The 56445-nt window shown below is 64.0% G+C and carries 55 protein-coding genes (1 of these 55 cut by a window edge); 26 read left to right on the forward strand and 29 right to left on the reverse strand.

Features of this window, described 5'->3' with window-relative positions; all coding sequences use genetic code 11:
• The 5 genes from AB7532_RS31555 to AB7532_RS31575 all read left to right on the forward strand — a co-directional run.
• A protein-coding gene (locus tag AB7532_RS31555; RefSeq protein WP_441238565.1) for an AI-2E family transporter crosses the window boundary here: on the forward strand, positions 1 to 598 show its 3' portion. The gene continues 515 nt to the left of window position 1, outside the view; 598 of the gene's 1113 nt are visible here — the last part of the coding sequence; its start codon lies beyond the left edge, outside the window; it ends in the stop codon at positions 596 to 598.
• 78 nt (positions 599 to 676) lie between these two features.
• A complete protein-coding gene (locus tag AB7532_RS31560; protein WP_441238566.1) occupies positions 677 to 1048 on the forward strand; it encodes a DUF883 family protein in 372 nt (123 codons plus the stop codon).
• Positions 1049 to 1123: 75 nt separating this feature from the next.
• A complete protein-coding gene (locus AB7532_RS31565; RefSeq protein WP_441238567.1) occupies positions 1124 to 1579 on the forward strand; it encodes a hypothetical protein in 456 nt (151 codons plus the stop codon).
• 208 nt (positions 1580 to 1787) lie between these two features.
• Positions 1788 to 2939: an OpgC domain-containing protein gene (locus AB7532_RS31570; RefSeq protein WP_441238568.1), complete on the forward strand. Its 1152-nt coding sequence runs from the start codon at positions 1788 to 1790 to the stop codon at positions 2937 to 2939.
• Positions 2940 to 2993: 54 nt separating this feature from the next.
• Positions 2994 to 3617 carry a TetR/AcrR family transcriptional regulator gene (locus tag AB7532_RS31575; protein WP_441238569.1) on the forward strand — a complete coding sequence of 208 codons (624 nt, stop codon included), beginning with the start codon at positions 2994 to 2996 and terminating at the stop codon, positions 3615 to 3617.
• A 60-nt stretch (positions 3618 to 3677) separates the two neighbouring features.
• Here the strand turns inward: AB7532_RS31575 and AB7532_RS31580 are convergent, their stop codons facing one another.
• From AB7532_RS31580 to urtA, 16 genes are all read right to left on the reverse strand, one after another.
• Positions 3678 to 5336 (reverse strand): CHASE domain-containing protein, encoded by a 1659-nt coding sequence (locus AB7532_RS31580; RefSeq protein ID WP_441238570.1) that lies wholly within the window; start codon positions 5334 to 5336, stop codon positions 3678 to 3680.
• A gap of 300 nt (positions 5337 to 5636) precedes the next feature.
• Entirely contained in the window at positions 5637 to 6260 is a 624-nt protein-coding gene (gene ureG, locus AB7532_RS31585; RefSeq protein ID WP_441238571.1) for an urease accessory protein UreG, read from the reverse strand.
• Positions 6261 to 6299: 39 nt separating this feature from the next.
• Entirely contained in the window at positions 6300 to 7028 is a 729-nt protein-coding gene (locus tag AB7532_RS31590; RefSeq protein WP_441239394.1) for an urease accessory protein UreF, read from the reverse strand.
• Complete coding sequence (locus AB7532_RS31595; protein WP_441238572.1) at positions 7009 to 7656, reverse strand: urease accessory protein UreE; 648 nt, start codon at positions 7654 to 7656, stop codon at positions 7009 to 7011. The genes AB7532_RS31590 and AB7532_RS31595 overlap by 20 nt, the downstream gene beginning before the upstream one ends.
• 10 nt (positions 7657 to 7666) lie before the next feature.
• Entirely contained in the window at positions 7667 to 7966 is a 300-nt protein-coding gene (locus tag AB7532_RS31600; RefSeq protein ID WP_441238573.1) for a putative quinol monooxygenase, read from the reverse strand.
• Between the two features lie 34 nt (positions 7967 to 8000).
• Positions 8001 to 8300: a putative quinol monooxygenase gene (locus tag AB7532_RS31605; protein ID WP_441238574.1), complete on the reverse strand. Its 300-nt coding sequence runs from the start codon at positions 8298 to 8300 to the stop codon at positions 8001 to 8003.
• Between the two features lie 139 nt (positions 8301 to 8439).
• On the reverse strand, positions 8440 to 10155 hold the full coding sequence (gene ureC, locus AB7532_RS31610) for an urease subunit alpha (protein WP_441238575.1): 1716 nt from the start codon (positions 10153 to 10155) through the stop codon (positions 8440 to 8442).
• Between the two features lie 34 nt (positions 10156 to 10189).
• Positions 10190 to 10729, reverse strand: coding sequence for an HD domain-containing protein (locus AB7532_RS31615; RefSeq protein ID WP_441238576.1), 540 nt, complete (start codon positions 10727 to 10729; stop codon positions 10190 to 10192).
• Positions 10730 to 10732: 3 nt separating this feature from the next.
• The gene (locus tag AB7532_RS31620) at positions 10733 to 11038 is read right to left on the reverse strand and encodes an urease subunit beta (RefSeq protein WP_441238577.1); all 306 of its coding nucleotides are present in this window, start codon (positions 11036 to 11038) and stop codon (positions 10733 to 10735) included.
• Between the two features lie 11 nt (positions 11039 to 11049).
• Entirely contained in the window at positions 11050 to 11352 is a 303-nt protein-coding gene (locus tag AB7532_RS31625) for an urease subunit gamma (RefSeq protein WP_007605424.1), read from the reverse strand.
• A 24-nt stretch (positions 11353 to 11376) separates the two neighbouring features.
• Positions 11377 to 12207: an urease accessory protein UreD gene (locus AB7532_RS31630; protein WP_441238578.1), complete on the reverse strand. Its 831-nt coding sequence runs from the start codon at positions 12205 to 12207 to the stop codon at positions 11377 to 11379.
• A 36-nt stretch (positions 12208 to 12243) separates the two neighbouring features.
• Complete coding sequence (urtE, locus tag AB7532_RS31635; protein WP_441238579.1) at positions 12244 to 12939, reverse strand: urea ABC transporter ATP-binding subunit UrtE; 696 nt, start codon at positions 12937 to 12939, stop codon at positions 12244 to 12246.
• A 3-nt stretch (positions 12940 to 12942) separates the two neighbouring features.
• Positions 12943 to 13704 carry an urea ABC transporter ATP-binding protein UrtD gene (gene urtD / locus AB7532_RS31640; RefSeq protein ID WP_441238580.1) on the reverse strand — a complete coding sequence of 254 codons (762 nt, stop codon included), beginning with the start codon at positions 13702 to 13704 and terminating at the stop codon, positions 12943 to 12945.
• Between the two features lie 4 nt (positions 13705 to 13708).
• Positions 13709 to 14878: an urea ABC transporter permease subunit UrtC gene (urtC, locus tag AB7532_RS31645; RefSeq protein WP_441238581.1), complete on the reverse strand. Its 1170-nt coding sequence runs from the start codon at positions 14876 to 14878 to the stop codon at positions 13709 to 13711.
• Positions 14875 to 16482: an urea ABC transporter permease subunit UrtB gene (gene urtB / locus AB7532_RS31650; RefSeq protein ID WP_441238582.1), complete on the reverse strand. Its 1608-nt coding sequence runs from the start codon at positions 16480 to 16482 to the stop codon at positions 14875 to 14877. The genes urtC and urtB overlap by 4 nt, the downstream gene beginning before the upstream one ends.
• Positions 16483 to 16564: 82 nt before the next feature.
• Positions 16565 to 17887 carry an urea ABC transporter substrate-binding protein gene (gene urtA, locus AB7532_RS31655; RefSeq protein ID WP_441238583.1) on the reverse strand — a complete coding sequence of 441 codons (1323 nt, stop codon included), beginning with the start codon at positions 17885 to 17887 and terminating at the stop codon, positions 16565 to 16567.
• A 481-nt stretch (positions 17888 to 18368) separates the two neighbouring features.
• On the opposite strand from urtA, the gene AB7532_RS31660 reads away from it, so the two are divergent.
• From AB7532_RS31660 to AB7532_RS31670, 3 genes are all read left to right on the forward strand, one after another.
• On the forward strand, positions 18369 to 19985 hold the full coding sequence (locus AB7532_RS31660; RefSeq protein WP_441238584.1) for a DEAD/DEAH box helicase: 1617 nt from the start codon (positions 18369 to 18371) through the stop codon (positions 19983 to 19985).
• Positions 19986 to 20008: 23 nt separating this feature from the next.
• Complete coding sequence (infA, locus tag AB7532_RS31665; RefSeq protein ID WP_007599789.1) at positions 20009 to 20296, forward strand: translation initiation factor IF-1; 288 nt, start codon at positions 20009 to 20011, stop codon at positions 20294 to 20296.
• Between the two features lie 266 nt (positions 20297 to 20562).
• A complete protein-coding gene (locus AB7532_RS31670; protein WP_027530211.1) occupies positions 20563 to 20775 on the forward strand; it encodes a cold-shock protein in 213 nt (70 codons plus the stop codon).
• 234 nt (positions 20776 to 21009) lie between these two features.
• On the opposite strand, the gene AB7532_RS31675 is transcribed toward AB7532_RS31670, so the two are convergent.
• Together AB7532_RS31675 and AB7532_RS31680 are read right to left on the reverse strand one after the other, a co-directional pair.
• Positions 21010 to 21507, reverse strand: coding sequence for a pilus assembly protein N-terminal domain-containing protein (locus tag AB7532_RS31675; protein WP_441238585.1), 498 nt, complete (start codon positions 21505 to 21507; stop codon positions 21010 to 21012).
• A gap of 159 nt (positions 21508 to 21666) precedes the next feature.
• Positions 21667 to 22494, reverse strand: a complete 828-nt coding sequence (locus tag AB7532_RS31680; protein WP_441238586.1) for a sterol desaturase family protein — start codon at positions 22492 to 22494, stop codon at positions 21667 to 21669.
• Between the two features lie 268 nt (positions 22495 to 22762).
• Here AB7532_RS31680 and AB7532_RS31685 point away from each other — a divergent pair, with 268 nt between their 5' ends.
• The 10 genes from AB7532_RS31685 to AB7532_RS31730 all read left to right on the forward strand — a co-directional run bounded on the left by AB7532_RS31685 (position 22763) and on the right by AB7532_RS31730 (position 31690).
• The gene (locus AB7532_RS31685) at positions 22763 to 22927 is read left to right on the forward strand and encodes a Flp family type IVb pilin (protein WP_008546920.1); all 165 of its coding nucleotides are present in this window, start codon (positions 22763 to 22765) and stop codon (positions 22925 to 22927) included.
• Positions 22928 to 22997: 70 nt separating this feature from the next.
• The gene (locus AB7532_RS31690) at positions 22998 to 23144 is read left to right on the forward strand and encodes a hypothetical protein (protein ID WP_441238587.1); all 147 of its coding nucleotides are present in this window, start codon (positions 22998 to 23000) and stop codon (positions 23142 to 23144) included.
• Between the two features lie 135 nt (positions 23145 to 23279).
• Positions 23280 to 23804, forward strand: a complete 525-nt coding sequence (locus AB7532_RS31695) for an A24 family peptidase (RefSeq protein ID WP_441238588.1) — start codon at positions 23280 to 23282, stop codon at positions 23802 to 23804.
• A 127-nt stretch (positions 23805 to 23931) separates the two neighbouring features.
• Positions 23932 to 24723 (forward strand): Flp pilus assembly protein CpaB, encoded by a 792-nt coding sequence (gene cpaB, locus AB7532_RS31700; protein WP_441238589.1) that lies wholly within the window; start codon positions 23932 to 23934, stop codon positions 24721 to 24723.
• An 11-nt stretch (positions 24724 to 24734) separates the two neighbouring features.
• Positions 24735 to 26210: a type II and III secretion system protein family protein gene (locus AB7532_RS31705; RefSeq protein WP_441238590.1), complete on the forward strand. Its 1476-nt coding sequence runs from the start codon at positions 24735 to 24737 to the stop codon at positions 26208 to 26210.
• 20 nt (positions 26211 to 26230) lie between these two features.
• Positions 26231 to 26965: a CpaD family pilus assembly protein gene (locus AB7532_RS31710; RefSeq protein ID WP_441238591.1), complete on the forward strand. Its 735-nt coding sequence runs from the start codon at positions 26231 to 26233 to the stop codon at positions 26963 to 26965.
• On the forward strand, positions 26962 to 28227 hold the full coding sequence (locus tag AB7532_RS31715; protein ID WP_441238592.1) for an AAA family ATPase: 1266 nt from the start codon (positions 26962 to 26964) through the stop codon (positions 28225 to 28227). Before AB7532_RS31710 ends, AB7532_RS31715 begins: the two co-directional genes overlap by 4 nt.
• Before the next feature lie 21 nt (positions 28228 to 28248).
• Entirely contained in the window at positions 28249 to 29712 is a 1464-nt protein-coding gene (locus tag AB7532_RS31720; protein WP_441238593.1) for a CpaF family protein, read from the forward strand.
• Between the two features lie 16 nt (positions 29713 to 29728).
• A complete protein-coding gene (locus AB7532_RS31725) occupies positions 29729 to 30706 on the forward strand; it encodes a type II secretion system F family protein (protein ID WP_441238594.1) in 978 nt (325 codons plus the stop codon).
• Between the two features lie 9 nt (positions 30707 to 30715).
• Positions 30716 to 31690 carry a type II secretion system F family protein gene (locus tag AB7532_RS31730; protein ID WP_441238595.1) on the forward strand — a complete coding sequence of 325 codons (975 nt, stop codon included), beginning with the start codon at positions 30716 to 30718 and terminating at the stop codon, positions 31688 to 31690.
• A 65-nt stretch (positions 31691 to 31755) separates the two neighbouring features.
• Here AB7532_RS31730 and AB7532_RS31735 read toward each other — a convergent pair whose 3' ends face one another.
• The 3 genes from AB7532_RS31735 to AB7532_RS31745 form a co-directional block, all read right to left on the reverse strand.
• Complete coding sequence (locus tag AB7532_RS31735) at positions 31756 to 32571, reverse strand: tetratricopeptide repeat protein (protein WP_441238596.1); 816 nt, start codon at positions 32569 to 32571, stop codon at positions 31756 to 31758.
• A 93-nt stretch (positions 32572 to 32664) separates the two neighbouring features.
• Positions 32665 to 34173, reverse strand: a complete 1509-nt coding sequence (locus AB7532_RS31740; protein WP_441238597.1) for a metallophosphoesterase family protein — start codon at positions 34171 to 34173, stop codon at positions 32665 to 32667.
• Between the two features lie 280 nt (positions 34174 to 34453).
• On the reverse strand, positions 34454 to 34657 hold the full coding sequence (locus AB7532_RS31745) for a hypothetical protein (RefSeq protein ID WP_441238598.1): 204 nt from the start codon (positions 34655 to 34657) through the stop codon (positions 34454 to 34456).
• A 205-nt stretch (positions 34658 to 34862) separates the two neighbouring features.
• Between AB7532_RS31745 and AB7532_RS31750 the strand changes: the two genes are divergently transcribed.
• Positions 34863 to 36239, forward strand: a complete 1377-nt coding sequence (locus AB7532_RS31750; protein ID WP_441238599.1) for a leucyl aminopeptidase family protein — start codon at positions 34863 to 34865, stop codon at positions 36237 to 36239.
• Positions 36229 to 37071, forward strand: coding sequence for a C40 family peptidase (locus AB7532_RS31755; protein WP_441238600.1), 843 nt, complete (start codon positions 36229 to 36231; stop codon positions 37069 to 37071). Before AB7532_RS31750 ends, AB7532_RS31755 begins: the two co-directional genes overlap by 11 nt.
• A gap of 6 nt (positions 37072 to 37077) precedes the next feature.
• Here AB7532_RS31755 and AB7532_RS31760 read toward each other — a convergent pair whose 3' ends face one another.
• From AB7532_RS31760 to AB7532_RS31785, 6 genes are all read right to left on the reverse strand, one after another.
• Complete coding sequence (locus tag AB7532_RS31760) at positions 37078 to 38715, reverse strand: ABC transporter ATP-binding protein (RefSeq protein ID WP_441238601.1); 1638 nt, start codon at positions 38713 to 38715, stop codon at positions 37078 to 37080.
• Positions 38716 to 38722: 7 nt separating this feature from the next.
• On the reverse strand, positions 38723 to 39901 hold the full coding sequence (locus AB7532_RS31765) for an ABC transporter permease (RefSeq protein WP_441238602.1): 1179 nt from the start codon (positions 39899 to 39901) through the stop codon (positions 38723 to 38725).
• Complete coding sequence (locus tag AB7532_RS31770) at positions 39901 to 41010, reverse strand: microcin C ABC transporter permease YejB (protein ID WP_441238603.1); 1110 nt, start codon at positions 41008 to 41010, stop codon at positions 39901 to 39903. Before AB7532_RS31770 ends, AB7532_RS31765 begins: the two co-directional genes overlap by 1 nt.
• A gap of 2 nt (positions 41011 to 41012) precedes the next feature.
• Positions 41013 to 42899, reverse strand: a complete 1887-nt coding sequence (locus tag AB7532_RS31775) for an extracellular solute-binding protein (RefSeq protein ID WP_441238604.1) — start codon at positions 42897 to 42899, stop codon at positions 41013 to 41015.
• A 14-nt stretch (positions 42900 to 42913) separates the two neighbouring features.
• Positions 42914 to 44815, reverse strand: a complete 1902-nt coding sequence (locus AB7532_RS31780; RefSeq protein WP_441238605.1) for an extracellular solute-binding protein — start codon at positions 44813 to 44815, stop codon at positions 42914 to 42916.
• A gap of 212 nt (positions 44816 to 45027) precedes the next feature.
• Entirely contained in the window at positions 45028 to 45582 is a 555-nt protein-coding gene (locus tag AB7532_RS31785) for a c-type cytochrome (protein ID WP_441238606.1), read from the reverse strand.
• A 233-nt stretch (positions 45583 to 45815) separates the two neighbouring features.
• Here AB7532_RS31785 and AB7532_RS31790 point away from each other — a divergent pair, with 233 nt between their 5' ends.
• On the forward strand, positions 45816 to 46556 hold the full coding sequence (locus AB7532_RS31790) for a 3-deoxy-manno-octulosonate cytidylyltransferase (RefSeq protein ID WP_441238607.1): 741 nt from the start codon (positions 45816 to 45818) through the stop codon (positions 46554 to 46556).
• A 21-nt stretch (positions 46557 to 46577) separates the two neighbouring features.
• On the forward strand, positions 46578 to 47438 hold the full coding sequence (locus AB7532_RS31795; RefSeq protein WP_441238608.1) for a prephenate dehydratase: 861 nt from the start codon (positions 46578 to 46580) through the stop codon (positions 47436 to 47438).
• Positions 47439 to 47577: 139 nt separating this feature from the next.
• Here AB7532_RS31795 and AB7532_RS31800 read toward each other — a convergent pair whose 3' ends face one another.
• Positions 47578 to 48591: an LLM class flavin-dependent oxidoreductase gene (locus AB7532_RS31800; protein WP_441238609.1), complete on the reverse strand. Its 1014-nt coding sequence runs from the start codon at positions 48589 to 48591 to the stop codon at positions 47578 to 47580.
• 396 nt (positions 48592 to 48987) lie between these two features.
• Between AB7532_RS31800 and metF the strand changes: the two genes are divergently transcribed.
• From metF to AB7532_RS31815, 3 genes are all read left to right on the forward strand, one after another.
• Complete coding sequence (metF, locus tag AB7532_RS31805) at positions 48988 to 49905, forward strand: methylenetetrahydrofolate reductase [NAD(P)H] (RefSeq protein ID WP_441238610.1); 918 nt, start codon at positions 48988 to 48990, stop codon at positions 49903 to 49905.
• 6 nt (positions 49906 to 49911) lie between these two features.
• Positions 49912 to 53763 carry a methionine synthase gene (metH, locus tag AB7532_RS31810; protein ID WP_441238611.1) on the forward strand — a complete coding sequence of 1284 codons (3852 nt, stop codon included), beginning with the start codon at positions 49912 to 49914 and terminating at the stop codon, positions 53761 to 53763.
• Positions 53764 to 54140: 377 nt separating this feature from the next.
• Positions 54141 to 55145 carry a DUF3592 domain-containing protein gene (locus AB7532_RS31815; protein WP_441238612.1) on the forward strand — a complete coding sequence of 335 codons (1005 nt, stop codon included), beginning with the start codon at positions 54141 to 54143 and terminating at the stop codon, positions 55143 to 55145.
• Positions 55146 to 55161: 16 nt separating this feature from the next.
• Here the strand turns inward: AB7532_RS31815 and AB7532_RS31820 are convergent, their stop codons facing one another.
• Positions 55162 to 55791 carry a glutathione S-transferase family protein gene (locus AB7532_RS31820; RefSeq protein ID WP_441238613.1) on the reverse strand — a complete coding sequence of 210 codons (630 nt, stop codon included), beginning with the start codon at positions 55789 to 55791 and terminating at the stop codon, positions 55162 to 55164.
• 150 nt (positions 55792 to 55941) lie between these two features.
• Between AB7532_RS31820 and AB7532_RS31825 the strand changes: the two genes are divergently transcribed.
• Positions 55942 to 56355 carry a DUF6636 domain-containing protein gene (locus AB7532_RS31825; protein WP_441238614.1) on the forward strand — a complete coding sequence of 138 codons (414 nt, stop codon included), beginning with the start codon at positions 55942 to 55944 and terminating at the stop codon, positions 56353 to 56355.
• The last annotated feature ends 90 nt before the right edge of the window (positions 56356 to 56445 follow it).

Raw genomic sequence — 56445 nt, forward strand, 5'->3', positions numbered from 1 at the left:
GCCGACCTTCGCGGAATTCCTGCTGTTTTTCGCAACCCTGATCCTGTTCATCGCAAGCTGGCGCGATTTGCGGCGCGCGCTGATCATGACGTTCAGTGACCGCGATGCGCGGCTGCGCACGCTGCGGATTCTCAACGAGATCGAAGTCCATCTCGGCAATTACCTCCTGACCGTCACCGTCATCAATGTCGGCGTGGGCGTTGCGGCCGGTATCGTCTGCGCAGTCACCGGCATGCCCAATCCCGCGGGTCTGGGCGCGCTTGCAGCGACCCTCAATTTCATTCCGATCATCGGGCCGGTCGCGATGTTCGTGGTGCTGGTCGTGGTGGGGCTCGTTGCCTTCCCGACTATTGGCGGAGGCCTGGTGGCGGCCCTCGCCTTCGGCGGCATCACTTTCATCGAGGGGCATTTCGTCACCCCGACCATCATCGGCCGCCGGCTGGCGCTGAACGCGCTCGCCGTCTTCATTGCGCTGGCTTTCTGGACCTGGCTGTGGGGGCCGATGGGCGCGTTCCTGTCTTCGCCGCTCCTGATCGTGGCGTTGATCCTGAAGGAGCATCTGATGCCGGAGAATTCGCCGCAGCTGCCGCAAGCCTGACCGGTTTCCGCAAACGGAACTTACCCGACGACGAAACGTTTTCCGGCTATCTCAGCCGCCAACAATTCGGAGCCCCAGATGTCATCGAGTCAAGCCGAAGCCGGGATGAGAGACTGGACCGACAAAGCCACAAGAGAACGCCTCGAGAAGGATGTAGCAGCCGTGAAAAGCGATATCGCCGCCCTCACCGACCAGATCACCGACGCACTCAACAGCTTTGCTAACGCGACGGGCAAGCAAGCCCGGCGCGGCTACAAGCAGGCACGCGAGAACATGGATTCGACGTTCGACGACATGTCGGACCGCGGCAGCGCGATGATGGGTGCTGCGCAGGATGCCTATGGCTCGATCGAGGAGACGCTGGAAGACGCCATCACGCAGCGCCCGCTTGCGACCGTCGGGATCGCACTCGGCATCGGCTTCCTGATCGGCGCCGCCTGGCGCCGGTAAGGCGATCGAACCCGTGATGACGGCGGCGCTGCGGCGCCGCCGCTGCTGGCTTGTGGGGAATTGAGGAGCAAGTCCATGTTTCAACGCATCATCGATGGCTTCAGTGCGTCGGCTGGCACGACCGTGCGCCTGACGTCGCTGGCCGCGGGCGCCGCCTTCGCGCTCTTCATTACGACGTGCTTTCTCTGTGCGGCCGCCTTCATCTCGGTCCTGGAAAAATACGGCCCCGTGCAGGCCTGCCTCGCGGGCGCCGGGATATTCTTTCTGCTCACGCTCACCGCGGCAGGGAGCTATTGGGGTTACAAGCGCCAGATGCAGAAGCGCGCCCGGATCGCGGCCGAGCGGGCCGCGAAATCTGCGGCCTCGAGCATGCTCGCCGATCCCATGCTGGTCGCAACCGGGCTCCAGATCGTGCGCGCCATCGGCATCAAGCGGCTTCTCCCGATCCTAGCGATCGGCGGCGTCGCCCTCGGAATCATGGCGAGCCGTGCCGGCGTCCCCGACGAGGCGGCGGCTGAACCTGCGGAATGAGTCCGGGAAGCACGGCGAGCTGAAAATTCTGCTTTCGGAAAGTTGCGCCGAGGGACGACCGAGCCGACTCGCTGGACTTCTGCAGCGTATCCTGCGCAATTTTGCGCCATTGGGGATAAATCCGGCCCCACTCACGCAAACGCTACTCGGATGAGCAGGCGGTTGCCGCTAAAAGCAGCGCCCCTGATTCCAAAAGTCATTTTCCGCGATGAAACCGTCCGTCAAGGCGAACCTTGCCGCATTCCAGCACGACGCCAGGCTGTATTTGACCCTCGGCATTGCCAACTGGTCGGTGTTCGTCGACCACATCCCCAACAACGTCGTCAACCTGCTGACGCTGCGCAATTTCGGCTTCAGCGGCGCGGCGGATCTGTTCGTGTTCGTGGTGGGTTATGGCGTCGCCATCATTCACGGCAGGATGGCGCTGGAGCGCGGCTACGTCGTCGCGGCGACCCGAATCTTCCGTCGCGTCTGGCGGCTCTACGCCGCCTATGTCGTACTGTTCGTGATCTACATCGACACCATCGCCTATGTCGCCTCGCAGTCGATGGCGCCGGAGATCATCCACGAATACAACATCTCCGGCATTCTCGAGCATCCGCTGCGCATCCTGGTGCGCGGCCTCGTGCTGCAGGAGGAGCCGCTGAATCTCGACCTGCTGCAATTGATGATCCCGCTGATGGCGTTCTTTCCGTTCGCGCTGTGGGGCCTGTTGCGGCGGCCGAACCTGACGCTTGCGGCATCGGTCGCGCTTTACGTTGCGGCGCGCTGGTTCGACTGGAATTTCCGGGTCTATCCTGATCAGGATTGGACCTTCAATCCGCTATGCTGGCAGATGCTGATGGTGCTCGGCGGCTGGTTCGCCGTGACGGGCGCTTCCGGCCGCGCGCTGCACAACATGGCCTGGTTGCGGGTTCTGGCGGGCGTCTACATCGTGTTCGCGATGGCCGTCACCCTGATGCGGCATTCGCCGGCGCTATCCGCCTATCTGCCGGATATGCTCCTCAACAGCATCGCGCCGACCGACAAGGAAAACCTCGCGCCCTATCGCGTGGTGCATTTCCTTGCGCTCGCCTTCCTCGCGACCCATCTCATCCCGGCGGATCATCCCGGGCTGAAGTGGCGGCCGCTGCAGGCGGTGATCACATGCGGCGAGGAATGGCTCGCTGTATTTTGCGTTGCCGTGTTCCTGTCCTTCGCCGGCCATCTCATCCTGATCACCGGGGCGAATCTGGTGGTGATGCAGATCGCGGTGAGCCTCGCTGGCTTCGCGGCGATGACGGCCGTGGCTTATTATATCGCCTGGTCGAAGCGGCAGGACCTGCCGGCCGCGCTGCGGCAGCAGGCCTCAAAAACATAATCGTGCGATTCTGCTAGGCCGAAAGCTGGGGCTGCGCTATGCGGGGTACTCTGCGTGAGGAGACCAGGCGTGGCGAAAAGCGGGGGTGAAGGGGCTGAGGGCGCGCCCCGGCGCGGGCGACCAAGGTCGATCGAGACCACCAACGCCATTCTCGAAAGCGCCTATGCGCTGATGGCCGCCACCGGCCTTTCCGCCACCACCATCGACGCCGTTGCGCGCCACTCCAGCGTCTCCAAGATGACGATCTACAAATGGTGGCCATCGCGCGAAGCATTGCTGATCGACGCCTTCCTCCATTACGCTGCGCAGATGCTGCCGCTGCCGCCTGCGAGCTCCGGCACGCCTGCGGCGCGCACTCGCCGCCATGCCGCGGCTTATGCCGAGGCGCTTCAGGACGAGTTCGGCAAGGTTCAGCTCGCCGTCATCTCCGAATGCATCTCGAAGACCGGCTCGGCCGAGCTGTTCTATGTTCGCTATCTGCAATTCCGCCGCGACGCACTGGTCGAGATGATCGCCGCAGGCCAGACCGACGGCAGCATCCTGGCGGAGGGATCGCCCGAGGATCTCTACGATGCGATCTATGGCAGCCTGTTCTACCGCTATGTTTTCGGCATCGCACCGATCACGCCGGCTTATGCGCGCAATCTGGTCGACATGGTGTTGCGGTCGAAAGGCTGAAGCATTTTCCAGCGACGTGGATACCGGTTCGCGTCAGCAAAACGCGTCAAAAGAACGCCTCTACTTCGCCGGCCGGACCGGCGCCGAGATCTTGTCCGTGCGGTCGCGCTCGGTCATGTCGACCACCGTCTCCATCGGCGCAGTCAATTCATAGACGTAGGAGACGTCGGTGAAGTAGCGCTTGGCGGTGCCGCCGAGTGCCTCGGGCGCGACGCGGTCGAGGAGGATCAGGCCGAAATCGGAATCCGGGCGGCGCGTCGCCTCGCTGGTGTTGAATTCCTCCCAGCGGAAATGGAAGACCTCACCGCCCTCGTCGCCCGTCACGGTCCAGTTCGCGGTGATGTGCGGATGCTTTCCGACCAGCGACAGGCCCTCGTCGGAATGCGAGGCGAGCTCGAAGAACAGCAGCGACAGGCTCTGCGCGGCGCGCGCGCTGACCGCGATGTCGGGGCCGGTGACGGCGATGCGGTCCGCATGCGGAATGGCGCGCGCCTCGAACAGGCCCTTCAGCTTGACGCCCTGCCACTGGCTTTCGCTGAGCAGCGAGACCACGTTGGACATGGCGTGGATGCGGCCGATCAGGAGCTCGCGCGCGCCATCGATGTCGGCGCCGTGACGCAGCGTGCGCGTCACGATCGACTGGATCACCGCCAGGATGTTCTTGACCCGGTGGTTGAGCTCGTCGATGACAGCGGTCAGCCGCCGCTCGAAGCCGATCCGGACCTGGATTTCGCGGCTGAGCCGCAGATTGTTGTAGGCGACATAGCCGAACAGGCCACACACCATCGCGGTGATGGCAAAGCCGATCGCGGCCACGATGATCGCGGTCTGCTCGGCGCGCCGCGCCGAATTGGTCTTGGCGTAATAGCCGAGCTGCCAGTCGCGGCCGCCGAAGCTCACCGTGCGCGTCGCCGAAGGCGCCGGCCCCTCCGCCGTCGTCATGCGCGACGAGACCACGCCCTGGTCGTTGGCCACGAGCTCGGCACCTTCCTTCCGCGGATCCTTCAGCGCCACCGCGAACAACGACATGTCGTCGTTGGTCAGCATCAGCGAGGCAAGCTCGTAGGAAAAGGTGACGAAGCCCGCCGGCTCCGTTGCGCCCTCGGGAATGACGGGCGCGGCCACGATGATGCCGACCGGGCCGCCGCCGCGCAGGAGCGGAATCGGATCCGAGGCGACCGATCTCTGCTCGACCCGCGCACGCGTCAGCATGGCGCTGCGTACTAGATCCTGCTCGTAGCTGCGGCCGGGCAGCGCCTTGGTCTCGTTGCTGCGGGGCTCGAGGTCCATCAGCACGTCGATCGGCTGGGTGACACCGGCAAGGTCGATCGGCTTGTCGTCGTAGGTGCGGATCTGCGGGTTTGGGAAGCCGGCGCTCGCGATCGCGGCCTGCGCCGGCACCAGCTCGTTCGGCTTCAGCCGGGCGATCCATCCCGCCACCACGAAGTCGGTCTTGAAGGCGTAGATGGCCGAGCGCAGCGGCTCCAGCATGTTGGGCTTGATCACCGACGGCGTCCGGAACAGGCCTGAGGCGACACGCGCGAGCAGCTCGCGCTCGGTCAGCCGGTCCTGGACCAGGCTCGCGTGAACGTCGATCGCACGCGCCAGCGCGATCCGGTCCAGTGCCAGCTCCTGGTCGTGGACGCGATAGGCGGCGAGCCCGGAAAGCAGGGCTCCGAGCAGCGCGATAAAGCCGATGATGAAACCCAGCCGGACCACTTCGACTACTCAGGCGAAAGCAGCAAGTCGGCAATAAACACGGAGCATATCAACGCCGCTCGAACGGCCAAGTGCCGAAACAGAGTGGACCCCAGTAAAGGAGATAATGAAGGAGGAGGCATCGCTACGCAACTTCGGTCGCCTGAGAAGCTTAACACGCCCGGCCGATGGTCTGGCCATGAAGGCTTTTGCTCCGGGCACCGGAGGTAATTAATCGCCGTGTCCGAAATTTGTTCCGCGGATGCCGGTTTTGCCTCAGGCGTTAACCTTGGAAGGCGCCTGCGCCATGTCGTCGCGCCGTCAGCCTGCTCGTTTCAGGCCCCCTTTCGCCTCGATGAAGCCGACGATGCGGTCCAGCCCCTCGCTCTTCTTCAGGTTGGTCATGACGAAGGGTCGCGCACCGCGCATACGCCTGGCGTCCGTGTCCATCTTCTCGAGCGACGCCCCGACATGGGGCGCGAGGTCGATCTTGTTGATGACCAGGAGGTCGGAGCGGGTGATGCCGGGACCGCCCTTGGAGGGGATCTTGTCGCCTGCGGCGACGTCGATCACGTAGATGGTGAGGTCGGCCAGCTCCGGGGAAAATGTGGCAGCAAGATTGTCGCCGCCGGATTCGATCAGCACGAGGTCGAGGCCGGGGAATTTCGCGCGCATGTCCGCAACCGCCGCGAGATTCATCGAGGCGTCCTCGCGGATCGCGGTGTGCGGGCAGCCGCCGGTCTCGACGCCGGCGATGCGGTCCGGCGTCAGCGAGCCCGAGCGCACCAGGAATTCCGCATCCCATTTGGTGTAGATGTCGTTGGTGATCGCGGCAATGTCGTAGCGCTCGCGCATGGTCTTGCAGAGCAGGTCCATCAGCGCGGTCTTGCCCGATCCGACCGGGCCGCCGACGCCGACACGCAGGGGGCCGTGAGATTTCGTCATGTCACTCGCTCTCTCTTGATCGGTTGAAGGCCGCGCCGCTCACGAGCGAAACAGCCGCGTATATTGCGTCTCGTGCCGCAGGCTGGCGAGATCGGCGCGGAAGGTCGCGCTGCCGAGGTCATCCAGTATCGCATGCAGCGCACGATTGGCGGTCGCGGCAACGGCAGCTTCCAGCCTCACCAGCACGCGCTGGCTGTCGGTCTGGCCGAGCGGAACGAGACGGCTGGCCGCGGAAATCCAGTTCGAGACCAGCGCATGCAGGAAGGCGTGCAAGGTCGGCGCGAGCGGCACGCCGTGCATCGCGGCAACCACACCGACGGCGACGGGATAGATCAATGGTGTGCGGCATGCCGCGACCATGGCATCCAGCCCGTCGGCATCCCACGCGGCGCGGGAGATGTCGATGAAGGCGCGGCCCTGCGAGGTCGTCTCGAGCTGCCGCTCGCGTGACGGCACGAAGGCGGCCGCGAGTTCCGCGATATCGCTCAAGCTGGCGTCTTCGCCGGCCTCGGCGGCACGGTAGGCGTGGACCAGAAACGTCGCATCGCAAAAGCCCGAGCCATCGGTCAGCATCGCGTCGAGCCAGTCGGCCAGCGTCGCGACGTCGGTGATGTCGCCCGCCTCGACCGCCCATTCGATGCCGCTGGAATAGGAGAAGCCGCCGACCGGAAACGCCGGCGACAGCCAGGTCATCAGCCGGTACAGCGCCGCCGCCTCGCGCTCGGCGAGGTCACCGGCTGCGACCGGCTCATTTGTGGTCATGAGCATGCTTGTGGCCATGGTGATGGTCGGGATGGTCGCAATGCTCGTCGTGGTGGTGATGATCGTGGCTGTGGCCATGGTCATGCGCGGCGTGACCATGATCGTGGTGGTCATGATTGTGGTGGTCATGGCCGTGATGATCATGATGGTCGTGACCATGGTGGCCGTGATCGTGGTGCGCATGGTCGTCTTGCGCGTGGCCGGCGTCGGCATAGGCGCCGCCTTCGGGATCGAACGGCGCCTCGATCTCGATCACGCGCGCGCCGAGGCCCTTCACCATGGCCTCGATGACGTGGTCGCGGCGGATGCGCAGGCTCTTGGGCATGATCTGCGTCGGCAGATGACGATTGCCGAGATGCCAGCCGACTCGGATGAGATGGTGCGGATCGTGGCCGCGGATCTCCAGCAGCGGCTCGGGCGCCGCCACCACTTCGACCAGTCGACCGTCTTCCAGCACCAGCGCATCGCCGCCGCGGAGCGCGACGGCATTCTCCAGGTCGAGCAGGAATTCGAGACCGCGCGTCCCCGTCATCGCCATGCGGCGGCGGTGCCGATCGTCGAAATCGAGCACGACCGTATCCGCCGGCGTTTCTGTGAAGCGGTGTTGTCCCCTGACCTGCGTCGCCCGGATCATCGCCATATCCTCAGAGCTTCTCGACCTTGCCGTCGCTGATGATCTCGATCACCGTCGGCGCCGTCTTCATCTGCGCGGAGTATTCACGCCACACTTTCATATGCGGCGCCCGACCGTGGGCGTTGAGGTCCTCGCGGGTCTCCCAGCGTTCGACCACGACATAGAGGTTTGGATTGTTGACGCTGACATTGCCGTCATAGGAGAGGCAGCCCTTCTCCTTGAGCGTCTCGACGGTGCAGGCCTTGTGGCCCTTGATGAAGTCGTCCTTGTTTTCCGGCTTCACGGGCGTGGTGGCGATGACATAGATCATGGATTTTTCCTGGGGTTATTCCCTGTTGTTCTTGTTAGCGGACGTCGACCTTCTCGGGCGTGATCACCTCGATCTTCGGCGGCGCCGTAAAGCACTTCACCGCGACGCGGCCGAAAGTCTTCATGTGCTCCATCGCGCGATGCGGCACCAGCGCCTCGGCATTTTCCCACTGCTCGACGAACACCATCTTGGCGGGATTGGTGACGCTCTCGTGCATGTCATAGGCGATATTGCCGGGCTCCTTCCGCGTCTCCTTGATGCAGGCGGTGGCGGCTGCAATGAATTCGGCGCGCGTCTCGGGCTTGATGGTCAGGGTGGCGACGACATAGATCACGAGAAATCCTCCCGGCTTTTCTTCTGGTTCAAGATACCGGGCGGGACCTTAGACCAGCCGGGATCGAACGCAAAACCGGAAAAGCCGCCCCCAGCCTGCGCGGTGGCCATGCTCTTTGGACATGCGTTGAGGCGCTATTTCAGTACATGAAATATCGCTGGGCCATCGGCAGCACCTCGGCAGGCGCGCAGGTGAGCAGCTCGCCGTCGGCGCGGACCTCATAGGTCTCCGGATCGACCTCGATATTGGGCGTGGCGTCGTTGTGGATCATGCTCTTCTTCGAGATCTTGCTGCGGGTGTTCTGGACGGCATAGAGCTTCTTCTCGATGCCGAGTTTTCGCGCGAGGCCACCGGTGATCGCGGCCTTCGAGGTGAACACCACCGAGGTCGCCGTACGCGCCTTGCCGAAGGCGCCGAACATCGGCTGGTAGTGCACCGGCTGCGGCGTCGGGATCGAGGCGTTGGGATCGCCCATGGGCGCGGCGACGATCATGCCGCCCTTGACGACGCAGTCCGGCTTGACGCCGAAGAAGGCCGGCGACCACAGCACGAGATCGGCGAGCTTGCCCTTCTCCACCGATCCGATCAGCTTCGACACGCCGTGCGCGATCGCCGGATTGATCGTGTATTTGGCGATGTAGCGCTTGACGCGGAAATTGTCGTTGTCTTTGCCCTTGTCCTGCGGCAGCGATCCGCGCTGCTTCTTCATCTTGTCGGCGGTCTGCCAGGTCCGGATGATGACTTCGCCGAGGCGGCCCATGGCCTGGGAGTCGGAGGAGATCATCGAGAGCGCGCCGAGATCGTGCAGGATGTCCTCGGCCGCGATGGTCTCCTTGCGGATGCGGCTCTCGGCGAAGGCGAGGTCCTCGGCGATCGAGGGATCGAGGTGATGGCACACCATCAGCATGTCCAGATGCTCGTCGAGGGTGTTGCGGGTGAACGGCCGCGTGGGGTTGGTCGAGGACGGCAGCACGTTCTTCAGCCCGGCGACCTTGATGATGTCAGGCGCATGCCCACCGCCGGCGCCTTCGGTGTGGAAGGCATGGATGGTCCGGCCCTTGAACGCCTTGATCGTATCCTCGACGAAGCCGGATTCGTTCAGCGTGTCGGAATGCAGCATGACCTGGATATCGTAGTCGTCGGCCACCGACAGGCAATTGTCGATCGCGGCCGGCGTCGTGCCCCAGTCCTCATGCAGCTTCAGCGCGCAAGCACCAGCCTTGATCATCTCGACCAGGGCTGCGGGCCGCGAGGCATTGCCCTTGCCGGAAATACCGAGATTGACCGGGAAGGCGTCGAACGACTGGATCATCCGCCCCATGTGCCACGGGCCCGGCGTGCAGGTGGTGGCGAAGGTGCCATGCGACGGGCCGGTGCCGCCGCCGAGCATCGAGGTGACGCCTGACATCAGCGCGTGCTCGATCTGCTGCGGGCAGATGAAATGGATGTGGCTGTCGAAGCCGCCCGCGGTGAGGATCTTGCCTTCACCCGCGATCACGTCGGTGCCCGGACCGACGATGATGGTGACGCCCGGCTGGATGTCGGGATTACCGGCCTTGCCGATCGCGGAGATCATGCCGTCCTTGATCGCGACATCGGCCTTCACGATGCCCCAGTGGTCGACGATCAGCGCATTGGTGATGACGGTATCGGCCGCGCCTTGTTTGTTGGTGACCTGCGACTGCCCCATGCCGTCGCGGATCACCTTGCCGCCACCGAACTTCACCTCCTCGCCATAGGTGGTGAAATCCTTCTCGACCTCGATGATGAGATCGGTGTCGGCCAGCCGCACCCTGTCGCCGGTGGTCGGGCCGAACATGTCGGCATAGACGGAACGTTTGATTTTGACGGACATCACAAGCCCCGTTTGCGTTTGAATTTCTGGCTGATCACAGCGAGGCCCTCGCTGCTCTCAAGGCATCGTCGAATTTTGTATCAAGCCACAGATTGCCGCCGCGGCAACCGGCGACAACCTGCTCGGCCCAGCCGGTGTAATCGGCAAGATCGTTGCGCTCGTCAGCGGTCGGATCAGAATGAATGCGCGCACCGATATTGCTGATCTTGTCGGCGATCTTGATCAGCTTCGCGCCCGGCGATTTGTGCGGCGCATCGACCACCTGCCGGCGGCGCCGCTCGGCCTTCAGCAGGGTCATGTCGTCGGTGCATTCGACGACGAGCGAGGCAACACGATCCGAAAATTTCTGCGCGAGCTCCTCGCGCGTGGTCTTAGTGTCTTCGATCACATCATGCAGCCAGCCGGCGGCGACCAGCTCGGCATCCGCACCATCGGTCGCTATTGCCAGCAAATTCGCGACCTCGGCGAGATGGTTGATGTAAGGCTCGTTCCCCCGCCCCTTGCGCGCCATGCCATTATGCCGGCGCGCGGCCAGCTCAGCAGCTTTCGAGATGAGGCGGACAGCGGGCAGCATGCCTCACAGCTTCCCCATCACGTCGCCACGAAAACCGTAGATCATCTTCTTGCCCGCCACGGCGACGAGCTGGACGTCGCGGGTCTGGCCAGGCTCGAAGCGGACGGCGGTGCCGGCGGCGATGTCGAGGCGCATGCCGCGAGCCTTTTTGCGATCGAACTTCAGCGCGGGGTTGGTCTCGAAGAAATGATAGTGCGAGCCGACCTGGATCGGCCGGTCGCCGGTGTTGGCCACCGTCAATTTCACGGTCCTGCGGCCGGCATTGAGCTCGATCTCGCCGTCCTGGATGAAGAGTTCGCCGGGGATCATGCGTCTTACTCCTACCTGATCGGCTCGTGCACGGTGACGAGCTTGGTGCCGTCCGGAAAGGTCGCCTCGACCTGAATGTCGTGGATCATCTCAGGGATTCCCGGCATCACCTGATCGCGGGTGAGGACCTGGGCGCCGGATTGCATCAGCTCGGCGACGGTGCGGCCGTCGCGCGCGCCTTCGAGGATGAAATCGGAGATGATCGCGATCGCCTCGGGATGGTTGAGCTTGACGCCGCGATCCAGCCGGCGGCGGGCCACGATGGCCGCCATCGAGATCAGAAGCTTGTCCTTTTCGCGGGGAGACAGGTTCATGCAAAATCTCTTCCGTTCAACACATCAATTCAGCCGGAGCCGGGGCAGCGCCGCACCGGTGCGCGCCAGCACGGCCATCATGTCGGCGCGCAAACGCGCCGCATCTTGGGCACAGAACCGCGCCATTGCAAAGCCATTCCAGGCGGAGATTCCGACCTCGCCGGAGAAGGAGTCCGACGCCTCGCGGATGCGCTCGATCAATGCCTCGTCACCGGGCACGATCAGCGCCGTGCCGATCGCAGCCCCGCCTTTGGCAATTGCGGATCGCCCAAGTTTTGCGCCGATATTGCCGTCGAGCCTGACCGTCTCGGCGAACACCAATCTGCCGCCACGACGCAGCCGCCAGCGGTCGACGAACTCGCCCTGCTCCATCCGTTCGCCCATGGCGGTACGGCCGAACACCACGATCTCGCAAAGCAGGAGCGAGGCGGCCTCATCCAGTTCGATGTCGAAGCGGCGATGGACCCGGGCGCGATCGAACAGGATGGTCTCTTGCGGCAACCAGCCGAGATGCGCGCCGGCGGCGACCTTCAAGGCGATATTGAGCTGCGCCGCCCCTCCTGGCGCACGATAGACCTTCTCGGCCGCAGCCGTGGTCAATGTCAGGCGCGCGCCCTGGCCAGCTGCGATGTCGATATCGAAACTGTCGCCGCCGGCGACACCGCCGGCCGTGTTGACGAACACGCCGGAGAGCCCGTCGTCCTCCGGCGAAGGAAAGCGCACGCGCAGCGAGCCGGACTCATACAGGGTGCCGCGCCGCGTCACGCCGTCGCGCGCATGGACGTCGAACCGCACCGCGCCGCGGGCACGGTTGGCTTCGAACACCGAAGATGTCGCTAGAGTATCGCTGCGCATCCGTCTCCCCAGCCGGCCGCTGCAGAAATTTCGGGATTACAGCGCCATCTGGCGGCTGATTTCGGCCGGGTCAAGATTGGAGCGATCGCAGGTGAACTTCACCGCGCCGCGATCCATCACCGCGAAACTGTCGCCGAGTTCGCAGGCAAAGTCGAGATATTGTTCGACCAGCACGATGGCGATGTTGCCGAGATTGCGCAGATAGGAAATCGCCCGGCCAATGTCCTTGATGATCGAGGGCTGAATGCCTTCGGTCGGCTCGTCGAGCAGGAGCAGCTTCGGCCGCATCACCAGCGCGCGGCCGATCGCGAGCTGCTGCTGCTGGCCGCCGGAGAGGTCGCCGCCACGCCGGCCGAGCATGGATTCCAGCACCGGGAAGAGCGAGAACACGTCGTCCGGGATGTGCCTGTCTTCGCGCTTGAGCGGACCGAAGCCGGTCTTGAGGTTCTCCTCGACCGTCAGCAGCGGAAAGATCTCGCGGCCTTGCGGCACGAAGCCGATGCCCTTGCGCGCCCGCTCATAAGGCTTCAGGCCGGTGATGTCGCTGCCGTCGAGCACGATCGCGCCAGAGGAGATCGGATACTGGCCGACCATGGCGCGCAGCAGCGATGTCTTGCCGACCCCGTTTCGCCCGAGCACGCAGGTGACCTTGCCGGGCTCGGCCGCGATCGAGACGCCGCGCAACGCCTGCGCCGCGCCGTAGAACAGGTTGATGTCCTTGACCTCAAGCATCGCTCAGCGCCCCAGATACACTTCGATGACCCGCTCGTTGGACGAGACCTGGTCGATGGTTCCTTCCGCGAGCACCGTGCCTTCGTGCAGGCAGGTGACCTTGACGCCGAGCTCGCGCACGAACGTCATGTCGTGCTCGACGACCATCACGGTGTGGGTCTTGTTGATCTCTTTCAGCAGTTCGGCGGTGAGATGCGTCTCGACGTCGGTCATCCCTGCGACGGGCTCGTCGACGAGGAGCAGCTTCGGGTCCTGCGCGAGCAGCATGCCGATCTCGAGCCATTGCTTCTGGCCGTGGCTGAGGCTGCCGGCGAGGCGGCTGCGTGCCTCGGTGAGGCGGATCGTCTCCAGCACCTTGTCGATGCGCTCGGACTCCGCCCTGCTGCCGCGCCAGAACAGCGTTCCCTTGACGCTGTGGTCGACATTGAGCGCGAGCAGGAGGTTGTCCTGCACGGTCTGGCTTTCGAACACGGTCGGCTTCTGGAATTTGCGGCCGATGCCGAGCTCGGCGATGCGGGTCTCGTCGAGGCGCGTCAGGTCGGTGACGCCGTCGAACAGCACCGTGCCCTCGTCGGGCTTGGTCTTGCCGGTGATGATGTCCATCATCGTGGTCTTGCCGGCGCCGTTCGGGCCGATGATGGCGCGCATCTCGCCGGGCTCGAGCGTCAGCGACAGATTGTTGATGGCGTGGAAGCCGTCGAACGAGACGTGCACACCGTCGAGATAAAGCATCGCGGAGGTCGCACGGGTATCCATGACGTTCATTGTGCTACTCCGCCATCTTCGGTGCGGTGACACCGTCTTCGGCCGCGGCACTCGCCGTGTTCGCGACGGTGCGTTTTTCCTTCGACGAATCCCGCCAGGCGGTGAAGGTACCGACGATGCCCTTCGGGAGCAGCAGCGTCACCAGGATGAACATCGCGCCCAGCATGAACAGCCAGTACGGCGCGAGCACGCCCGAGGTGAAGAACGTCTTGGCGTAGTTGACCACGACGGCACCCAGCGCAGCGCCGACCAGCGTGCCGCGGCCGCCGACCGCGACCCAGATCACGGCCTCGATCGAATTGCCCGGCGCGAATTCGGATGGGTTGATGATGCCGACCTGCGGCACGTACAGCGCGCCCGCGACGCCGGCCATGCAGGCCGACAGCGTGAACACGAACAGCTTGTAGGATTCGACGCGGTAACCGAGGAAGCGACTGCGCGATTCAGCATCGCGGATTGCGATCAGCACCTTGCCGAGCTTGGAGGACACGACGGAGCGGCAGATCAGGAAGGTGACGATCAGCGCCAGGCAACTCAGCGCGAACAACGCGGCGCGGGTGCCCTCGGCCTGCACGTTGAAGCCAAGGATATCCTTGAAATCGGTCAGGCCGTTGTTGCCGCCAAAGCCGAAATCGTTGCGGAAGAAGGCCAGCAGCAGCGCATAGGTCATCGCCTGCGTGATGATCGACAGATAGACGCCGGTGACGCGGGAGCGGAAGGCGAGCCAGCCGAAGCAGAAGGCGAGCAGGCCGGGCACCACCAGCACCATCAGCGCCGCAAACCAGAACATGTCGAAGCCGAACCAGTACCAGGGCAACTTCGAATAGTTCAGGAACACCATGAAGTCGGGCAGAACAGGATTGCCGTAGACGCCACGGGTGCCGATCTGCCGCATCAGGTACATGCCCATCGCGTAGCCGCCGAGCGCGAAGAACGCGCCGTGGCCGAGCGAGAGGATGCCGCAATAGCCCCAGATCAGGTCGATCGAAAGCGCCAGGATCGCGTAGCAGACATATTTGCCCCACAGGGCGACGAGATAGGTCGGCACCTGGAGGAACGAGCCCGCGGGCAGCAGCAGGTTGGAGAGCGGAATGAGGATCCCGCAAGCCGCGACGACGGCAAGGAAGATCGTCGCGCCGCGGTCCAGCGATCGCGTCAGCATGTGAGGGGTCATGCTTCCACCGCACGGCCCTTGAGCGCGAACAGGCCGCGCGGGCGCTTTTGAATGAACAGGATGATGAGAACCAGAATAGCGATCTTGCCGAGCACGGCGCCGGCGACCGGCTCCAGGAACTTGTTGGCGATGCCGAGCGTGAAGGCGCCGACCAGCGTGCCCCAGAGATTGCCGACGCCCCCGAACACCACGACCATGAAGCTGTCGATGATGTAGCTCTGGCCGAGATTGGGGCTGACATTGTCGATCTGCGACAGCGCCACGCCGGCGATTCCGGCGATGCCCGAGCCGAGACCGAAGGTCAGCGCGTCGACGCGCGAGGTGGCGATGCCCATCGAAGCCGCCATACGGCGGTTCTGCGTCACCGCGCGCATCTCGAGGCCCAGCGCCGTGTAGCGCAGCATCGCGAGCAGGATCGCGAACACTGCGAGCGTGAAGACGAGAATCCAGAGCCGGTTATAGGTGATGGTGATCTGGCCGAGTTCGAACGCGCCGCTCATCCAGGAGGGATTGCCGACCTCGCGGTTGGTCGGGCCGAACATGGTGCGCACCGCCTGCTGGAGCACCAGCGACAGGCCCCAGGTCGCCAGCAGCGTCTCCAGCGGCCGGCCATAGAGGAAGCGGATGATGCTGCGCTCGATCAGCACGCCGATGCCGCCGGCGACGAGGAAAGCAAGCGGCACGGCGATGAGGAGCGAATAGTCGAACAGGCCGGGATAGCGGGTGCGGATCACCTCCTGCACCACGAACGTGGTGTATGCCCCGATCATCACCATCTCGCCATGCGCCATGTTGATGACGCCCATCACGCCGAAGGTGATGGCAAGGCCGATCGCCGCGAGCAGCAGCACCGAGCCAAGCGAAAGGCCGTACCAGGCATTCTGCACCGTGGACCAGACCGCGAGCGAAGACTGGATCGCGCCGATTGCGCTCGCGGCCGCCTTGGTCACCGAGACCGGCTGGTCGCCCATGCCGCTGAGCAGCGCCATCGCTTCCTGGTCGCCGCGTGCCTTGAGGGTCGCGACCGCCTCGAGTTTCTCGACCTCGCTGGCGTCGGATTTGAACAGCAGGATCGCCGCACGGGCTTCGCCGAGCGCAGCCTTGACCGATTTGTTGGTTTCCTTGGCGAGCGCGGCATCGACCGGCTCGAGCGCTGTCTCTTCGTGCGACTTGAAGACGGATTGCGCGGCCTGGAGCCGCGTTCCAACATCCGGCGACTGCAGCGTCAGATTGCCGATCGCAGCGTCGACGCTGCGGCGCAGGCGGTTGTTGAGGCGCACCGCGCTGGCACTGTCGGGAACGCTGGCAACCGGCTCACCCGTCGTCGCATCGATCGACTTGCCGTCGGGGCCGGTCACGTAAACTTTCTTGCTGTCGGGATCGGCCATGAGGCGGCCGTCCTGAAGCGCGCTGATGATGGGAAGGGCCAGCTTGTTGCCGCTGCCCGCAACGACGCCGATCGCCTCGTCGGTGTCGGAGAAATCGTCGTTGGCGAACTTGGCGACCGCATCCTCGAACGGACCGGCGAAGGCCGGCAGTGCGAACGCGATCAGGAACAAGGAGAGGACAAAGGTACAGAGACGAGCGGACAAATTGGTTGGCACTGTGGATCACCCCGGCAGAAGTGGGGAGAAGGCGGCGGAATAGCCGCCTCCTCCCGTCGTGCAATCAAACGTCAGATCCGGATCAGGAGCCGGAGCCGAGGCACTTGTTGGTCTTGGTGTTGAAGTTGCCGCACTTCTTGCCGACCCAGTCGCCGACCAGGTCCTTGGAGCCGTCGAGCTCCTTCGACCAGGCGTCGCCCGCGACAAGACCCGGGGTCTTCCACACCACGTCGAACTGGCCGTTGGCTTTGATTTCGCCAATGAACACCGGCTTGGTGATGTGATGGTTCGGAAGCATCTTGGAGGTGCCGCCGGTCAGGTTCTTGGCTTCGATGCCCGGGAGAGCGTCGATCACCTTGTCCGGATCGGTCGACTTCACCTTCTCGACCGCCTTGACCCACATGTCGAAACCGATGACGTGAGCTTCCATCGGATCGTTGGTCACGCGCTTCGGGTTCTTGGTGTAGGTCTGCCAGGCCTTGATGAACTTCTCGTTCTCGGGCGACTTGATCGACTGGAAGTAGTTCCAGGCGGCGAGATGGCCGAGCAGCGGCTTGGTGTCGATGCCGGCGAGCTCTTCCTCACCCACCGAGAACGCGACGACCGGGATGTCCTTGGCCTTGATGCCCTGGTTGCCGAGCTCCTTGTAGAAGGGAACGTTGGCGTCGCCGTTGATGGTCGAGACCACCGCGGTCTTCTTGCCGGCCGAGCCGAACTTCTTGATGTCGGCCACGATCGTCTGCCAGTCGGAATGACCGAACGGCGTGTAGTTGATCATGATGTCTTCCTGGGCGACACCCTTCGACTTCAGATAGGCTTCCAGGATCTTGTTGGTGGTGCGCGGATAGACGTAGTCGGTGCCCGCGAGCACCCAGCGCTTCACCTTCTCGTCCTTCATCAGGTAGTCGACGGCGGGGATCGCCTGCTGGTTCGGCGCAGCACCCGTGTAGAACACGTTACGCTCGGACTCTTCGCCCTCGTACTGCACGGGGTAGAACAGGATGTTGTTGAGCTCCTTGAACACCGGGAGCACCGACTTGCGCGACACCGAGGTCCAGCAGCCGAACACGACCGAGACCTTGTCCTTGGTGATCAGCTCGCGGGCCTTTTCGGCGAACAGCGGCCAGTTCGAGGCGGGATCGACGACGACGGCCTCGAGCTTCTTGCCGAGCACGCCGCCCTTCTTGTTCTGCTCGTCGATCAGGAAGAGGATGGTGTCCTTCAGCGTGGTTTCGCTGATGGCCATGGTGCCGGAGAGAGAGTGCAGCACGCCGACCTTGATGGTGTCGTCAGCGGCTTTCGCGCCAGAAATGGAAGCCAGGCCGAGGACCAGTCCGGCGGTCGCGGCGAGCACGCCGCGGCGGCTAAATGACGCCGCTATATCGTGAACGGATTTGTTAAGCATGAGTGTATCATCTCCCTGACGCAGACGTGAAAAAGACGCTGCGAAACGGCCCCACGGCCGCCTGCGATTAACGGAATCGCAAGAACCATGCCATGGGCTGGGCATATGCCAACCTATTGGTCAGACTAGACAATCTCGCTGAAATCAAAGTTTCGCCGCAGTGTATTTGCCCAAAAATCAGGCGAATAAATTGTATGCTAATGCGGCAGGCTGATTATTTTTTAATCATAATGGCGACGCTGTCTAAATTTCCGGCATAACTATTTCTGCACCGCAATCGCCGTTTGAGGCTACCTTGCCTTGAAAGCGCCCCCCGAATGTTCCATATGAGTGTCCGAGACCTCTTGCGAATCAAGGGGTCGTAGCGAGCCGCGTGTTCTTAAGCCCTTACGGGCCTCTGGCTTGCCCCATCCCATCAAGCCATCCGACACCCCAAACACGCAGGTGTCCTCACGACACCCTTTTGCGTGCGCCGCGCTGAATGCGCCGGGCGACCGCTTTTGACATGGAAAGAACCCATCTTTTGACTTCGTTTCAGGACTTCGGCCTCGCCGAACCGATCGCACGCGCTCTCTCCGAAGAGAATTACGTCACTCCCACGCCCATCCAGGCCCAGACCATTCCGACCGCGCTGACCGGCCGCGACGTCGTCGGCATCGCCCAGACCGGCACCGGCAAGACCGCCTCCTTTGCGCTGCCGATCCTGCACCGCCTGCTGGAGAACCGCATCAAGCCGCAGCCCAAGACCTGCCGGGTGCTGGTGCTCTCGCCCACGCGTGAGCTTTCGGGGCAGATCCTCGACAGCTTCAACGCCTATGGCCGCCACATCCGCCTGTCCTCGACGCTCGCCATCGGCGGCGTGCCGATGGGCCGCCAGGTCCGCGCACTGATGCCTGGCGTCGACGTGCTGGTCGCCACCCCCGGCCGTCTGCTCGACCTCGTGCAGAGCAACGGGCTGAAGCTTGGCAGCGTCGAATTCCTCGTGCTCGACGAGGCCGACCGCATGCTCGACATGGGCTTCATCAACGACATCCGCAAAATCGTGGCCAAGCTGCCGATCAAGCGGCAGACGCTGTTCTTCTCGGCCACCATGCCCAAGGACATCGCCGAGCTTGCCGACGCCATGCTGCGGGACCCGGCCCGCGTTGCGGTCACCCCGGTGTCCTCGACCGTGGAGCGCATCCAGCAGCGCATCATCCAGGTCGATTTCTCAGCCAAGCCCGGCTTCCTGGCCAAGCTGCTGAAGGACGAGCCGGTCAACCGCGCGCTGGTGTTCACCCGCACCAAGCACGGCGCAGACAAGGTCGTAAAGACACTCGAGAAATCGGGCATCCCCGCCAGCGCCATCCACGGTAACAAGTCGCAGAACCATCGCGAGCGGACGCTTGCCCAGTTCCGCACGGGTGAAATCCGCACCCTGGTCGCCACCGACATCGCCGCTCGCGGCATTGACGTCGACGGCATTACCCACGTCATCAATTTCGACCTCCCCAACGTGCCCGAGACCTATGTGCACCGCATCGGCCGCACCGCGCGCGCCGGCGCCGAGGGCACCGCGATCTCGCTGGTCGCCGGCGGCGAGGAACTCGCCTATCTCCGCGACATCGAGCGGCTGATCAAAGTGACGCTGCCGCGCGAAGACCTCCGCACCGACGCGGGTCGCCGCGATGCGGGTCCGCCCCCGTCCCAGCAGCGTCAGGGCCGGCCCGGCCGCCCAGGCCAGCGTCCGCAAGGCGCAAGGCATGGTGACGGACGGCGCGACGACAGGCGCGCTGACGGACGGCATAGCGCCGGCAAGCAGGGCGACGGACGGTCGGCCGAAGGCCGGCACGGTGACGGACGGCACGCCGATGCGAGGCATCCTGAAGGAAGGCGTGCTGAAGGAAGGCATCCGGAAGGCAGACCTGCCCATGGCCCAAAGGCCTCGAAGGGTTCTGGCCGCCGCCCCGGCGGCAAGACGCATTCTTCGCCAAACGATCGGTCAGAACAGCGTTCTGCGCATAGCGCCGGTAAGCCTGATGGGATACAAGGCGTTGCCTTTTTGCGCCGCGAGAGTCGGCCGAACGGCCAATCGACCCGCAAACCCCATTCGCACTAGCCGTCCACGACCTGGAGAAATTCATGGCTAAGGAAGAGCTGATCCAGTTCGAAGGACTGGTCACCGAAATCCTCCCCGACGCGCGCTACCGCGTGCAGCTCGACGCCGGGCACGAGATCGTCGCCTACACCGCCGGCAAGATGAAGAAGAACCGGATCAAGACGCTGGCGGGAGACCGCGTGACGGTCGAGATGTCGCCCTACGACCTCGAGAAGGGCCGGCTGATTTTCCGCCACAAGGACGAACGTCCGAGCGGAATGGGCGGACCTCCGCGTCCCGGACAGCGCGGCGGCCAGTTCCGCCGGCGCTGATCCGCTTCAAGCAGGCCCATGCGGACGTAAAATTCTGTCCTGTATGCTGATCCGCCGTGAATCCACGGCGGATCAAAAAATCGTGCACCTCAGGATTGTTTTGGCGCCTTATTTCCAATAAAATCCGCTTATCGATTTTCGGCCGGACGACATTGGCATCCACCGGTACAGCCGGTTCAGACACGCTGACGACCCTTCCAGAAACTCGATCTAACCCGCCCGCGAAAGTGGGCTCTACACTGTCTATCTGAGAAGGAACTACCCCCGTGAGCATGGGAACCGTGAAGTGGTTTAACGCGACCAAGGGCTTCGGCTTCATCCAGCCCGATGATGGCGGCCAGGACGTCTTCGTACACATCAGCGCCGTCGAACGTGCGGGCCTCGGCTCGCTGCGCGAAGGCCAGAAGATCTCCTACGAGATCGTCGCCGACCGCCGTTCCGGCAAGTCGGCAGCGGACAACCTCCGCGACGCCGGTTGAGCCGTTGAACGTGAAGACGGCCGTGCGTTGCGCACGGCCCTCGGGCCTCAGGGCCTGAACAAAACCAATGGAAAAGGCCGCGCCATGCGCGGCCTTTTTTTCATGTCCGAAGGTGCGCGCCGCTCAGTATGTCGTGCAGCCCGTAGCCGGGCTGCGGAGAGGAAGACCTCCCGCGCGCGCGAGCAGGACCGGACAGACGATGCTGCCCGGACAAGACCCGCCCACTCAGTCCCGCTAGTTGGATTTGGCAGCCGCGCCGGAGCCGCTGGCGGTGCCGCTCAGCGAACCGGCCTGGCTCATCGTGTTGTTGAAATAGTTGTCGCTGTCGCCGAGCGTCACGCGACGCTGGCAAAGCGGCATGCAGCTGTAGGACTCGCGCTCGATCCCACGGTAGACGGTGACCAGCCGATCGCTCGGACCTTCGACCTGGATCTGGCGATCGACCAGGATCTCGCCGCCCCGGTCCAGCGCGATGAAATTGGTGGCGCCGTAGCCTTTCCCGGTCACGATGATCATGCCACCGGGCTGGAGCGTGACGTCGGCAATCAGGGGATTGCCGACCACGATGGTCGCCACCTTGTTGGGCAGCCGGACCAGCTTGGCCTGGTCGACATTGACCGCAATGGTGTCAACAACAGTGGGTTCGGCAAGGCCGGCAGCCGGCAACGCCAGCACCGCAGCCGCAACCAGAAGACAGACGCGCGCATGACGGCGCAGGAACTCTTTACGCATACTCTTACCCCGGGACGTCACAAACCGGCAGAATCGTTCAGCAAGCGGAGCCGGCGCCCGACCCGGTTAACCTGCCTGTAATTCGTGAACGTTCCGCAAATTCGGCAGGTATTGTTTGAATGGACCGGCGTTTTGTCGCCCGCGGCGCCGGATGCAGTCCTATTGCCGGAACGGAAAAGCCAATTGGCCGGCGATCTCCTTCGGCATGGTCGCTTCGTCCTTGCCGTAATCCTGCGGCAGCACGCCCTTCGGCATGCGGAAGGTGCCGAACAGCACGTCCCAGATCGGAAAGGTTCCGGCAAAATTGGTGTCGCCGCCCTCTTCGAGACCGGTGTGGTGCCAGCGGTGGAACACCGGTGTCGCCAGCACGTATCTGAACGGCCCGAAGGTCCAGTTCAGATTGGCGTGCACGAAGGCCGAATGGAAGGTCGTGAACGGACCGACCCAGATCATCACGTTCGGCGAAATGCCGGCCATCAGCAGCACGACGTCGACGCCGATGGTGCCGAGCATCAGATTGACCGGATGGAAGCGGGCCGCCGAGATCCAGCTGATCTCCTCGGAGGAGTGATGGATCGCGTGATATTTCCAGAACCCGCCGTCGTGGAACAGCCGGTGCAGCCAGTACAGCATGAAGTCGGCCAGCACCAGGAAGAGCACGCCCTGCACCCAGAGCGGCAGCTGCGCCAGCGGGCCATGGCCGTTGTCGTAGAAGGCGATCAGCTCGTCGGCATCGTGGATGTTGAAGACGAAGCCGGCGGTGACGATCAGGAGGCCGATCCGCATGGTGCGGGCGAACACCGGAACGAAGAACCAGTAGCAGATGTCGGTCACGATCTCGCGCTTTCGCCACCACGACGGACCTTGATTGCAGGCCCAGAAGTGCTCGAGCACGGTGAAGACCACCGCGAGCATGAGCGTGACGGGGATCACCTTTTCGATGGTCTCGCCGAGCATCAAGGCAACTTGCATGGGTAGGCTCGACATCGTCGCCTCGCTTCCGAACGTCTGATCTCTCCTACGCCTACTCCGCGAAATTTAAGGGACGGTGAAGTATGCGGCGTGCCTGCCCTGCATTTGGAACCGGAAGAAATTGCAACCGCGCCCTTAAGGTGAAATTCACTGTGGGCAAAAGCATCGCGAAGCAAGCGGGTTTGCCCGATCGAATTAACCCTCCCGAAAGAGCTCGGCTCACATGTTCAGCGCGTCAAAACACGGCGCCGAACGAGGCGATCAACCAGATGGAGTTTAGTTCATGAAGAACCTGATTGCGCGTTTCGCCAAGGATGAATCCGGCGCCACCGCTATCGAATACGGCCTGATCGCCGCCGGCATCGCGCTGGCCATCATCACCGTCGTCAACAACCTCGGCAGCACGATGAACACCAAGTTCGGTTCGATCAGCTCCTCGCTGAAGTAACCGACCGACGAACGACGGCAAAAGCCCCGGACCTCCGGGGCCTTTGTTTTTCCGAATACGGCGAGTTCCAGTGGCGTTGCGCGAGTACAGAACCGGTGCCGCGGTTGCGGCGAGCGAGGCGGAGGGGACGCAGACCTCTTCGCCGGCCTATTGGGTTTGCCTGGCGCTGCTGCTCGCGATGACCGTCCTCGTCGCGCGCATTGCCAGCATCTGGTGAGCGCCCTTCCGCCGAGTTCCTGCTGTGGGGACCGGCGCCGAAATTGTCGGTTTGTTTAGCACTGCCGGCTAGCATGCGGCGACGCTCCGATCCCGCGATGAACCCAAGCTCCGGCTTGAGCCCGAGACGCCGCCCATGATCCTCGACCTTGCGCGCCTTCTGCTCTTCCCGGCCCTGATGGCCTTCGCCGCCGCGAGCGATCTCTTCACGATGACCATCTCCAACCGCGTGTCGCTGGCGCTGATCGCTGGCTTCTTCGCGCTCGCGTTCGCCGGTGGCATGGCACCTTACGAGATGCTGACCCATGTCGGCGCCGGCGCATTGCTCCTCGTCGTGGCCTTCACCTGCTTCGCGATGGGCTGGATGGGCGGCGGCGACGCCAAGGTCGCGGCGTCGGTCGCGCTCTGGTTCGGCTTCGCGCAATTGATGGATTTCCTGCTCTACGCTTCGCTGTTCGGCGGCGCGCTGACGCTGCTCCTGCTCCAGTTCCGGCAATGGCCATTGCCTTACGGACTGGCGGGCCAGGCCTGGCTGGCGCGGCTGCACGACAAGGAGAGCGGCATTCCTTACGGCATCGCGCTCACGCTTGGCGCGCTGACGGTCTATCCGGAGACCGAATGGGTGAAGGCGATCGACCTCGCTCACCTCGCACTGCGCTGAGCACACCGGGTAAACCCGGCGTTAAGCCGATTTAGATACGCCTCATTAACCATGCTTTGACGAATAGCTGGTCAACTGCCGATTACGGCGGCGGCAGCGTCGCGGCGTTTTGTGGAAAGTGAAGCGTATGAATAGGGCACGCATAGTCGTCCTGACGGTCGCCATCTGCGCCGGCGGCGTCGCCGCGTACCTGGCGAGCGGCTCGGACAATTCTGCGCCGCCACCCGCGGCTCCGGTCGCGCAGCTTCCAACCGTCGACGTCCTGGTCGCCAAAAACGACATCGGCCTCGGCCAGACCGTGAAGCCGGAAGACGTGCAATGGCAGACCTGGCCGGCTGCGACCGCCAGCTCCGTCTTCATTCGCCGCAGCGAGCGTCCCGACGGCGCGACCCAGGTCACCGGATCGATCGCGCGCGCCCCCTTCATCCAGGGTGAGCCGATCCGCGACCAGAAGCTGGTCAAGCCCGAGGGTTCCGGCTTCATGGCCGCGATTCTGCCGACCGGCATGCGCGCGATCTCGACCGAAATTTCGCCGGAGACCGGCGCGGGCGGCTTCATCCTGCCCAACGACCGTGTCGACGTGCTGCTGACGCGCCGTCTCAAGAACCCGGACCAGGGCGGCCCGGACATCGTCACGTCCGAGATCATCCTGGCCAATATTCGCGTGCTGGCGATCGACCAGGCGCCGAAAGAGAAGGACGGCCAGAACACGGTGGTCGGCAAGACCGTCACCCTCGAGCTCAATCCCACGCAGACCGCGACCCTGTCCGCGGCCCGCCAGAGCGGCACGCTGTCGCTGGCGTTGCGCAGCATCGTCGACGTCAAGATGAGCGAAATCACGGTCGACGATTCCGCAAAGCGGGATGGCGTTTCGATCATTCGCTACGGCATTCCAAGCCAGACGGCGAAGGCACGATGAGGACTGTCGATATGAAATGCAGGGCAGATCTGGCGGCGATGCGAACCTCGGTGGTCCGCGCCCTGTCGTTCTCGGCCGCCTTCGCGCTGACGCTCAACCCGGTGCTCACGCCCGTGATCGCCGCCGATTATCGTCCCGTGGCGCAAGCCGCAGCCGACGGTCAGATGAACGCGCGCTTCCTCTCGCTCGGCGTCGGCAAGTCGATCGTGATCGACCTGCCGCGCGACATCAAGGATGTGCTGGTCGCCGATCCCAAGATCGCCAATGCGGTGGTCCGCTCGTCGCAGCGTGCCTACATCATCGGCGCCTCGGTCGGTCAGACCAACATCGTGTTCTTCGATTCCGCAGGCCAGCAGATCGCGGCCTATGACATCGCGGTCAAACGCGATCTCAACGGCGCACGCGCCGCACTGAAGCAGATCCTGCCCAATGCCGACATCCAGATCGACGGCCTCGGCGACGGCGTCGTCCTGACCGGCTCGGCGGCGAACCCGCTGGAAGCGCAGCAGGCCAACGATCTCGCCGCCCGCCTCGCCGGCGGCGCCGACAAGGTGGTGAACTCGATCGTGGTCCGCGGCCGCGACCAGGTCATGCTCAAGGTGACGGTCGCCGAAGTCGCACGAAGCATCATCAAGCAGCTGGGCGTCGATCTCACCGCGAACCTGAACTACGGCACGTCGGTGGTGAGCTTCAGCAATTCCAACCCGTTCACGGCTCTTGGCAAGAATCTGGTCGACGGCAACGCGCTGACCACGAAGTTCGGCGCGACGCCGTCGGTGCAGGCCACCTTGCGTGCGATGGAGAGCGCGGGCGTGATCCGGACGCTGGCCGAGCCGAACCTGACCGCGATCTCCGGCGAGTCAGCGACCTTCGTCGCCGGCGGCGAATTTCCAGTGCCGGCAGGCTATGCGTGCGATCCCACCACGCATGTCTGTACCACCCAGATCAGCTTCAAGAAGTTCGGCATCTCGCTCAACTTCACCCCGGTGGTGCTGAGCGAGGGCAAGATCAGCCTGCGCGTCATGACCGAGGTCTCGGAACTATCGAATGAAAATGCGATCACGCTGTCGCAGGCCGTGACCTCCACATCGGTCAACTCGCTGACGGTGCCCTCGATCAAGACCCGCCGCGCCGAGACCTCGCTGGAGATTCCCTCCGGCGGCGCGATGGCGATGGCCGGCCTGATCCAGCAGCAGACCAAGCAGGCCGTCAACGGACTGCCCGGACTGATGCAGCTCCCGATCCTCGGCACGCTGTTCCGCAGCCGCGACTTCGTCAACAACGCGACCGAGCTGGTCGTCATCGTGACGCCCTACGTCGTTCGCGCAGCGGCGCCAAAGGATTTGTCGCGGCCGGATGACGGCTTCGCGGCGCCAGCGGATCCGCAGGCCCAGCTGATCGGCAACATCAACCGCATTTACGGTGTGCCCAACCGGACCGAGCCGGCCAAGAACTACCGCGGCACCTACGGCTTCATTACCGACTGATGCGGAACGGGGACATCACGATGACCACAACACGACCCCAGCTTCGCAAACGCGCCATCCGCTTCGGTGGCGCGCTCGTCGGCATGGCGCTCGCGCTCGGCGGCTGCCAGCACGACGAACTGGCCACCGCTTCCATTCCCGACGACTACAAGCAGCGCCATCCGATCGCGATCGAGGAGCAGAACCGCTCGATCGTCGTCTTCGTCGGCCATGCCCGCGGCGGGCTGACCGCCGCCCAGCGCGCCGACGTGATGGGCGTCGCGTCGGCCTGGCTGCACGAGGGTACCGGCGCGATCCGTATCGACGTCCCGTCAGGCACGCCGAACGCGCGTCCGGTCGCGGATACCATGCGTGAGATCCAGGCGATGCTGGCGGGCGCGGGCGTTCCTCCGCGCGGCGTCAACGTTCGTCCCTATCAGCCGGAAGACAAGCGTTTCCTTCCGCCGATCCGGCTCACCTATTCCAAGATCGCGGCAGTCGCAGGTCCCTGCGGATTGTGGCCGGATGACATCGGTCCTTCGATGAAGAACAAGAGCTGGTTCGAGAACAAGGACTATTACAATTACGGCTGCGCCTATCAGCGCAACATGGCCGCAATGATCGACAATCCCTCGGACCTCGAGCAGCCCAGGCCTGAAACGCCGTCCTACACGGCGCGTCGCATCACGGGCCTCGAGAAATACCGCAAGGGAACGCCGACGACGACCACCTATCCAGAGGCCGAAAAGGCCAAACTCAGCGACACCGGCAAATGATCAGCTACGCGCGCCAGACCCAAGACGAGCAGCCGGAGGCCCCTTCCCCGGTCGAGGAGCATATTGCCCCAGCGCCGCGCGTGTCGGTTCAGGCCTTCTGCGAGACCGTGGAGACCGCAGCCGCGGTGCAATCGGCCGGCGAGGATCGCCGTCTCGGCAAGGCCCATCTGAAAATCCAGATGGGCGGCATGGCGGCCGCGACAGAGGCCTACCGTTCGGCCCCGACGCCCAACGTGATCGTGCTCGAAAGCGACGGCCGCAACGACATTCTGAGCGGGCTCGACCATCTCGCCACGGTCTGCGACGCCGGCACCCGCGTGGTCGTGATCGGCCGCATCAACGACGTGACGCTTTACCGCGAATTGGTGCGCCGCGGCGTCAGCGACTATGTGCTCGCGCCGGTCGGTCCGATCGACGTCGTCCGTTCGATCTGCAATTTGTTCTCGGCGCCGGAAGCCAAGGCCGTCGGCCGCATCATCGCCGTGGTCGGCGCCAAGGGCGGCGTCGGTGCCTCCACGATCTCCCACAACGTCGCCTGGGCGATCGCGCGCGACCTCGCGATGGACGCGGTGGTCGCCGATCTCGACCTCGCCTTCGGCACCGCCGGGCTCGACTACAACCAGGACCCCCCTCAGGGCATTGCGGACGCCGTGTTCTCGCCGGATCGCGTCGATACCGCCTTCATCGACCGCCTGCTGTCGAAATGCACCGACCATCTCAGCCTGCTGGCGGCGCCGGCGACGCTCGACCGGGTCTATGATTTCGGCACCGACGCCTTCGACGCCGTGTTCGACACGCTGCGCTCCACTATGCCCTGCATCGTGCTCGACGTTCCGCATCAATGGTCGGGGTGGACCAAGCGCGCCCTGATCGGGGCGGACGACATCCTGATCGTGGCCGCACCCGATCTCGCCAATTTGCGCAACACCAAGAACCTGTTCGATCTCCTGAAGGCTTCGCGGCCCAACGACCGGCCGCCGCTGTACTGCCTGAACCAGGTCGGCGTCCCGAAACGGCCCGAAATCGCCGCTGCCGAGTTCGCCAAGGCGATCGAGAGCCAGCCGGTCGTTTCGATCCCGTTCGAGCCGCAGATCTTCGGCTCGGCCGCCAACAACGGCCAGATGATCGCGGAGATCTCCGCCAACCACAAGTCGATCGAGATGTTTCTCCAGATCGCCCAGCGCCTGACCGGCCGCAGCGAGACGAAGAAGCAAAAGTCTTCTCTGCTTTCACCCCTGATTGAGAAGTTGCGCGGAAAATAAGCCGCCGCATGGAGCTGTTAAGTGTTCGGTAAGCGTAGCGGAACAGACACCGATACTCGGGCTCCCAAGCCCGGCGCCGTGTCGCCAGAGCCTGCCCAGGCTCCGGCGCCCGCGGTGTCGCGCGCGCCGCCCCCGCCGGCCATCGCCTCGCCGCCGCTTGCACCCGCCAGGCCGGCCCCGGCCATGGAATCCCGGCGCTCCGACAATTACTACGAGGTCAAGGCCACGATCTTCGGCGCGCTGATCGAGGCCATCGACCTCGCCCAGCTCGCCAAGCTCGACTCCGAGTCCGCGCGCGAGGAAATCCGCGACATCGTCAACGAGATCATCGCGATCAAGAACATCGTGATGTCGATCGCCGAGCAGGAAGAGCTGCTCGACGACATCTGCAACGACGTCCTCGGTTACGGCCCGCTCGAGCCGCTGCTGTCGCGCGACGACATCGCCGACATCATGGTCAATGGCGCCGACACGGTCTTCATCGAAGTCAACGGCAAGATCCAGCGCACCGGCATCCGCTTTCGCGACAACCAGCAGCTGCTCAACATCTGCCAGCGCATCGTCAGCCAGGTCGGCCGGCGCGTCGACGAATCCTCGCCGATCTGCGACGCCCGTCTCGCCGACGGCTCCCGCGTCAATGCCATCGTTCCGCCTTTGTCGATCGACGGGCCCACGCTCACCATTCGTAAGTTCAAGAAGGACAAGCTGACGCTCGATCAGCTCGTCAAGTTCGGCGCAATCTCGCCGGAAGGCGCCGAGATTCTCCAGATCATCGGCCGCGTCCGCTGCAACGTGCTGATCTCCGGTGGTACCGGTTCGGGAAAGACCACGCTGCTCAACTGCCTGACCAACTATATCGAGCACGACGAGCGCGTCATCACCTGCGAAGACGCCGCCGAGCTCCAGCTCCAGCAGCCCCACGTGGTGCGGCTGGAAACCCGCCCGCCCAACATCGAGGGCGAGGGCCAGGTCACCATGCGCGAGCTGGTGCGCAACTGCCTGCGTATGCGTCCCGAACGCATCATCGTCGGCGAAGTCCGCGGACCTGAGGCGTTCGACCTGCTTCAGGCCATGAACACCGGCCATGACGGCTCGATGGGCACGCTGCACGCCAACAATCCGCGCGAAGCCTTGTCGCGCTGCGAATCCATGATCACCATGGGCGGCTTCTCGCTGCCCTCGCGCACCATCCGCGAGATGATCTGCGCCTCGATCGACGTCATCGTGCAAGCCGCGCGCCTGCGCGACGGCTCGCGCCGCATCACCCACATTACCGAGGTGATGGGCATGGAAGGCGACACCATCATCACCCAGGACGTCTTCCTCTACGACATGGTCGGCGAAGACGCCAACGGCAAGATCATCGGGCGGCACCGCTCGACCGGCATCGGCCGGCCGCGGTTCTGGGAACGGGCGCGCTATTACGGCGAAGAGAAGCGGCTTGCCGCTGCGCTCGATGCGGCGGAAGTCGCGCCGAAGACATGATGGGATCGGCGCAGCCATGAATATGCAGGTCCTCGCCCTCGCCTTCCTCGCCACCGCAGCCGTCGGCGGCATCGCCTGGGTGTTCCTCTATCCACTCCTGTCCGGAGAGCGAAAGGCCGAAGGCCGACGCGCCTCGATCGCGCGCGCCGACGCGCCGACGGCCAAGCAGGCCGAGAAGAGCCAGCGTTCGCGCCGCGAGCAGGTCGAGACCTCGCTCAAGGATCTCGAAGCGCGGCGTCAGCAGGAGAAGAGCGTCCCGCTTCCGGTCCGGCTGTCGCAGGCAGGTCTCGACTGGACACCGCAGAAATTCTGGACCGTGTCCGCCGTCACGGCGGGCGTGTTTTTCGCAGGCGCCCTGTTCGGCGGCGGCGGCATGATCGGCGCTGCCGGCCTCGCCTTTGCCGGAGGTTTCGGCCTGCCGCGCTGGGCACTGGGCTATCTGAAGAAGCGGCGCGAGGCGAAGTTCCTGAAGGCATTGCCGGATGCTGTCGACGTGATCGTCCGCGGCATCAAGGCGGGCCTGCCGTTGTTCGAATCGATCAAGGTCGTCGCCGCCGATTCGCCGGAGCCGCTGCGCAGCGAGTTCCTCGCCATCATCGAGACGCAGGCGATCGGCATGCCGCTCGGCGAGGCCTGCTCGCGGCTCTATGAGCGCATGCCGCTGCCTGAAGCCAATTTCTTCGGCATCGTCATCTCGATCCAGCAGAAGTCCGGCGGCAACCTCTCCGAAGCCCTCGGCAACCTCTCCAAGGTGCTGCGCGACCGCAAGAAGATGAAAGAGAAGATCCAGGCGATGTCGATGGAAGCCAAGGCCTCGGCCGGCATCATCGGCTCACTGCCGCCGATCGTGATGTTCCTCGTCTATCTCACGACGCCGCACTACATCTCGATTCTGTGGACCCATCCCACCGGCCAGCTCATGCTGGTCGGCTGCGTCGTCTGGATGTCGATGGGCATCATGGTGATGAAGAAGATGATCAACTTCGATTTCTGACGGTGCAACATGGTCGACTTCCTCATCACGAGACTGCACGACGTCCGCTTCATGACCATGCTGCTGGCGGCCATCGCCGCCAGCGCCACCGTCTATACGCTGGTGATGCCGCTATTCGCCGGCGAGGGCCTTTCCAAGCGCATGAAGGCGGTGGCGAGCGAGCGCGAGCGCATCCGCCAGCGCGAGCGCGAGCGCCTCAACAAGAACGAGAAGGTCTCGCTGCGCCAGACGCCGAAGCAGGTCGTCTCCAGGGTCGTCGAAGACTTCAACCTCACGAAATGGCTCGCGCAGGAAGCGGCGCGTGACAAGCTGATCATGGCCGGCTACCGCGGCCAGGCCCCCTACATCACCTTCCTGTTTGCCCGCATGGTGGCCCCGATCGTGCTGTTCGTCGGCTCGGTCATCTATGTTTTCCTGATCGCCCACATGGAACAGTCGATGCCGATCAAGATCGGCATCTGTGTCGGCGCCGCCTATCTCGGCCTCCAGGCGCCGATGCTGTTCCTCAAGAACGCGATTTCGAAGCGCCAGCTCTCGATCAAGCGGGCTTTCCCCGATGCGCTCGATTTGCTCCTGATCTGCATCGAATCCGGCATGTCGGTCGAAATGGCGTTCCGGAAAGTCGCTGTCGAAATCGTCACGCAGTCGATCGCACTCTCGGAAGAGTTCACCCTGACCACGGCCGAGCTGTCTTATTTGCAGGATCGCAAGGTCGCCTATGAGAACCTGGCGCGGCGCACCGGGCTCGAGGGCGTCAAATCGGTGTGTCTCGCGCTTCAGCAGGCGGAGCGTTACGGCACCCCGCTCGGCCATTCCTTGCGCGTGATGGCGCAGGAAAACCGCGACATGCGCATGAACGAGGCCGAGAAGAAGGCCGCCGCCCTGCCGCCGAAGCTGACGGTGCCGATGATCCTGTTCTTCCTGCCGGTGCTGTTCGTCGTCATTCTCGGGCCGACCGGCATCAAGATCACCGAGCTGCACTGACGCAAACGCAAATGCGGACCGCGCACGGTCCGCAGGCGGCTTCAAGATTCAAGAATCAGACCTGATCAATCGGGCTGGCTGAGCGAGGCAACCGGCGTCCGCTTCGGTCCGCCGCGCTGACCTTCGTTGCGGTTCAGCATTTCCTTGAGATAGGCGACATTGGCTGTCGCCTGATCCGGCGGGAGGTCTGCCTTCACGATGGTCTCAGCCTCGGCGAAGCGGCCCTGGAGACCGACGACCAGGCCGAGATTTTGCCGCACCCGGCTGCTTGCGCGCGGCGAAGCATAGGCCTGCCGCAGCGCCTCTTCGGCCTTCGGGAGGTCCTTCGACAGCATGTAGGACAGGCCGACATTGGAGAGCACGCCGGGATCGCCGGGCGCGATCTTCAGTGCGCTTGCATAATAGGAGCGCGCCTCGTCGTGGCGGCCCATCTGATCGAGCGCGGTGCCCTGCACCGAGAGCAGGCGCCAGTCCGGATTGTCGGGCGAGTGCGCCCTCGACAGCACGTCGAAGGCCTGCTGGAAATTACCATTGTCGGCGAGCGCGCGGCCATACTGGGCCAGCAGCGGCTTGTTACCGGGATTGGCGATGGTCGCCTGCTCGAGCACGGCGGCGGCCTGCGCGCGCTGGCCATTGGCGCGCAAGGCCTGGCCATAGCCGAGCGCGGCGTCGGCGTCCTTGGGATTGGCACGGTAGCGCTCGCCATAGACCTCGACGGCACGCGCGGGATCGGCGGGGGCGGCGGCTTCCGCACGCGGCCCGACCGAGCCGGTGACATCGGAGAGTTTCGACATGGCCGTGCAGCCGCCGAGGCCCATGGCCACTGAAGCGACCAGCGACGTGGACGCGAGAAGCCGGGCGAGACTGAACCGTTGACGCATGACGCTTTGACTCTCGAGCCGATTGATCGAGCCGAACGCGCCAGCAATAGACTGTTAACCCTAACGGCCGGTTAACGTCAGCCTGCCTGCCCCTCACGGCGCCGTCTGCGGCGGCGGCTCGCCCCCAAGGCCCAGATCGAGACCGAGCATCGTCACCTGCCCGTTCAGGTCCCGCAGCAATTGCAATCTTTGCTGCGCCATTGCCACCCCATCGACACCCGCGCCCGGCACTCCAGGCCATTCGCGCCGAAGATCGTCGCGATTGAGCAAGCGTTTTGCGCGGAGTTCGTCGAGCTGAGCAGGATCGATGTCGACCATTTCGGCGGCGCGCTCGATCAGCCGTCGCAGCAGCGACTTCACCGCGACAATCACCTCGATCTCATGCTTGCGCTCGGACCTTCCGAATTTGCCGTCGAGATCAGCCCAGGCGTAAGACGTGACGAGATAAGTGTAGAGCGCGCCCGGCCAGTCCACCTCGCCGCCGGCGTAGAAGGCGCGGCGGGCCAGGAGCCGGCGGGCCAATCCCGCGACCTGATCGCGCTTCAGCACCGCACACGAGGCGATCTCGATCGCCGACTGGACGGCTGGGTCACGGGAAAAATCCCGGCCCGCCGGCAACCGGATGACGCCGTCCGGCAGGTTCGAATCGAGCAGCCTGAAGGCGCCGTCATTGCGTGGCCGCGAATAGCGCGCGATCGCGAAGCGATGCGCGGTGCCTTGAGACGAGGCCTGGGACGACGGGCCAAAATGAATGATGTTGAAGCCGGCGTCGTCACCGGCCTGCCCGGTCGATGACGGACAGGACAGCACGTAGATCGTGCGCCAGAAGGCTTCGCCGCTCGCGCTCCGCGTCGCGCGCGGATCCGGAATCGAATAGCGGGTGAGCCCCTCGACGTGCCGGTGTCCGTGCAGCACCAGATTGACGTTGAGCGACGTCGCCGCTTCGAGGAAGGTCGCGGGCGCGGCGAGATACATCAACGGCTCGTCGGGCACACCGAGAAAACGTTTTCCTTCGCCGGTCGCCTGCGGCAACGGGTGATGGTGCAGCGCCAGCACGCGCACCAGATTCTCCGTCGGCTCGGCATAATCGGCGCGTCCCGCAGGACCCATGCTGCCCGCGAGCTCAACACTCAGCCGGGCGGAATCCGCGACCAGCGCGTTGTAGGCTTTCTCGTCGATCGCACCGCTCGCGAGCGTCGTGAGGCTCGCGCGGTTGGAATCCAGCAGCACCAGATCGAGGCCGGCCTGGCGATAATAGACGCTCTTCGAGGTGCGCGGCAGGTGCAAATAATCGTAGACGTCGTGACGGCCCGCACGTTGGCTCGGGCGCTTGACGTCGTGATTGCCCGCAACCGCCTGAATGTCGGTGAACAGCCCCGTCTGCCGGAACGACGCCATCACGGCGAGCGCTTCGTCGAGCGCGCGCGGCGTCGGGTCGTCCACGAGATCGCCCGTGATCAGCAGGATGCGATCGGGAATGTCAGCGAAGCCGGCCATGCCCTCGCGGATCGCGGCGCCGAGCGCTTCGATTGTCGCCAGCAGACGGCCTGACCCGTCCAGATGCAGGTCGGAGATCTGCGCAATAACGAACGATCTATCCATGTTGCGCCGCTCATTTGCGAATGCTGCGCCGCCTAAACGATGAGAAAAATGCCTTCGACAAACAGGTCCAGGCTGATATCGGACCCGGCGACGATGAACCCGGGCAGGCAATCAACCGCGTGCTTGCGCTCGATACGTGCAGAACCGCACAGCACAATCTAAAATGTTTGCCGATAATGCCACAACCGCAGCGCTAGTAAAGCCCGGCGGCCGCGCTCTCGTGAACGGCAGTTCTCAACATGGATACGAGGTCGGCCGGGAACGGTTTCGCCCCGTCCGATCAATATTCGATGGCGAGCCGCTTGCGGATTTCGTCGACGCGCTTGTCGAGCGCATCGAACCGCGCGTGGATGGAGCGATCGTGGAGATAGAAAACGTAACCGCCGGCGAGGAATGCAAATATCCAATGATGATGCTCGACATAGCCGAAAGTCGCCTCGACGGCCTGGCCGATGAATGTGACCACGCTCCACACAAATTCCATTGCAGATTCCTCCCGGCAGGCTTCGTCGTCGGCCGCCGGCAATCTCCGTCCACCTGGCGGCTGCATTCGGAACCTAGCACGGCCCTCCTGCTGCGAGTAGCGGCTCGCTGAACGGTGACAGCAAAGCCGATTGCGGCGGCGGCGAAACTCTGCGAAGTCTCGTCCGTTCGCATGACCCGTTTGATCTGACGATCCGGACCCGCCAATGCCTTCTGTTTTCGAGACGTCGTCCACCGCCATCCCGATCATCTTCGTCACCAAGTCGAGCTGGGATGCGGTGCGCGAAACGCTGCCGCCGGCGCAGCGCCAGTTCGCCACCGCCAGCGCCTTTGCCGGCAAGCCCGGCGGCTATCTCGCACTGCCCGCGTCAGATGGCACGATCGCGCAAGTGCTGTTCGGCCTCGAGGACGAAGGCGCAAGGTCGCGTGACCCGTTCCGGCCGGGCGCCCTGCCCGGCCTGCTGCCGCCGGGCATCTATCGCTTCGCCAATGCACCGCACGATGCACGGCTGGCGGCGCTCGCTTTTGCGCTGGGCTGCTACCGTTTCGCCCGCTACCGCAAGTCAGACCGTCCCGATGTCCGGCTGGTGCCGCCTGATGGCGTCGATACCGCCGAGATCGGCCGCATGGCCGATGCCGCGATGCTGGCACGCGATCTCATCAACACGCCGTCCAACGACATGGGCCCTGAGGAGCTCGCCGCAGCCGCGCAATCGCTCGCAGCCGAGTTCGGCGCAAGCTTCGCCTGCACCATCGGCGATGACCTGAAAAAGAACTTTCCGCTGATCCATGCCGTCGGCATGGCCTCGGACCGCGCGCCCAGGCTGATCGACATCGGTTGGGGCGATCCCGCTCATCCGAAGGTGACGCTAGTCGGCAAGGGCGTCTGCTTCGACACCGGCGGGCTCGATTTGAAGCCGTCGAGCGGAATGCTGATCATGAAGAAGGACATGGGCGGCGCCGCCAACGTGCTCGCACTCGCGCGCATGGTGATGGATGCGAAGCTGAAGCTGCGGCTGCGCGTGCTGATTCCGGCGGTCGAAAATGCGGTTGCCGGCAATGCCTTCCGCCCGCTCGACATTTTCACCTCGCGCAAGGGGATCACCGTGGAAATCGGCAACACCGACGCGGAAGGCCGGCTCGTGCTCGCCGACGCGCTGGCATTGGCCGACGAAGAGAAGCCGGACCTGCTGATCGACCTGGGCACGCTGACCGGTGCCGCGCGTGTCGCGCTGGGGCCGGATTTACCGCCCTTTTACACCAATGATGAGACGCTGGCTGCCGACGTCGCGCGCTGCGCGGTGAAGGAGAACGATCCCTTGTGGCGCATGCCGCTGTGGCCGCCTTACGATGCGTGGCTGGATTCCAAGACGGCCACCATCACCAACGCACCGTCCGGCGGCTTCGCCGGCTCGATCACCTGCGCGCTGTTCCTGCAACGCTTCGTCGAGCAAGCGAAGAGCTGGCTGCATGTCGACATCTACGGCTGGACTCCCTCGGCCAAGCCCGCGCGCCCCGAAGGCGGCGAATGCCAGGCCGCGCGCGCCATCTACAAGGTGCTGAGCGAGCGCTATGCACGATAAGCGGCTGACACCGGCGCGGGGCGACCTCGCGGCGAGATATCTCGAAGGCGAGGTGACGGCGGATCGTTTCGTCGAGGGCGAGGAATTCGAGGTCGTCGATCCGGTCGCGCCCGTACGCGAGCAGCCGTCGTCGAGCGCGATGCTGATGACGGAGGCGCTACGCGGCGAGTGCGTCACCGTCTACGATCGCAACGGCGAGGGCTGGGCCTGGGGCCAGTTGGCGAGCGACGGCTATGTCGGCTGGCTGCCGGACGCCGCGCTGATGAAGCCGGCGGCCGCGCCGACTCACACGGTGAGCGCGCTCCGAACCTTTGCCTTCCCCGGCCCCTCGATCAAGCTGCCGCCGGCCGGCACGCTGGTGCTGGGATCGAAGCTCACGATCGCGCGCGAAGACGGCAGCTTCGCCGTGACGCGCGACGGGACGTTTCTGCCGAAGACGCATCTCGCGCTCCTCGATCGCCACGAGCCGGACTTCGTCGCCGTCGCCGAACGCTTCCTCGACACGCCCTATCTGTGGGGCGGCAAGAGCAGTTTTGGCATCGACTGCTCGGGCCTGGTGCAGGTTTCGCTGACGGCCGCCGGCACCGGCTGCCCCCGCGACAGCGACATGCAACAGGCCGGTCTCGGCCGCGCGCTGGAACCGCATGAGCGAAGCAAGCTGCAGCGCGGCGATTTGATCTTCTGGAAAGGCCATGTCGCGATCGTCCGCGATGCGACCACCATGGTTCACGCCAACGCGCATCACATGGCAACCGTGGTCGAACCGATCGAGCAAGCGGTCGCGCGGATCAAGCAGGCCGGCAGCGAAATCGTCGCGATAAAGCGGCTCTGACTCCGCCTACGTCGCCGCCGACCCGTTCCCCGCCGTCTCGAGCCGGAACGCCGCCGCGAACAGCGCGCGCGTGTAGTCCGTCTTCGGGTTCTTGAACAGCTCGGCCGCCTGCCCCTCCTCGACCACCTTGCCGCCGCGCATGACAATCAAATGGCTCGCGAGTGAGGCGACGACGCGCAGATCGTGCGAGATGAACATGTAGGTGAGGTCGCGCCTGCGCTGAAGCTCGCGCAACAGGTCGACCATCTGCGCCTGGATCAGCATGTCGAGCGCGCTGGTCGGTTCATCAAGCACGACGAAATCCGGCTCCAGCACCACCGCGCGCGCGATGCTGATGCGTTGGCGCTGGCCGCCGGAGAATTCGTGCGGATAGCGATAGCGAGTGTCCGGCTTCAGTCCGACATCCTCCAGCGCCTTGACGACGCGCGCCTCACGCTCCTCGTCCGACAGGTTCGGCTGATGCACGGTGAGACCTTCGGCGATGATGTCGGCGACCGACATGCGCGGGCTGAGCGAGCCGAACGGGTCCTGAAACACGATCTGCATGTCGCGCCGGAACGGCCGCATCTCCTTGAAGCGCAGGCCCTGGATGTCCTTGCCCAGGAACACGATGCGTCCGTTCGAGGAGATCAGTCGCATCAGCGCAAGCCCGAGCGTGGTCTTGCCGGAGCCGGATTCGCCGACGACGCCGAGCGTCTCGCCCTTGCGTACGGCAATGCTGACGCCGTCCACCGCCTTGATGTGGCCGACCGTCTTGCGCATCAACCCGCGCTTGATCGGAAACCAGACCTTCAGATCATCGGCCGACATCACCACCGGCGCATCCGGCTGCGGCGGCGCCGGATCGGGCTTCGGCTCCGCTGCCAGCAGATCGCGCGTATAGGGGTGCGTCGGGGTCTTGAAGACCTGCTCGACCGGCCCCTGCTCGACGATCACGCCGCCCTTCATGACGCAGACGATGTCGGCGATGCGGCGCACGATGCCGAGATCGTGGGTGATGAAGAGCAGGCTCATGCCGAGCCGCGAACGGATCTCGGCGAGCAGCGCCAGGATTTGAGCCTGCACGGTGACGTCGAGCGCGGTGGTCGGCTCGTCCGCGATCAACAGGTCCGGCTCGTTGGCGAGCGCCATCGCGATCATCACGCGCTGGCGCTGGCCGCCGGAGAGCTGGTGCGGATAGCTGTTCAGCCGCGTTTCAGGCTCGGGGATGCCGACCTGCGTCAGCAGTTCCAGCGTCCGCTTGCGCGCTTCGGCGTTGCTGGTCGGATTGTGCAGCTGGATGATCTCGCCGATCTGCGCCTCGATCGTGTGCAGCGGATTGAGCGAGGTCATCGGCTCCTGGAAGATGATGGAGATGTCGCTGCCGCGAATCTCCCGCATCTCTCGCTCCGACCGATCGATCAGCTCCTGCCCCTTGAAGCGGATGCTGCCCGACGGATGCGAAGCGTTCGGATAGGGCAAGAGCTTCAGGATCGACAGCGCGCTGACCGACTTGCCGGAGCCGGATTCGCCGACCAGCGCCACGCATTCGCCGCGCTTGATCTGGAACGAGACCTTGTCGACCGCGAGCGTGGTGGCGCCGCCCTGGTGAAAAGCCACCGAGAGGTCGCGAACGGCAAGCAGGGGCTGGTTGATCGCATCCATCACGCCCTCACTTGAACGTCTTGCGCGGATCGAAGGCGTCGCGCACGGCTTCACCGATGAAGATCAGCAGCGACAGCATGATCGCGACCGAGAAGAAGCCGGAAAAGCCGAGCCAGGGTGCCTGGACGTTGGACTTGCCCTGTGACAGCAGCTCGCCGAGCGACGGCGAGCCGGGCGGCAGCCCGAAGCCGAGGAAGTCGAGGGCCGTCAGCGTCATGACCGACGAGGAGACGATGAACGGCAGGAACGTCATCGTTGCGACCATTGCGTTCGGCAGCAAGTGCTTGAACATGATCACGGCATTCGACACGCCGAGCGCGCGCGCCGCTTGGATGTACTCGAAATTGCGCCCGCGCAGGAATTCCGCGCGCACGAGTCCGACCAGCGACACCCAAGAAAACAGCAGCAGGATGCCAAGAAGCACGAAGAAGCCGGGCACCAGCACCGACGACAGGATCAGCAGCAGATAGAGCGACGGGATCGCCGTCCATATCTCGATGAAACGCTGGAACAGCAAATCGACCCAGCCACCGAAATAGCCTTGCACCGCGCCGGCAGCGATGCCGATGACGGAGGAGACGATGGTCAGACAGAGGCCGAACAGCACCGAGATGCGAAAACCGTAGATCAGGCGCGCAATCACGTCACGCCCCTGATCGTCGGTCCCGAGCCAGTTGTATTCGAGATCACGGCAGCTCTTCAGCCCCTTCTTCTCGACGACGGGCTTGCACTGCGCTTCCGTCAGCATCCAGGTCGGCGGCGACGGCGCCGGTGTCGGCAGATCGAGATTGTGGGTATCGTAGGAGTAGCGGATCAGCGGCCAGACCACGCTGCCGCCCTTGTCCTTGATCAATTTCTGCAAATAGGGATCGCGGTAGTCGGCCGCGGTTTCGAAGTCGCCGCCGAATGTCGTCTCGGAATAGGTGACGAAGGCCGGCCAGTAGAGATGGCCGTCATATTTGATCAGGAACGGCCGGTCATTGGCGATCAACTCGGCGAATAGCGACACCACGAAGAGGATCATGAAGATCCAGAGCGACCAATAACCGCGCCGGTTCGCCTTGAAATTCTGCCAGCGCCGCCTGTTGAGCGGCGACGGCGCGAACGGTTTGCGCGTGATCGGCACGGCATCGCCGAGCGGAGACTTTGCGGTGGTTTCGATCGGGGTGGGGGCGGTCAGCGTCATCAGACCTCCCGTGCTTCGAAATCGATCCGCGGATCGATCCACATGTAGGTGAGATCCGAGATGAGGTTGATCACGAGGCCGACGAGCGAAAAGATGAAGAGCGTACCGAACACCACAGGATAGTCGCGATTGAGAACGCTCTCGAAACTGAGCAGCCCCAACCCGTCCAGAGAGAAAATCGTCTCGATCAGAAGCGAGCCCGAGAAGAAGGCGTGGATGAAGGTTGAGGGAAAGCCCGCGATCACGATCAGCATCGCGTTGCGGAAGACGTGGCCGTAAAGCACCCGGTTCTCGCTGCAGCCTTTCGCGCGCGCGGTCATCACATATTGCTTGCGAATCTCGTCCAGAAACGAATTCTTGGTCAGGAACGTCATGGTGGTGAACGCACCGAGCCCCATGGCGATCAGCGGCAGCGTCAGATGCCAGAAATAATCGATGATCTTCCAGTACCAGGGAAATTGCGACCAGCCGTCGGACGTCAATCCACGCAGCGGGAACCAGTTGAAGAACGAGCCGCCGGCAAACAGGATGATCAGGAGGATCGCGAACAGGAAGCCGGGAATGGCATAGCCGAGCACGAGCACGCTCGACGTCCACGTGTCGAAGCGCGTTCCGTCCTTGACCGCCTTGCGGATGCCGAGCGGTATCGAGATCAGATAGGTCAGGAGCGTCAGCCAGATGCCGAGCGAGATCGAGACCGGAAGCTTTTCCTTGATCAGCTGGAGCACGCTGACGTCGCGGAAATAGCTGTTGCCGAAATCGAAGCGGGCGAAATTCCAGACCATCAGCGCGAAGCGTTCCGGTGCCGGCTTGTCGAAGCCGAATTGTTTCTCCAGCTTCTTGATGAAATCAGGGTCGAGCCCCTGCGCGCCCCGGTATTTCGAGTTGATGGCGTCGCCGCCTGCGCCGACCTGCCCCGGCGCGCGCTGCGCGAAATCGTTGCCGCCCGAAATGCGCGATGTGCCGCCGGTGTCGGAGCCCGAGAGCTGCGCGATCACGCGCTCGACCGGACCGCCGGGCGCGAACTGCACCACAACGAAGGAGACGAAGAGGATTCCGAGCAGGGTCGGAATCATCAGGAGGATGCGGCGGGCTATATAGGCGCTCATGGCTATTTCGCCTGCTCAGGCTTGGCCGCCTTGGCACGATCGGACCACCAGATATCGGGCGCGCCGACACCGTTGGCGTAACGCGGCAACTGCTGCGGATGAGCGAACTGATCCCAGTAAGCGAGCCGGTGCGTCTTGTTATACCATTGCGGTACCCAATAGCGGCCGGCGCGGAACAGGCGGTCAAAGGCGCGGCAGGCGACTGTCAAATCCTCTCGGTTGTCAGCCGACATGATCTTTTCGATCATGGCGTCGATCGCCGGGTTGGCGACGCCCGCAAGATTATACGAGCCCTTGGTGGCCGCGACCTGCGACGAAAAGAAAGCGCGCATGGCGTCACCCGGCGTTGCCGACATGCTGAAGCGCTGGATCGTCATGTCGAAGTCGAAATCTTCCTGGCGGACCTTGTATTGCACGGCATCGACAAGACGCACGCTCGCTTCGATGCCGAGCGTCCCCAGATTCTTGATGTAGGGTGCATGGTGGGGCTGGAACGAGGGCTCATCCAGCAGGAACTCGATTCTGAAGACCTCGCCGTTCGGCAGCATTCGCTTGCCGTCCTTGATCGGCATGCCTGCGTCGTTCAGCAATTGCTGCGCCTTGCGTAGCAGACTGCGGTCCTGCCCGGAGCCATCCGTGACCGGAGGCGTGAAAGGCGCAGTGAACACTTCGTCGGGGACCTGACCGCGAAACGGCTCCAGCAGCTTCAGCTCTTCCGGCGGAGGCGCCCCGGCACCCGCCATGAGATCGGAGTTCTGGAACGGCGACACCGTACGGGCGTAAGCGCCGTACATGATGGTCTTGTTGGTCCACTCGAAGTCGAAGGCATTGATCAGGGCCTCGCGCACGCGAGGGTCTTTGAACTTGTCGCGCCGCGTGTTGATGAACCAGCCCTGCGCGCCGGACGGCGTGTCGTCGGGCACGATCTCGAGCTTGACGCGATTGTCCTTCACGGCGGCGAAGTCATAGCGCGTTGCCCAGATCCGCGAGGTGAATTCTTCCCGGTAGAGATAGTTCTTGCCGGTAAACCCCTCGAAGGCGACATCGCGGTCGCGATAGAATTCATAGCGCACGACATCGAAATTGTAGGTGCCGCGGCAAGGCGGCAGATCCGCGGCCCACCAATCCTTCACCCGCTCGTACTCGATGTAGCGGTTGACCTCGAATTTTCCGACCTTGTACGGCCCCGAGCCCAGTGGAATCTCCAGAGACGATTCATCGAACGGGCGCGACGCGTAGTACGCCTTCGAGAAGATCGGCAGGCCTGCGACATAGAGCGGCACGTCGCGGGCGCGGCCCTTGGCGAAGGTGACGACGAGCGTCGTATCGTCGATCGCTTCCGCACTGGCCATGTCGCGCATCTGCACGATGATCAGCGGATGCCCTTTGGTCTTCAGCGACGTCAGCGAAAACGCCGCGTCGTGCGCGGTAAGCTTCGTACCGTCGTGGAATTTTGCCTCGGGCCGCATCGTGAAGCGATAGACCAGCCTGTCCGGCGAAATCCGCACGGATTTGGCCGCAAGCCCGTACATCCCATCAGGCTCGTCATTTGCGCGCACCATCAGCGGCACGAACGTCATATCCATGCCTTGCGCGCCGTCGCCCTTCAGGATGTAGGCGTTGAGCGAGTTGAACGTCTGATAGGACTGGTTATACGCACGCACCGAGGGAATGAGCGAGAACGTGCCGCCCTTCGGCGCATCGAGATTGACGTAGTCGAAATGGTGGAAGTCGGCGGGATATTTGAGATCGCCGAACGCCGACATGCCGTGCGCCTCGGTTTCCGCTTCCGATGCTTGCGCGCCGCGCGACAGCGGCATGCCGAGGGACACGCCGACGGCGCCACCGGCACCCAGGGCCAGCACGTGGCGGCGTGACATCTGCGTCATGCGGGAAGCGTCCTTCACGACTTCTTTGCGATCCGTGCCGCCTTGTCCGCGTCGTACCACCAGATGAACGGGAAGCCGGACTGACCGTATTTGGGCAGTTCCGCCGGCCGGCCGAAGCGATCCCAGCGCGCGGTGCGGACCTTCGAATAGGTCCACTGCGGAATGACGTAGTTGTTCCACAGCAGCACGCGGTCGAGCGCCTTGGTTGCCGCGACGAGATCGTCGCGGCCGGTAGCATAGATCAACCGTTCGATCAGCTTGTCGATCGCCGGATTCTTGATGCCGGCAATATTGCGCGAACCAGGGATGTCGGCCGTCTTGGACGACCAGAACTCGCGCTGCTCGTTGCCCGGCGACTGCGACTCGCCCCATGAGTTGGTGACGATGTCGAAATCCCACTCGCGCGTCCTGTTCTCGTATTGGGTCGGATCGACCGTGCGCACGCTGACGGCGATACCGAGCCGCTCCAGAGACGGCTTGTAGAACAGCGTGACCCGTTCGAAGCTCGGATCCTGGTTCAACAGCTCCAGGGTGAACTGCGCGCCGGTCTTGACGTCGACCAGCTTGCGGTCGCGCACCTCGTAGCCGGCCTCCTTCAGCAGGCGCAGCGCTTCGCGCAGATTATCGCGCACGGCTTCAGGACTGCCGCTGACAGGATTGGTATAGGCGGTCGTGAAGACTTCGGGCGGGACTTCGGCGCGGACAGTTTCGAGAATCTCCAGCTCTTTCCCTTGCGGCAACCCGGTCGCCATGAGCTCGTCGATGCCATCGAAATAGCTGCTGACGCGCTTGTACTGACCATAGAAGATCTGCTTGTTCATCTCCTCGAAGTCGAACGCATAATTGAGCGCACGACGCACGCGGGCGTCCTTGAACTTGGCGCGGCGCAGGTTCGGTACGAAAGCCTGCATGACGCCCGAACTGCGATTGGCGAACTCCTCGAGGATCACCCGCTTCTCGGTCACGGCCGGGAAGTCGTAGGCTGTCGCCCAGTTCTTCGCGCTATTCTCCGTGCGCCAGTCGACCTGATCGGCCTTGAACGCCTCGATCGCCACGGTGGCATCGCGAAAATACTCGTAGCGCATCTCGTCGAAATTGTTGCGGCCCACATTGGCAGCGAAATCGCGGCCCCAATAGTCCTTGACGCGCTCCAGCGCGATCGAGCGTCCGGCAACGAATTCCTTGACCTTGTAGGGGCCGGAGCCGAGCGGAATTTCGAGCGTGGTGGCGGAGACGTCGCGCTTGCGGCCCTGCGCGTCGGTCCCTTCCCACCAGTGCTTCGGCAACACCGTGAGCTGCCCGACGATCTGCGGCAGTTCGCGGTTGCCGGGCGCGTCGAAGGTGAACTTCACCTCGCGCTCGCCGACCTTCTCGGCCTTCACCACATGGCTGTAATAGGCCGAGTACATCGGGTGGTGCTTCTTGAAGGACTCCAGTGAGAAGATCACGTCGTCCGCCGTCACCGGCTTGCCGTCATGCCATCTGGCCTGCGGCCGCAACCGATAGGTGACGAAGGAGAAATCGTCCGGGTGGCTGACGGCTTCGGCCAGCGCGCCGTATTCGGTCGAGACCTCGTCGAGCGAGGCCGTCGTGAGGGATTCGTAGATGAACCCGACAGCACCGGCGACCTGTCCCTTCACACCAGCCACCACGATATTGAAATTGTCGAAGGTCCCGACCGCGATCTGGCGCGCGACACCGCCCTTGGGCGCGTCCGGATTGACGTAATCGAAGCGCTTGAAGTCCGCGGGGTACTTGACCTGTCCGAACAGCGACAGCGCGTGGCGCCAGGGAAGCTCGCTTGCGGATTGTGCTTGCGCCGCGCCGACGACGGGAATGCCCGCCACGGAACCGAGGGCGGGAAGCGCTGCGGCCGCAGTGCCGGTGAGCAGGAGATCGCGTCGGGTAATGGCCAAATCAACATTCCTGATCTTGAAGGAGGTTACCCCTTTAAGTGCTCAATATAGGCGAGGTTTCGACCGAATATGTTGCTTTTTCCTCATCTTGGAAGCCCGGCCAGCCCATCCGATGCGGCCAAACGCCCCGATAAACTCACCGCGAGCCCCGGATACGGAAACGGCCAGGCTTTTCAGCCTGGCCGCATATTCCAAGACGGGTTTTGGGGGCCTTACTTCGCTGCCGTCGGCAGCGGCTTGGGGCTCTCCGAGAGCGAATTCAGATAGGCGATGACGTCGGCGCGCTCGGAATCCTTCTGGATACCGGCGAAGCCCATCGCGGTGCCCGGCACGAAGCCCTTCGGATTGGCAATGAACTTGTTGAGATCGTCGATCGACCAGGTGCCGCCCTTGGCCTTCATTGCGGCAGAGAAGTTGAAGCCGCCGCGGCCTTCGCCGCGGGCCTCGCCGACGACGCCATAGAGGTTCGGACCGACGCGATTCGGGCCGCCCTTCTCGAAGGTGTGGCAGGCGCCGCACTTCTTGGCGGCGGAAGCACCCTTCTCGACGGAGGCGGTCTGGAGCAGCTTTTCGATCGGCTCGGATGGCGCGGCGGCAGCGCCGCCTTCCTTGCCGTGGCCGGCGTCTTCCTTCACGGCGATCTCGAAGCCCGGCTTTTCCGGCATCCTGGGCGAGAACAGCGCCTGCGCGGTGAAGCTGGTCACCAGAAGAAAGAGACAGGTACCAAGCACGGCACCCATGATTTTATTGAGTTCGAAAGAGTCCATTTCCGGCCAGGCCCCACACCGCAGTAAGGAAATAGCGGCCGCGCGGGCCGCCAGGACGAGCCTCAGAGAATCAAACGTTCCTTATTGTTTCCCCGAGTTTTGCCATTGAGATATCGGTTTGCCCGGGGTCTGGCAACCCGTATAAGCGACCCGGCTTTCAGCCCGTCCCCACCCCATTTCTCGGTGCGGAAAACATACCCTTTCCAGGCCCTTGAACCCAAACCTTTGACCCCATGACCGATCCCCGCATCCTGGTGCTGATCCCGGCCCGCATGGCCGCCACCCGCCTGCCTGGCAAGCCGCTCGCCGACATCGCGGGCCTGCCGATGATCGTGCATGTGATGCGACGGGCGGAGGCCGCCGGAATCGGCCGGGTTGCGGTGGCAACCGATACCGCCGAGATCGCATCGGTCGTGACCGCCCATGGCGGCGAGGCCGTGATGACCCGCTCCGAACACCCATCGGGCTCGGACCGCATCCACGAGGCCATGCAGAAACTCGATCCCGATGGGAAGGCCGAGATCGTGGTCAATCTGCAGGGCGACTTCCCCACGATCACGATCCAGAACATCCGCGAGGTGCTGCCGCCGCTGGAGGATCCGGCCGTGGACATCGCCACGCTGGCTTCACAGATCCACACCGAGGAAGAGGACCTCGCGCCCAGCGTCGTGAAGGCGATTGGAACCTCGCTCGGGGGCCGGCGCATGCGCGCACTTTATTTCACCCGCGCGACCGCGCCGACTGGAGACGGACCGCGCTACCACCATATCGGCCTCTACGCCTATCGCCGCGCCGCGCTGGAGCGCTACGTCCGGCTTCCGCCCTCGCCGCTGGAATTGCAGGAGAAGCTGGAGCAGCTCCGTGCGCTGGAGGCCGGAATGCGGATCGACTTCACCATCGTCGATACCGTGCCCCGCGGGGTCGACACGCCGGCCGATCTCGAGACCGCGCGCAGCCTCCTTTCCAAATCCTGAGCCGCTGTTACAAGGCCCGTCATGAGCAAGATGAAAATCGCATTCCAGGGCGAACCCGGGGCCAATTCCCACATCGCCATCGTCGAGGCTTATCCCGACGCCGAACCGATGCCCTGCGCCACTTTCGAGGACGCGCTGTCGGCGATCTCGTCGGGCGAGGCCGATCTCGGCATGATCCCGATCGAGAATTCGGTCGCCGGCCGCGTCGCCGACATCCATCATCTGCTGCCGGCCTCCGGCCTGTTCATCATCGGCGAATGGTTTCTTCCCGTCCGCCATCAGCTGATGGCCGTGAAGGGGACCAAGATCTCCGACATCAAGTCCGTCGAGAGCCATGTCCATGCGCTCGGCCAGTGCCGGCGCATCATCCGAAAGCTCGGCATCAAGCCGATCGTGCACGCCGACACCGCCGGCAGCGCCCGCGACATTTCCGAGCGCAACGACAAATCGGTCGCCGCGATCGCCTCGCGCCTCGCCGCAAAGATCTACGGCCTCGACATCCTCGCCGAGGACATCGAGGACGAGGCCCACAACACCACGCGCTTCGTGGTGCTGGCGCGCGAGCCGAAATGGGCCACGCAAGGGTCCGGCCCGCTGGTCACGACTTTTGTATTTCGGGTGCGCAATTTGCCCGCCGCGCTCTACAAGGCGCTTGGCGGTTTCGCCACCAACGGCGTCAACATGACCAAGCTCGAAAGCTACATGGTCGACGGTAATTTCTTCGCCACGCAGTTTTATGCCGATGTCGACGGCCATCCCGACGACAAGGGCCTGGCGTTTGCGATCGAGGAGCTGAAATTCTTCTCGCGCGAATTCCGCATCGTCGGCGTGTATCCGGGGCACCCTTTCCGCGCGACGTTCAGCGAGACGCAGCAGGATTAGTCTCGTGTCCCGGACGCGCTGCAGCGTGCAACGCTGCGGCGCAGAGCCGGGACCCAGTTCTGTTCGCGGATAGATGGGCCCCGGCTCTGCAGCGCACCGCTGAAGAAGCGCTGCGCTGCGTCCGGGGCACAACACCACCTTACGCGGCGGCCTTAAGCCCGAACGCATCCGCCAGCAGCGAATACGACTTCTTCCGCGCGTCGTGATCATACACGGCCGTGATCACCATCAACTCATCCGGCTTGCTGGCATCGATCAGCGGCCGAAGCTTTTTCTGCACCGTCTCGGGATTGCCGACGAACAGGCGCGAGCGATTGCGCTTGATCGAGGTGCGCTCGGATTCCGTATAGGGATAGGCCAGCGCCTCCTCGACGCTCGGCAGCGGCAAGTATTGACCGCGGTCGCGGCGCAGGCGGTTGAGGTCGAACGACGTCGCGAGCTTTTCGGCTTCCTCGTCGGTTTCTGCCGCGATGGCAGCGACGGCGAGGATCGCGCGCGGGCTGGCGCTCCAGGCGGAGGGCTGGAAGCGATTGCGATAATGAATCATCGCATCGATCGCATCGTGGGACGCGAAATGATGGGCGAAGGCGAAGCCCATGCCGACTTGGGCAGCGAGCTCCGAGGAATAATCGCTGGATCCGAGCAACCAGATCGGAGGCAGCGGCGTGTCGTCGGGCATCGCGACGACGTTGTGGTAGGGGTGGCCTGCCGGGAATTCGCGGGTCTGCCACAGGATCAATTCGTGCAGCCGTTCCAGGAAATCGTCGCCCTCGCGGCGGTCGAGCCGACTGCGCAGCGCGTAAGCCGTGGCGCCGTCAGTGCCCGGCGCACGTCCGAGGCCGAGATCGATGCGGCCGGGAAACAGCGCCTCCAGCATCTTGAAGCGCTCGGCCACGACCAGCGGCGCGTGGTTGGGCAGCATCACGCCGCCTGAGCCGACGCGGATATGCTTCGTCACCGCCGCGATCTGCCCGATCATCACGTCGGGTGCAGGGCTCGCCACCGAGGCGAGGTTGTGATGCTCGGCGAGCCAGTAGCGGACATAGCCGAGGCCGTCGACATGCCGGGCCAAGTCGATGCTGTTGCGCAGCGCCGCGGCGGGTTTCGTGCCTGAGGTGACGACGGAGAGGTCGAGGACTGAGAGCGGGATCATGGCGAGGTAACCTAGTGAAGGCTTGCAGGGCAGCAATGGGCAGACTCGCAGATCTGGCGCGCGCCGGCCGCGCATACCGGCGGCGGGCCGATCGGACGCAGTGGGCTGGATTTGGTCATAGCAACACAGACTTCACACTGCCCACCGATCAATATTCGTCCTCGAACAGCCTATATCGCGGTCAATATATTGATATAAATTGTATTTTTAGGACGCCACCATTTCCCACCCAAGCCTCAAATCTGAGTAACAATTCTCATCAAAAGATAAAAGTGGGCCATTTCCCATCTCCGATGGGCTGTCGAGAAACCCGTCTTTGCCCTATCTTAGCGTCTCCCAACCTAGATCTGACCGCCGGCCGCCGAAATCTGGCAAGGCCCTGGAGTGAGTGGTGCCATGACCGATCTGACGATGCCTGCCCACACCGACGGGCACCTCGCCGTAAAGCGGCCGGCCATTTCCTTCGAATTCTTCCCGCCCAAGACGGAAGATATGGAGCGCAATCTCTGGGAGACCATCAACCGGCTTGCCCCGCTCGACCCAAAATTCGTCTCGGTGACCTATGGGGCCGGCGGCTCGACCCGCGAGCGCACCCATTCGACCATCTCGCGCATTCTGAAGGAGACCGCGCTGCTGCCGGCCGCGCATCTGACCTGCGTCGGCGCCTCGCGCGGCGAGATCGACGAGATCGTCGACCGCTATCACGAGGTCGGCGTCCGCCACATCGTCGGCCTGCGCGGCGATCCCGCCAGCGGCATCGGTACGGCCTACTCGAGCCATCCCGACGGCTATCAGACCTCCGATGCGCTCGTTGCGGGGATCAAGAAGCGGCACGCTGATATCGAGGTCTCGGTCTCGGCGTACCCCGAGAAGCATCCCGAAGCGCGGGACTTCGACGCCGATATCGACACGCTGAAAGCAAAAGTCGATGCCGGCGCGACGCGCGCGATCACCCAGGTGTTCTTCGATAACGATCTCTACTTCCGCTATCTCGACCGCGTCCGCGCCCGCGGCATCAATATCCCGATCGTGCCGGGCATCATGCCCATGCACAATTTCAAACAGGCCCGTAATTTCGTCACCCGCGCCGGCACGACCGTGCCGGACTGGTTCGCCGCGAAGTTCGATGGCCTCGACGACGACGCCGAGACCCGCAAGCTGGTGGCCGCGACCGTTGCGGCGGGCCAGGTGCAGAAGCTCGCCAAGAACGGCGTCGACACCTTCCATTTCTACACCATGAACCGCGCCGATCTCGTGTTCGCGATCAGCCATTTGCTCGGCATCCGCGCCAAGAGCGCGCAGAAGGCGGCCTAGGATAAAATGACCATTCCCGTGTCTCCCAAGCGAACTGCCCTGCTCAATGCCGCGCGCGAACGCATCCTCGTGCTCGACGGCGCCATGGGCACGATGATCCAGAACCTCCAGTTCGACGAAGCCGCCTTCCGCGGCGAGCGCTTTAGGGATTTTCATCGTGACCTGCGCGGCAACAACGATCTGCTGATCATCACCCAGCCGCAGGCGATCGAGGACATCCACGCCGCCTATTTGCGCGCCGGCGCCGACATCGTCGCGACCAACACGTTCTCGACCACTTCGATCGCGCAGGCCGATTACGACCTCACCGACATCGTTTATGAAATGGCGCGCGAAGGCGCCCGCCTCGCCGGCAATGCTGCTCGCCGCGTCGAGGCCGAGGACGGCAAGCCGCGCTTCGTCGCGGGTGCCATCGGCCCGACCAATCGCACCGCCTCGATCTCGCCTGACGTCTCCAATCCCGGCTACCGCGCCGTCACCTTCGACGACCTGCGCAAGTCCTACGGCGAGCAGATCAACGGCATGCTCGACGGCGGCGTCGATCTGCTGCTGGTCGAGACCATCTTCGACACGCTCAACGCCAAGGCGGCGCTCTATGCGATCGCCGAGATCACCGAAGCGCGCGGCATCGACGTGCCCGTAATGGTGTCAGGCACCATCACCGACAAATCAGGCCGCTTGCTCTCCGGACAGATGCCGGAAGCGTTCTGGAATTCGGTGCGGCACGCAAAGCCCATCACCATCGGCTTCAACTGCGCGCTCGGCGCCGAAGACCTGCGCGCCCACATCGCCGATATCGGCCGCGTCGCCGATACGCTGGTCTGCGCCTACCCGAACGCCGGGCTGCCCAACGAGTTCGGCCAGTATGATGAGACCCCGGAATACATGGCACGCCTGGTCGGCGAGTTCGCCGCGTCCGGCCTCGTCAACATCGTCGGCGGCTGCTGCGGCACCACGCCGGACCATATCGCGGCGATCGCCGCTGCCGTGGCCCCGCACAAGCCGCGCATCGTCCCCGAGATCGAGCCGCGGCTGCGGCTCTCCGGTCTCGAACCGTTCATCCTGACCGACGCGATTCCGTTCGTGAACGTCGGCGAGCGCACCAACGTCACGGGCTCCGCGAAATTCCGCAAGCTGATCACCAACGGCGATTACACCGCTGCGCTCCAGGTCGCACGCGACCAGGTCGAGAACGGCGCGCAGATCATCGACGTCAACATGGACGAAGGGCTTCTGGATTCGGAAGCCGCGATGGTGACCTTCCTCAACCTCGTCGCCGCCGAGCCCGACATCGCACGCGTCCCCGTGATGGTCGATTCCTCGAAGTTCTCGGTGATCGAGGCCGGCCTGAAATGCGTGCAGGGCAAGCCGGTCGTCAACTCGATCTCGATGAAGGAAGGCGAAGAGAAGTTCATTCACGAGGCCAACATCGCCCGCCGCCACGGCGCGGCCGTGGTCGTGATGGCGTTCGACGAAGTCGGCCAGGCCGACACGTTCAAGCGCAAGACCGAGATCTGCAAGCGCGCCTACGACATCCTGGTCGACCGCGTCGGCTTCCCGCCGGAAGACATCATCTTCGATCCGAACATTTTCGCGATCGCGACCGGCATCGAGGAGCACAACAATTACGGCGTCGACTTCATCGAGGCGACGCGCTGGATCCGCCAGAACCTGCCGCACGCGCATATCTCGGGCGGCGTCTCCAACCTGTCGTTCTCGTTCCGCGGCAACGAGCCGGTGCGCGAGGCCATGCACTCGGTGTTCCTGTATCACGCGATCAAGGCCGGCATGGACATGGGCATCGTCAATGCCGGGCAGATGATCGTCTATGACGACATCGACGCCGAGCTGCGTCAGGTCTGCGAAGACGTCGTTCTCAACCGCGACCCGGGCGCATCCGAGCGCCTGCTGGCGCTCGCCGAAAAATTCCGCGGCAACAAGACCCAGACCAAGGAAGCCGATCTCGCCTGGCGCGAATGGCCGGTGGAGAAGCGGCTGTCGCATTCGCTGGTCCATGGGATCACCGAGTTCATCGAGCAGGACACCGAAGAAGCCCGCAAGACGTCGTCACGCCCGCTCGACGTGATCGAAGGTCCGTTGATGGCCGGCATGAACGTGGTCGGCGACCTCTTCGGCGACGGCAAGATGTTCCTGCCGCAGGTGGTGAAATCCGCCCGCGTGATGAAGCAGGCGGTGGCCTGGCTGATGCCCTTCATGGAAGAGGAGAAGGCACGCAACGCCGCCAGCGGCATCGACACCGGCAAGAGTTCGTCCGCCGGCAAGATCGTGCTCGCGACCGTCAAGGGCGACGTCCACGACATCGGCAAGAACATCGTCGGCATCGTGCTCCAGTGCAACAATTTCGAGGTCATCGACCTCGGCGTGATGGTGCCGGCCGCCAAGATCGTCGAGACCGTCAAGGCGGAGAAGGCCGACATCGTCGGCCTCTCCGGCCTGATCACGCCCTCGCTCGACGAGATGGCGTTCTTCGCCGGCGAATTGCAGCGCGAAGGCCTCAAGCTGCCGCTGCTGATCGGCGGCGCCACCACAAGCCGCGTGCATACCGCCGTGAAGATCGACCCGAGCTATCGCTCCGGTCCCGTGGTGCATGTCAACGACGCCAGCCGCGCCGTCGGCGTCGCCTCCTCGTTGCTGTCGCCGGAGAAGCGCGACACCTATGCGGCCGACGTGCGCGCCGAGTACGCGAAGATCTCCGACGCACATTTCCGCGCGCAGGCCGACAAGAAGCGGCTGAAGCTGGATGTGGCGCGTGCCAACCGCGTGCCGGTCGACTTCGCGGCGAACAAGCCGGTGAAGCCGACCTTCCTCGGCACCAGGAGTTTTGACGAATACGACCTCGCCGAGCTCGTACCCTATATCGACTGGACGCCGTTCTTCCAGACATGGGAGCTCGCCGGCCGCTTCCCCGCCATTCTCAACGACGACAAGGTCGGCGAAGTCGCACGCTCGCTCTACGACGACGCGCGCAAGATGCTCGACCTCATCGTCAAGGAGAAATGGTTCCGGGCCCGCGCCACGGTCGGCTTCTGGCCGGCGAATGCGCAGGGCGATGATATCGTGCTCTATGCCGACGAGAGCCGGACGAAGCGCATCGCGACGCTGCACACGCTGCGCCAGCAGCTCGAGAAGCGCGAAGGCCGCTTCAACGCGGCGCTCGCCGACTTCATCGCGCCCGCGGGCGTGCCCGACTATGTCGGCGGCTTCGTGGTCACGGCCGGCATCGGCGAGGATGCGGTCGCCGACCGCTTCAAGATGGCCAATGACGACTACTCGTCGATCCTGTGCAAGGCGCTGGCCGACCGCCTTGCGGAAGCCTTTGCCGAACGCATGCACGCCCGCGTGCGCCGCGAGTTCTGGGCCTACGCGCCGGACGAGGCGCTCTCCCCCGATGATCTGATCCTGGAGAAGTACCAGGGCATCCGTCCCGCGCCCGGCTATCCCGCGCAGCCCGATCACACCGAGAAGGCGACGCTGTTCGAGCTGCTCGACGCGGAAGCCACCGCAGGCGTGAAGCTGACCGAGAGCTTTGCGATGTGGCCGGGCTCATCCGTATCAGGGCTCTACTTCGCGAACCCCGAGAGCTATTATTTCGGCGTCGGCAAGATCGAGCGCGACCAGGTCGAGGACTACGCCGCGCGCAAGGGCATGAGCGTCGCCGAGACCGAGCGCTGGCTCGCACCGGTCCTGAACTACATCCCGTCACGCGAGGACAGCGGCAAGGCCTTTGCGGCGACGCCTGCGAACGACGAAACGTCGAAGGACCTCGCCTCGCATCCGCCGGGCTGCACCTGCGCGGTGCATCTGGTCTGGCAGAAGAAACGCGCGGGGGCGGGATAGTCCCGCCTGCGCGCCAAAACCAAAAAGTGAGAAAACAACCCCATGCACAGTAGGGATGGGGTTGAAAGGGTTGAGATTTTTCGGTCTTGCCGAAGTCGGCTTGCGCCGTCGGGCAAAACACCTGTAATACTCCATCATCGCCTATCGCGCCCGTTTCGCTGTCCGGCGGATGTGTGTGCCCGAATCTCGTCGTTGCGAGCGCAGCTTCGAGCTTCGGCGGACAAGCCGCTCGATCCGGGCTACGGCACCTCACCTTCGCCATTCATCCCTTCGGCGGCCTGCGGCTGCACGATCTCCCGAAACGGCGGCAAGCCCGTGAACGCAACGCGCGCTCGCCGCGACCAAAGGCGATCGCCGCCGAAGCGCAGGGGACTCGGATGCTGGACGCCCAACAATTGATGTGGACGCAGATTGCCGCCGGCATCTCGGTGCTGCTGTTTGGATTGATGCTGTTCAACCTGGTCCGCACGCGAGCCCGAATGCTGGCCGCGGCGAGCTGGGACAGAGTGGAGGGCATCATCACGGTCTCCAGGGTCGATCAGCCGGCGTCGCACGCCTCGGACGACCAGAACGACGCCAAGCCCGTCATCCGCTATCGCTATCAGGCCGGCGGCCAGGAACTGGAAAGCGACCAGGTCTTTGTCGGCGGCCAGGTCATCACCACGCGGGTGCTGGCCGCAAAACTGATCGGACGATATCCGGTCGGCGCGCATGTCGACGTCCATGTCGATCCGAAGCAACCGACCGAGGCCCTGCTCGAACCCGCCGCCGCGCAGAACCTCGCGGCGCTGGTGGCGTTCACCATCGTATTCGCAGTCATTGCTGCCACCCTCACCGCACATTCGCTCGCGGGTCACGTGCTCTACAGCAACAACGGCGTGCCCCTGTTCGCGTTCGCGCTGCCGGTCATCGTGCTCGCGGGCGGCGTGTTCTGCGTCGCTTCCTATGTCCGGACCCGCCGGCTGGCGAGCGCCAGCCTGCGCTGGCCGACAGCGGCCGGCAGGGTCACCCATTGCGAGGTGATCGAGGAAGTCATCGAGGAGAAGAGCGATGACGACAAATCGCGATCCAGCAGGCTCCAATACCGCTATCAGATCGACCTGCGCTACGCTTACAGGGTCGGCAAGCGCGACTTCATCGGCACCGAAGTCGATTGGGGCGGCACCATGATCTCCGGGCTGCGCGAGGTCGCCGAGAAGGCCGCGGCGAAATATCGTCCCGGGCAGACCGTCAAGGTCTATTACGATCCGGACCAGCCGGGACATGCGGTGCTGGAGCCTGCGAGCCGGGAAGGCGCGCTGGGGCCGCTGATCGGCGCTGCGGTCTGCGCCGTCGTCGGAGGCCTTTTCCTGACGATCCTGATCAGAATCGGATTCGCGTAGAGACGCTTGATGCGGCTCACCCCTTCGGCGGCGCCAGCGGCTGCACGATCTCCCTGAACGGCGCCAGTGCCTCGCAGCGATCGGCATGCGCTGACAACGCCGGATAGCGCGACGGCGCGAACAGTTGCGGATGCGCTTCGCGGGTGAAGCGCACGACGCAGGCAACGGCAATGTCGGCGTGGCCGATGCGGTCGCCCAGCCAGTACGGCGTCGTGACCTTCGCGCGTTCGGCTTCCAGCACGCCGAGCACATCCTCAATCTGCGCCTCGCAGCGCTCGACCCACAGTGCAAGCTGCTCCTTCCGCAGCACGCGCTCATAGAGCAGGCTCACCGCCTTGTCGCCGAGGCCGCAAGCGAGCGCGCAGATGCGCAAGTGCCTTCGTCGGTCGGCGCCGCTTCGCGGCAGCATCGCCTTTGCCTCGCCGACCAGTTCGTCGAGATAATCGAGGATGATGGTGCTTTCGATCAGCGCCTCGCCGTCATCGAGCACCAAAGTCGGCACGCGGCGGAGTGGATTGTATGGCGCGATCCTGTCGGCGTCGCCGAAGGTCGACCACGGCCTGTGCTCGAAGGCCAGCCCGTAGAGCCGCAGCGCAATCGCGACGCGGCGGACGAAGGGGGAGTCGTACTGGCCGATCAGGAACATGGTTCTCGCTCTTCGCAGTCGTTGGACGCGGCAGGGCCGTCCAATTCATCGCCAATCCGGCCTTGCTGCAACAAATATCTTGGAAGGAGAGCGTTGCGCTCATCGCGACAAAGCGGAATCAATACGCAGCCACCCAGCCGGGGTCTCGTCATGTACCTGCGATCATTCACCGCGCTTGCCCTGCTCACCGCCGCGAGCATCGTCCACGCTCAGGACCGCCCGATCGGATTCCAGACGCCGTCGAAGAACATCGCCTGCCAGTTCTTCACCGACAACGGTCAGGGCGCGCTCCGCTGCGACATCATGAACATGGAGATCCGCCCGCGCCGACCTGCCGATTGCGAACTCGAATGGGGCAACGCCTTCGAGATGAGCGCCAAGGGCAGCGCAGGCCGCATCTGCGCCGGCGACACCATCATGGACCCGTCGCTGCCAGTGCTCGCCTATGGCGAGGTGTGGCAGCGCGCGGGATTCACCTGCCGGTCGGAGCAGACGGGGCTGACGTGCTTCAATGCCATGCAGCACGGATTTTCGCTGGCGCGGGCGGAGCAGAAGGTGTTTTGAGCCAGGCTTCGAGCGATGCCCGTCGGCAACAGCTGCAAGTTTTCGCGTTCAGGCAACCTAAACCCCACCTTGTCGAACAGAATCGCGCGT

This window comes from Bradyrhizobium sp. 930_D9_N1_4 (genome assembly GCF_052076015.1).
GTDB lineage: Bacteria > Pseudomonadota > Alphaproteobacteria > Rhizobiales > Xanthobacteraceae > Bradyrhizobium.

Excerpts from the sequence above, each read along its gene's own strand:
- AB7532_RS31560 (WP_441238566.1), top strand. The coding sequence starts at position 677 with ATGTCATCGAGTCAAGCCGAAGCCGGGATGAGAGACTGGACCGACAAA.
- AB7532_RS31565 (WP_441238567.1), top strand. The coding sequence starts at position 1,124 with ATGTTTCAACGCATCATCGATGGCTTCAGTGCGTCGGCTGGCACGACC.
- AB7532_RS31570 (WP_441238568.1), top strand. The coding sequence starts at position 1,788 with ATGAAACCGTCCGTCAAGGCGAACCTTGCCGCATTCCAGCACGACGCC.
- ureG (WP_441238571.1), bottom strand. The coding sequence starts at position 6,260 with ATGACGAAATCTCACGGCCCCCTGCGTGTCGGCGTCGGCGGCCCGGTC.
- AB7532_RS31590 (WP_441239394.1), bottom strand. The coding sequence starts at position 7,028 with ATGCTCATGACCACAAATGAGCCGGTCGCAGCCGGTGACCTCGCCGAG.
- AB7532_RS31595 (WP_441238572.1), bottom strand. The coding sequence starts at position 7,656 with ATGATCCGGGCGACGCAGGTCAGGGGACAACACCGCTTCACAGAAACG.
- AB7532_RS31600 (WP_441238573.1), bottom strand. The coding sequence starts at position 7,966 with ATGATCTATGTCATCGCCACCACGCCCGTGAAGCCGGAAAACAAGGAC.
- ureC (WP_441238575.1), bottom strand. The coding sequence starts at position 10,155 with ATGTCCGTCAAAATCAAACGTTCCGTCTATGCCGACATGTTCGGCCCG.
- AB7532_RS31615 (WP_441238576.1), bottom strand. The coding sequence starts at position 10,729 with ATGCTGCCCGCTGTCCGCCTCATCTCGAAAGCTGCTGAGCTGGCCGCG.
- AB7532_RS31620 (WP_441238577.1), bottom strand. The coding sequence starts at position 11,038 with ATGATCCCCGGCGAACTCTTCATCCAGGACGGCGAGATCGAGCTCAAT.
- AB7532_RS31625 (WP_007605424.1), bottom strand. The coding sequence starts at position 11,352 with ATGAACCTGTCTCCCCGCGAAAAGGACAAGCTTCTGATCTCGATGGCG.
- AB7532_RS31630 (WP_441238578.1), bottom strand. The coding sequence starts at position 12,207 with ATGCGCAGCGATACTCTAGCGACATCTTCGGTGTTCGAAGCCAACCGT.
- urtE (WP_441238579.1), bottom strand. The coding sequence starts at position 12,939 with ATGCTTGAGGTCAAGGACATCAACCTGTTCTACGGCGCGGCGCAGGCG.
- urtD (WP_441238580.1), bottom strand. The coding sequence starts at position 13,704 with ATGAACGTCATGGATACCCGTGCGACCTCCGCGATGCTTTATCTCGAC.
- urtC (WP_441238581.1), bottom strand. The coding sequence starts at position 14,878 with ATGACCCCTCACATGCTGACGCGATCGCTGGACCGCGGCGCGACGATC.
- urtA (WP_441238583.1), bottom strand. The coding sequence starts at position 17,887 with ATGCTTAACAAATCCGTTCACGATATAGCGGCGTCATTTAGCCGCCGC.
- AB7532_RS31660 (WP_441238584.1), top strand. The coding sequence starts at position 18,369 with ATGCGCCGGGCGACCGCTTTTGACATGGAAAGAACCCATCTTTTGACT.
- infA (WP_007599789.1), top strand. The coding sequence starts at position 20,009 with ATGGCTAAGGAAGAGCTGATCCAGTTCGAAGGACTGGTCACCGAAATC.
- AB7532_RS31675 (WP_441238585.1), bottom strand. The coding sequence starts at position 21,507 with ATGCGTAAAGAGTTCCTGCGCCGTCATGCGCGCGTCTGTCTTCTGGTT.
- AB7532_RS31680 (WP_441238586.1), bottom strand. The coding sequence starts at position 22,494 with ATGTCGAGCCTACCCATGCAAGTTGCCTTGATGCTCGGCGAGACCATC.
- AB7532_RS31685 (WP_008546920.1), top strand. The coding sequence starts at position 22,763 with ATGAAGAACCTGATTGCGCGTTTCGCCAAGGATGAATCCGGCGCCACC.
- AB7532_RS31695 (WP_441238588.1), top strand. The coding sequence starts at position 23,280 with ATGATCCTCGACCTTGCGCGCCTTCTGCTCTTCCCGGCCCTGATGGCC.
- cpaB (WP_441238589.1), top strand. The coding sequence starts at position 23,932 with ATGAATAGGGCACGCATAGTCGTCCTGACGGTCGCCATCTGCGCCGGC.
- AB7532_RS31705 (WP_441238590.1), top strand. The coding sequence starts at position 24,735 with ATGAAATGCAGGGCAGATCTGGCGGCGATGCGAACCTCGGTGGTCCGC.
- AB7532_RS31710 (WP_441238591.1), top strand. The coding sequence starts at position 26,231 with ATGACCACAACACGACCCCAGCTTCGCAAACGCGCCATCCGCTTCGGT.
- AB7532_RS31715 (WP_441238592.1), top strand. The coding sequence starts at position 26,962 with ATGATCAGCTACGCGCGCCAGACCCAAGACGAGCAGCCGGAGGCCCCT.
- AB7532_RS31725 (WP_441238594.1), top strand. The coding sequence starts at position 29,729 with ATGAATATGCAGGTCCTCGCCCTCGCCTTCCTCGCCACCGCAGCCGTC.
- AB7532_RS31730 (WP_441238595.1), top strand. The coding sequence starts at position 30,716 with ATGGTCGACTTCCTCATCACGAGACTGCACGACGTCCGCTTCATGACC.
- AB7532_RS31735 (WP_441238596.1), bottom strand. The coding sequence starts at position 32,571 with ATGCGTCAACGGTTCAGTCTCGCCCGGCTTCTCGCGTCCACGTCGCTG.
- AB7532_RS31740 (WP_441238597.1), bottom strand. The coding sequence starts at position 34,173 with ATGGATAGATCGTTCGTTATTGCGCAGATCTCCGACCTGCATCTGGAC.
- AB7532_RS31745 (WP_441238598.1), bottom strand. The coding sequence starts at position 34,657 with ATGGAATTTGTGTGGAGCGTGGTCACATTCATCGGCCAGGCCGTCGAG.
- AB7532_RS31750 (WP_441238599.1), top strand. The coding sequence starts at position 34,863 with ATGCCTTCTGTTTTCGAGACGTCGTCCACCGCCATCCCGATCATCTTC.
- AB7532_RS31755 (WP_441238600.1), top strand. The coding sequence starts at position 36,229 with ATGCACGATAAGCGGCTGACACCGGCGCGGGGCGACCTCGCGGCGAGA.
- AB7532_RS31760 (WP_441238601.1), bottom strand. The coding sequence starts at position 38,715 with ATGGATGCGATCAACCAGCCCCTGCTTGCCGTTCGCGACCTCTCGGTG.
- AB7532_RS31765 (WP_441238602.1), bottom strand. The coding sequence starts at position 39,901 with ATGACGCTGACCGCCCCCACCCCGATCGAAACCACCGCAAAGTCTCCG.
- AB7532_RS31770 (WP_441238603.1), bottom strand. The coding sequence starts at position 41,010 with ATGAGCGCCTATATAGCCCGCCGCATCCTCCTGATGATTCCGACCCTG.
- AB7532_RS31775 (WP_441238604.1), bottom strand. The coding sequence starts at position 42,899 with ATGACGCAGATGTCACGCCGCCACGTGCTGGCCCTGGGTGCCGGTGGC.
- AB7532_RS31785 (WP_441238606.1), bottom strand. The coding sequence starts at position 45,582 with ATGGACTCTTTCGAACTCAATAAAATCATGGGTGCCGTGCTTGGTACC.
- AB7532_RS31790 (WP_441238607.1), top strand. The coding sequence starts at position 45,816 with ATGACCGATCCCCGCATCCTGGTGCTGATCCCGGCCCGCATGGCCGCC.
- AB7532_RS31795 (WP_441238608.1), top strand. The coding sequence starts at position 46,578 with ATGAGCAAGATGAAAATCGCATTCCAGGGCGAACCCGGGGCCAATTCC.
- AB7532_RS31800 (WP_441238609.1), bottom strand. The coding sequence starts at position 48,591 with ATGATCCCGCTCTCAGTCCTCGACCTCTCCGTCGTCACCTCAGGCACG.
- metF (WP_441238610.1), top strand. The coding sequence starts at position 48,988 with ATGACCGATCTGACGATGCCTGCCCACACCGACGGGCACCTCGCCGTA.
- metH (WP_441238611.1), top strand. The coding sequence starts at position 49,912 with ATGACCATTCCCGTGTCTCCCAAGCGAACTGCCCTGCTCAATGCCGCG.
- AB7532_RS31815 (WP_441238612.1), top strand. The coding sequence starts at position 54,141 with ATGCTGGACGCCCAACAATTGATGTGGACGCAGATTGCCGCCGGCATC.
- AB7532_RS31820 (WP_441238613.1), bottom strand. The coding sequence starts at position 55,791 with ATGTTCCTGATCGGCCAGTACGACTCCCCCTTCGTCCGCCGCGTCGCG.
- AB7532_RS31825 (WP_441238614.1), top strand. The coding sequence starts at position 55,942 with ATGTACCTGCGATCATTCACCGCGCTTGCCCTGCTCACCGCCGCGAGC.